Source organism: Lentzea aerocolonigenes (assembly GCF_000955955.1).
Lineage (GTDB): Bacteria > Actinomycetota > Actinomycetes > Mycobacteriales > Pseudonocardiaceae > Lentzea > Lentzea aerocolonigenes_A.
This window is the reverse complement of record NZ_JYJG01000049.1, coordinates 53,997-99,032: the sequence shown is the minus strand read 5'-3', so window position 1 is coordinate 99,032 and position 45,036 is coordinate 53,997. Positions and strand designations below refer to the sequence as shown.

Annotated in this window: 49 protein-coding genes and 1 tRNA gene (1 of these 50 cut by a window edge); 26 read left to right on the top strand and 24 right to left on the bottom strand. The window is 67.6% G+C overall.

Features of this window, described 5'->3' with window-relative positions; genetic code table 11:
• Positions 1-66 precede the first annotated feature (66 nt).
• Positions 67-888: an SMP-30/gluconolactonase/LRE family protein gene (locus UK23_RS09505; protein ID WP_045311023.1), complete on the top strand. Its 822-nt coding sequence runs from the start codon at positions 67-69 to the stop codon at positions 886-888.
• On the opposite strand, the gene UK23_RS09500 is transcribed toward UK23_RS09505, so the two are convergent.
• Entirely contained in the window at positions 885-3,089 is a 2,205-nt protein-coding gene (locus UK23_RS09500) for a P-loop NTPase fold protein (RefSeq protein WP_045311022.1), read from the bottom strand. The two genes, UK23_RS09505 and UK23_RS09500, sit on opposite strands and share 4 nt — an antisense overlap.
• Before the next feature lie 98 nt (positions 3,090-3,187).
• On the opposite strand from UK23_RS09500, the gene UK23_RS09495 reads away from it, so the two are divergent.
• The 5 genes from UK23_RS09495 to UK23_RS50075 are packed head-to-tail and all read left to right on the top strand — an operon-like array spanning position 3,188 to position 7,678.
• A complete protein-coding gene (locus tag UK23_RS09495; protein ID WP_231114437.1) occupies positions 3,188-4,819 on the top strand; it encodes a circularly permuted type 2 ATP-grasp protein in 1,632 nt (543 codons plus the stop codon).
• A 13-nt stretch (positions 4,820-4,832) separates the two neighbouring features.
• Positions 4,833-5,780, top strand: a complete 948-nt coding sequence (locus UK23_RS09490) for an alpha-E domain-containing protein (protein WP_045311021.1) — start codon at positions 4,833-4,835, stop codon at positions 5,778-5,780.
• A gap of 2 nt (positions 5,781-5,782) precedes the next feature.
• Positions 5,783-6,625, top strand: a complete 843-nt coding sequence (locus UK23_RS09485; protein WP_045311020.1) for a transglutaminase family protein — start codon at positions 5,783-5,785, stop codon at positions 6,623-6,625.
• A gap of 56 nt (positions 6,626-6,681) precedes the next feature.
• The gene (locus UK23_RS09480; RefSeq protein ID WP_045311019.1) at positions 6,682-7,527 is read left to right on the top strand and encodes a helix-turn-helix domain-containing protein; all 846 of its coding nucleotides are present in this window, start codon (positions 6,682-6,684) and stop codon (positions 7,525-7,527) included.
• Entirely contained in the window at positions 7,502-7,678 is a 177-nt protein-coding gene (locus UK23_RS50075; RefSeq protein ID WP_082114529.1) for a DUF397 domain-containing protein, read from the top strand. Before UK23_RS09480 ends, UK23_RS50075 begins: the two co-directional genes overlap by 26 nt.
• On the opposite strand, the gene UK23_RS09475 is transcribed toward UK23_RS50075, so the two are convergent.
• The gene (locus UK23_RS09475; RefSeq protein WP_045311046.1) at positions 7,663-8,085 is read right to left on the bottom strand and encodes a type II toxin-antitoxin system PemK/MazF family toxin; all 423 of its coding nucleotides are present in this window, start codon (positions 8,083-8,085) and stop codon (positions 7,663-7,665) included. The genes UK23_RS50075 and UK23_RS09475 overlap by 16 nt on opposite strands.
• A gap of 89 nt (positions 8,086-8,174) precedes the next feature.
• Here UK23_RS09475 and lepA point away from each other — a divergent pair, with 89 nt between their 5' ends.
• Together lepA and UK23_RS09465 are read left to right on the top strand one after the other, a co-directional pair.
• Entirely contained in the window at positions 8,175-10,010 is a 1,836-nt protein-coding gene (gene lepA, locus UK23_RS09470; protein WP_045311018.1) for a translation elongation factor 4, read from the top strand.
• 32 nt (positions 10,011-10,042) lie between these two features.
• Complete coding sequence (locus UK23_RS09465) at positions 10,043-10,867, top strand: DUF72 domain-containing protein (protein WP_045311045.1); 825 nt, start codon at positions 10,043-10,045, stop codon at positions 10,865-10,867.
• Here UK23_RS09465 and UK23_RS09460 read toward each other — a convergent pair.
• On the bottom strand, positions 10,864-11,703 hold the full coding sequence (locus UK23_RS09460; protein ID WP_045311017.1) for a LysR family transcriptional regulator: 840 nt from the start codon (positions 11,701-11,703) through the stop codon (positions 10,864-10,866). The genes UK23_RS09465 and UK23_RS09460 overlap by 4 nt on opposite strands.
• Before the next feature lie 70 nt (positions 11,704-11,773).
• On the opposite strand from UK23_RS09460, the gene UK23_RS50070 reads away from it, so the two are divergent.
• The 4 genes from UK23_RS50070 (at position 11,774) to UK23_RS09445 (ending at position 14,180) form a co-directional block, all read left to right on the top strand.
• Complete coding sequence (locus UK23_RS50070) at positions 11,774-12,400, top strand: FAD-binding oxidoreductase (protein WP_052684506.1); 627 nt, start codon at positions 11,774-11,776, stop codon at positions 12,398-12,400.
• On the top strand, positions 12,364-13,092 hold the full coding sequence (locus UK23_RS50065) for a BBE domain-containing protein (RefSeq protein ID WP_052684505.1): 729 nt from the start codon (positions 12,364-12,366) through the stop codon (positions 13,090-13,092). Before UK23_RS50070 ends, UK23_RS50065 begins: the two co-directional genes overlap by 37 nt.
• A 123-nt stretch (positions 13,093-13,215) precedes the next feature.
• Positions 13,216-13,776, top strand: coding sequence for a Uma2 family endonuclease (locus tag UK23_RS09450; RefSeq protein WP_045311016.1), 561 nt, complete (start codon positions 13,216-13,218; stop codon positions 13,774-13,776).
• A gap of 330 nt (positions 13,777-14,106) precedes the next feature.
• Positions 14,107-14,180, top strand: a tRNA-Asp gene (locus UK23_RS09445).
• An 11-nt stretch (positions 14,181-14,191) separates the two neighbouring features.
• Here the strand turns inward: UK23_RS09445 and UK23_RS09440 are convergent.
• On the bottom strand, positions 14,192-14,797 hold the full coding sequence (locus tag UK23_RS09440) for a dihydrofolate reductase family protein (RefSeq protein ID WP_196777673.1): 606 nt from the start codon (positions 14,795-14,797) through the stop codon (positions 14,192-14,194).
• A gap of 91 nt (positions 14,798-14,888) precedes the next feature.
• On the opposite strand from UK23_RS09440, the gene UK23_RS09435 reads away from it, so the two are divergent.
• Entirely contained in the window at positions 14,889-15,500 is a 612-nt protein-coding gene (locus UK23_RS09435) for a class I SAM-dependent methyltransferase (RefSeq protein WP_045311014.1), read from the top strand.
• Here the strand turns inward: UK23_RS09435 and UK23_RS09430 are convergent.
• From UK23_RS09430 to UK23_RS09415, 4 genes are all read right to left on the bottom strand, one after another.
• Positions 15,494-17,077 carry a peptide-N4-asparagine amidase gene (locus UK23_RS09430; protein WP_045311013.1) on the bottom strand — a complete coding sequence of 528 codons (1,584 nt, stop codon included), beginning with the start codon at positions 17,075-17,077 and terminating at the stop codon, positions 15,494-15,496. The genes UK23_RS09435 and UK23_RS09430 overlap by 7 nt on opposite strands.
• 107 nt (positions 17,078-17,184) lie before the next feature.
• Positions 17,185-17,412 carry a hypothetical protein gene (locus UK23_RS09425; RefSeq protein ID WP_045311012.1) on the bottom strand — a complete coding sequence of 76 codons (228 nt, stop codon included), beginning with the start codon at positions 17,410-17,412 and terminating at the stop codon, positions 17,185-17,187.
• A gap of 74 nt (positions 17,413-17,486) precedes the next feature.
• On the bottom strand, positions 17,487-17,918 hold the full coding sequence (locus tag UK23_RS09420) for an HD domain-containing protein (protein ID WP_196777672.1): 432 nt from the start codon (positions 17,916-17,918) through the stop codon (positions 17,487-17,489).
• 10 nt (positions 17,919-17,928) lie between these two features.
• Entirely contained in the window at positions 17,929-18,978 is a 1,050-nt protein-coding gene (locus tag UK23_RS09415) for an SGNH/GDSL hydrolase family protein (protein WP_052684504.1), read from the bottom strand.
• Positions 18,979-19,208: 230 nt separating this feature from the next.
• On the opposite strand from UK23_RS09415, the gene UK23_RS09410 reads away from it, so the two are divergent.
• Positions 19,209-20,672 carry a chitinase gene (locus UK23_RS09410; protein ID WP_045311010.1) on the top strand — a complete coding sequence of 488 codons (1,464 nt, stop codon included), beginning with the start codon at positions 19,209-19,211 and terminating at the stop codon, positions 20,670-20,672.
• On the opposite strand, the gene UK23_RS09405 is transcribed toward UK23_RS09410, so the two are convergent.
• Positions 20,669-21,346: a hypothetical protein gene (locus UK23_RS09405; RefSeq protein WP_156212982.1), complete on the bottom strand. Its 678-nt coding sequence runs from the start codon at positions 21,344-21,346 to the stop codon at positions 20,669-20,671. The two genes, UK23_RS09410 and UK23_RS09405, sit on opposite strands and share 4 nt — an antisense overlap.
• Positions 21,347-21,486: 140 nt before the next feature.
• Here UK23_RS09405 and UK23_RS09400 point away from each other — a divergent pair, with 140 nt between their 5' ends.
• The 3 genes from UK23_RS09400 to UK23_RS09390 are packed head-to-tail and all read left to right on the top strand — an operon-like array spanning position 21,487 to position 25,593.
• On the top strand, positions 21,487-22,533 hold the full coding sequence (locus tag UK23_RS09400) for a nitronate monooxygenase (RefSeq protein WP_045311008.1): 1,047 nt from the start codon (positions 21,487-21,489) through the stop codon (positions 22,531-22,533).
• A gap of 10 nt (positions 22,534-22,543) precedes the next feature.
• Positions 22,544-24,067: a DUF885 domain-containing protein gene (locus tag UK23_RS09395; protein ID WP_330770019.1), complete on the top strand. Its 1,524-nt coding sequence runs from the start codon at positions 22,544-22,546 to the stop codon at positions 24,065-24,067.
• Positions 24,067-25,593, top strand: coding sequence for a DUF885 domain-containing protein (locus tag UK23_RS09390; protein ID WP_045311006.1), 1,527 nt, complete (start codon positions 24,067-24,069; stop codon positions 25,591-25,593). Before UK23_RS09395 ends, UK23_RS09390 begins: the two co-directional genes overlap by 1 nt.
• On the opposite strand, the gene UK23_RS09385 is transcribed toward UK23_RS09390, so the two are convergent.
• Positions 25,568-26,986, bottom strand: a complete 1,419-nt coding sequence (locus UK23_RS09385; RefSeq protein ID WP_045311005.1) for an amino acid permease — start codon at positions 26,984-26,986, stop codon at positions 25,568-25,570. The two genes, UK23_RS09390 and UK23_RS09385, sit on opposite strands and share 26 nt — an antisense overlap.
• A 115-nt stretch (positions 26,987-27,101) precedes the next feature.
• Positions 27,102-28,067, bottom strand: coding sequence for a zinc-binding dehydrogenase (locus tag UK23_RS09380; RefSeq protein WP_045311043.1), 966 nt, complete (start codon positions 28,065-28,067; stop codon positions 27,102-27,104).
• 70 nt (positions 28,068-28,137) lie between these two features.
• Here UK23_RS09380 and UK23_RS09375 point away from each other — a divergent pair, with 70 nt between their 5' ends.
• From UK23_RS09375 to UK23_RS48415, 4 genes are read left to right on the top strand one after another with little or no spacing between them, the layout of a single operon-like run.
• Positions 28,138-28,359 (top strand): hypothetical protein, encoded by a 222-nt coding sequence (locus tag UK23_RS09375; RefSeq protein WP_045311004.1) that lies wholly within the window; start codon positions 28,138-28,140, stop codon positions 28,357-28,359.
• Positions 28,356-28,805, top strand: a complete 450-nt coding sequence (locus UK23_RS09370) for a ribonuclease domain-containing protein (RefSeq protein ID WP_045311003.1) — start codon at positions 28,356-28,358, stop codon at positions 28,803-28,805. The genes UK23_RS09375 and UK23_RS09370 overlap by 4 nt, the downstream gene beginning before the upstream one ends.
• Positions 28,802-29,065 carry a barstar family protein gene (locus tag UK23_RS09365; RefSeq protein ID WP_045311002.1) on the top strand — a complete coding sequence of 88 codons (264 nt, stop codon included), beginning with the start codon at positions 28,802-28,804 and terminating at the stop codon, positions 29,063-29,065. Before UK23_RS09370 ends, UK23_RS09365 begins: the two co-directional genes overlap by 4 nt.
• A gap of 43 nt (positions 29,066-29,108) precedes the next feature.
• Positions 29,109-29,567 (top strand): hypothetical protein, encoded by a 459-nt coding sequence (locus UK23_RS48415; protein ID WP_156212981.1) that lies wholly within the window; start codon positions 29,109-29,111, stop codon positions 29,565-29,567.
• Here the strand turns inward: UK23_RS48415 and UK23_RS09355 are convergent.
• On the bottom strand, positions 29,564-30,340 hold the full coding sequence (locus tag UK23_RS09355) for an enoyl-CoA hydratase family protein (protein ID WP_045311001.1): 777 nt from the start codon (positions 30,338-30,340) through the stop codon (positions 29,564-29,566). The genes UK23_RS48415 and UK23_RS09355 overlap by 4 nt on opposite strands.
• Positions 30,341-30,402: 62 nt before the next feature.
• Here UK23_RS09355 and UK23_RS09350 point away from each other — a divergent pair, with 62 nt between their 5' ends.
• Both UK23_RS09350 and UK23_RS09345 read left to right on the top strand, forming a co-directional pair.
• The gene (locus tag UK23_RS09350; protein WP_045311000.1) at positions 30,403-31,014 is read left to right on the top strand and encodes a DJ-1/PfpI family protein; all 612 of its coding nucleotides are present in this window, start codon (positions 30,403-30,405) and stop codon (positions 31,012-31,014) included.
• Positions 31,001-31,432 carry a MarR family winged helix-turn-helix transcriptional regulator gene (locus UK23_RS09345; protein WP_231114436.1) on the top strand — a complete coding sequence of 144 codons (432 nt, stop codon included), beginning with the start codon at positions 31,001-31,003 and terminating at the stop codon, positions 31,430-31,432. Before UK23_RS09350 ends, UK23_RS09345 begins: the two co-directional genes overlap by 14 nt.
• A gap of 28 nt (positions 31,433-31,460) precedes the next feature.
• Here UK23_RS09345 and UK23_RS09340 read toward each other — a convergent pair whose 3' ends face one another.
• Positions 31,461-32,075, bottom strand: coding sequence for a hypothetical protein (locus UK23_RS09340; RefSeq protein ID WP_045310999.1), 615 nt, complete (start codon positions 32,073-32,075; stop codon positions 31,461-31,463).
• Between the two features lie 452 nt (positions 32,076-32,527).
• On the opposite strand from UK23_RS09340, the gene UK23_RS54540 reads away from it, so the two are divergent.
• Positions 32,528-32,662 carry a hypothetical protein gene (locus UK23_RS54540; RefSeq protein WP_269112256.1) on the top strand — a complete coding sequence of 45 codons (135 nt, stop codon included), beginning with the start codon at positions 32,528-32,530 and terminating at the stop codon, positions 32,660-32,662.
• Here the strand turns inward: UK23_RS54540 and UK23_RS09335 are convergent.
• From UK23_RS09335 to UK23_RS09295, 9 genes are read right to left on the bottom strand one after another with little or no spacing between them, the layout of a single operon-like run.
• Complete coding sequence (locus UK23_RS09335; protein ID WP_156212980.1) at positions 32,659-33,354, bottom strand: sirohydrochlorin chelatase; 696 nt, start codon at positions 33,352-33,354, stop codon at positions 32,659-32,661. The genes UK23_RS54540 and UK23_RS09335 overlap by 4 nt on opposite strands.
• Positions 33,351-34,223: an ABC transporter permease gene (locus tag UK23_RS09330; RefSeq protein ID WP_082114528.1), complete on the bottom strand. Its 873-nt coding sequence runs from the start codon at positions 34,221-34,223 to the stop codon at positions 33,351-33,353. The genes UK23_RS09335 and UK23_RS09330 overlap by 4 nt, the downstream gene beginning before the upstream one ends.
• Entirely contained in the window at positions 34,207-34,983 is a 777-nt protein-coding gene (locus tag UK23_RS09325; RefSeq protein ID WP_045310998.1) for an ABC transporter ATP-binding protein, read from the bottom strand. The genes UK23_RS09330 and UK23_RS09325 overlap by 17 nt, the downstream gene beginning before the upstream one ends.
• A gap of 19 nt (positions 34,984-35,002) precedes the next feature.
• Positions 35,003-36,052 carry an ABC transporter substrate-binding protein gene (locus UK23_RS09320; protein WP_045310997.1) on the bottom strand — a complete coding sequence of 350 codons (1,050 nt, stop codon included), beginning with the start codon at positions 36,050-36,052 and terminating at the stop codon, positions 35,003-35,005.
• A 14-nt stretch (positions 36,053-36,066) separates the two neighbouring features.
• A complete protein-coding gene (locus UK23_RS09315) occupies positions 36,067-37,410 on the bottom strand; it encodes a sulfate adenylyltransferase subunit 1 (RefSeq protein WP_045310996.1) in 1,344 nt (447 codons plus the stop codon).
• On the bottom strand, positions 37,411-38,310 hold the full coding sequence (cysD, locus tag UK23_RS09310) for a sulfate adenylyltransferase subunit CysD (RefSeq protein WP_196777671.1): 900 nt from the start codon (positions 38,308-38,310) through the stop codon (positions 37,411-37,413).
• Positions 38,307-39,002, bottom strand: a complete 696-nt coding sequence (locus UK23_RS09305; protein WP_045310994.1) for a phosphoadenylyl-sulfate reductase — start codon at positions 39,000-39,002, stop codon at positions 38,307-38,309. Before UK23_RS09305 ends, cysD begins: the two co-directional genes overlap by 4 nt.
• The gene (locus UK23_RS09300) at positions 38,999-39,157 is read right to left on the bottom strand and encodes a hypothetical protein (RefSeq protein WP_045310993.1); all 159 of its coding nucleotides are present in this window, start codon (positions 39,155-39,157) and stop codon (positions 38,999-39,001) included. The genes UK23_RS09305 and UK23_RS09300 overlap by 4 nt, the downstream gene beginning before the upstream one ends.
• On the bottom strand, positions 39,154-40,833 hold the full coding sequence (locus tag UK23_RS09295; protein WP_045310992.1) for a nitrite/sulfite reductase: 1,680 nt from the start codon (positions 40,831-40,833) through the stop codon (positions 39,154-39,156). Before UK23_RS09295 ends, UK23_RS09300 begins: the two co-directional genes overlap by 4 nt.
• A gap of 369 nt (positions 40,834-41,202) precedes the next feature.
• Between UK23_RS09295 and hemW the strand changes: the two genes are divergently transcribed.
• Complete coding sequence (gene hemW / locus UK23_RS09290) at positions 41,203-42,411, top strand: radical SAM family heme chaperone HemW (RefSeq protein ID WP_045310991.1); 1,209 nt, start codon at positions 41,203-41,205, stop codon at positions 42,409-42,411.
• Here hemW and UK23_RS09285 read toward each other — a convergent pair.
• Complete coding sequence (locus tag UK23_RS09285) at positions 42,408-42,800, bottom strand: hypothetical protein (protein WP_045310990.1); 393 nt, start codon at positions 42,798-42,800, stop codon at positions 42,408-42,410. The two genes, hemW and UK23_RS09285, sit on opposite strands and share 4 nt — an antisense overlap.
• A gap of 79 nt (positions 42,801-42,879) precedes the next feature.
• The gene (locus tag UK23_RS09280) at positions 42,880-44,613 is read right to left on the bottom strand and encodes a hypothetical protein (protein WP_196777670.1); all 1,734 of its coding nucleotides are present in this window, start codon (positions 44,611-44,613) and stop codon (positions 42,880-42,882) included.
• A 157-nt stretch (positions 44,614-44,770) separates the two neighbouring features.
• Here UK23_RS09280 and UK23_RS54535 point away from each other — a divergent pair, with 157 nt between their 5' ends.
• Positions 44,771-45,036 carry the 5' portion of an amidohydrolase family protein gene (locus UK23_RS54535; RefSeq protein ID WP_269112255.1) on the top strand. Its footprint extends 349 nt past the window's final position, so 266 of the gene's 615 nt are visible here — the first part of the coding sequence; the start codon lies at positions 44,771-44,773; its stop codon lies beyond the right edge, outside the window.

Genomic DNA, 45,036 nt, shown 5'->3' with positions numbered 1-45,036 from the left:
ACGTTCCGGACCGGTAGGCGGAAAAGACGTCGCGCCCCGCTCGGCCCCACCCCTAGCGTCGAGCACATGAGGATCCTCGCGCTGCTGTGCCTAGTCCTGTCCGTCACCGCGGTCCCAGCTCAGGCCGCACCGATCCGCTGCCAGACGCCGGCCGTCTCCACGTTCCACACCGCCGACACCTGGTACGAGAACCTGGAGTTCGACGGCCACACCATCTGGCTCTCCAACCTCACCGGCAACGCCGTCGAGCAGTACCGCCTGGACGGCACCCTCCTGCAGTCCATCCCACTGCGCGCACCCGGCGCCATCCGCAAGGGCCCGGACGGCCTCCTCTACGTCAACTTCGGCAACGACAACCCGGAAACCCGCCCCCAGCCCTCCGGCGTGGTCCGCCTAACCCCGAAGCCCGAGGTCTTCATCGGCGGCGACACTCTGAGCTCCGCGAACGGCGCCGAGTTCGACGCCCGCGGCCACCTCTACGTCTCCGACCCGTTCACGGGCCTGTACGAGTTCGACCGCCGAGGCGCCCTGGTCCGCCACATCGACCTGGCCTACCCGAACGGCATCGTCACCATCGGCACCACCGTCTTCACGAACATCCTGATCGACCCGCAGTCCGCCATCGTCCGCATCACCGGCAACCGCCAGACCCGCCTCGAACTCGGCGCCCCGGACAAGGGCCTCGACGACCTGGCCGTAGGCCCCGACGGCAAGCTCTACGTCACCACCTACACCAGCGGCGAGCTGATCAAGGTCGACCCGTGGACCGGCGCCCACTGCACCCTGCTCTCCGGCCTGAAGAACCCGACTGCGGCCCGCTTCCTCCCAGGCACCCGCACGATGTTCCTCACCGAGGCCTCGGGCTCGGTCCTGAAGGTCCGCCTCTAGAACAGCCTGTTCGCCAGCCCCGCAACCGCTTGCGCATCGCAGTCGCGCAGCAGTTCCCGCAGGTTCGCCGCGGCCTTCCGATCCGAGTAGGCGAACCCGAGCCGCGCGATCACCGCACCCCACTGGACGTCGTCGCCGACCGCGTCAGCCAGGTCCTGCCATCCACCGCGCAACCGGTGCAGGTAGGCAGGCCACCTGACGGCGATCTCGGCGACGGCGACCAGGTGGCAGGCCTGCGCGACGTTCATCGAGATGAGCACGCGCAGGTAGAACTGCCAGACGTTCAGCAACCGCTTCTCCTCGCGCACAGACTGCTCCGGTTGTGCCTTGAGCCGCCGCCGGAGATGTTCGCGGACCTCGGGATGCTGCTCGATGACGATGACGACCCTCTCGACATCGTCCGGATCCAGCAACCCGTCGAGTTCGCCGGGTTCGAAGGTGGGGAGATCGGGACTTGGTGGCACTGGTTCGGCATCGTCGCGGTGCACCGGCCCGAGCTGGGCGAGCAGGATCTGGTCGACGTTGTCCTCGGTCGTGCGGGGCAGCCGCACAGGAAGTTGCACCAGCTTGCGCAGGAACGTCCATCCCGGACTCGGGTCGTCCGGGTGCGTCACGATCTTCGCGTCGGCGAGCTCCTTGTAGGCGTTGTCGACGTGCGCCGCGACGACCGTGGTGTCGAGGCCCAGCACGAACCGTGTGGCCGGGAAGTCGTCAGACAGGAACACGTTGATCGCCTCGAACACCTGGGCCGTGGTGCGCGGCGTGCACCGGTCGAGGTCGTCGATCAGCAGGATGAGCCGGTACCTGTGCGCCTCGAGGTCCTTCAGCAACTCCCTGATGTCGTGCTGCACCAGGTAGAGGTAGCCGGACCGCGCGTTGTAGTAGGGATCTCGGATCAACGGATCCGTTGCGCTGCCGGAGAAAGCGTTGCTGGTGACCGGTCCGGAGAACAGCTCACCCGGCAGGAACGCCGATGCCCGGTCCCAGAAGTACCGCTTCGCGGTGTGCAGCACACCGAGGCCGGCGATACCGACGCTCGGCCAGAACGCCCACGTCAGGTTGAGCTTCGCAAGGGCGCCGAGCAGTGATAGTCCGAAGCCCAAACCTGCGAACGTCAACAACGGTGAGAAGATCCGTTTCCACAGCTGCCGCTGGAGATGACGCCTGTCGACGCGACCGGCGTTGCGGGCGAACCAGTAGCGCTCGCGGTTGTTCTGGTGGGGCATGATCGTCGCTACGGCGGCCTCGGTCACGGCCTTCGCGAGTCCGGCCCACACCTGTTCGCTCGACTGATGCCGCCACGGGTTGAACGACACCACCAGTGGCTTGACCATCGGCTTGATCTTCATCGGCTTCTGCTTCGGTGGTGGCATCCCTGCCGGTGGCCGGTTCAGCATCCAGTCCGCCTGGGACACGGTGAACCTGCGCCTTCGCTGGATCTTGGTGGGCGGGGTGGCGAGATGGTTCTTGACCAACTCCAGCAGCGTGCTCTTGCCCGAACCCCATGCGCCTTCCACCGTGATCACGGTTGGCCCGTCGTCATCGTCCGGCCGGAGCACGTCCCTGAGCGCGCCCACGAGTGTGCCGCGGCCGAGCAGGTCCTCCTGGGCGACGCGGTCGTCGAACCCGCGGGTCGCCACAGGCCCGATGCGAGGTCCGAGCGCCAGTGAGGGGTTCCAGATGCGCAGCTTGCCCGTCGGGCCACCCGATGCGAAGCGGAAACGGTTGTCCGGTCCTGGGTAGATCATCATCACGGAGACCCGGCACGGTTGGCTCCGCCAGAGCAGCTTGCCAGTGCGCAGGCTCCAGACTCGGACCGTTCCGCCTTCGCTTCCTGAAACCAGCAGTTGTTCACCGGCCCTGGTGAACGATTCGAGGGCAGTGACGTGTGTGTCATGCCCGACCAGCCGGCGGATCTCGCGGGACTCGCGCAGGATGACGATGTCCTTGCCGTCGATCAGGGCGTTCATCCGGTTCCCGAGCGGCACCGACCGGTGGGGGCCGAACAACCCTTCTTGGTATTGCTGGTTGTCGAACCTGACCTCACCCGTGTCCGGGTTGACGAGAACGGCGCCTCCACCGTCGAAGTACACCCGAAGCCACAGGCCCGGGAACTCGCCGGTCGGCGCGAGGCCGGTGATGGGCGCGCGGAGCTCGATCGTGCGCTCGGGTTCCGCGTGCGGCAGCTCGGCTGAGGTCACGTGTTCAAGGTCGGGAAAGTACCGAGTTTCGTTTCCGGGAGGTTTCTGTCCGGTCGGACTAGTGCGAAAACCGCCTGAACAGGGTGAAGATGTGGACCATGGAACGCCGAGCCCGCACCTCAGGACTGCGCCGCAGCCGCACGGTCACCACGCCGAGGCTCGGTGAGCTGTTCAACGGCTATCTCAGCCCGCAACGGCCGCATGCTGACGCCTACGACGAGATGTTCTCCACGGACAACGGGGTGCGGAGTGCTTACCGCGCGCTGTACGAGTCGGTGGCTCCGTCGCACGTCAACGACCTGAACGCGCGAAGTGAGGCGCTTGGCAGGGCGTTTGTCGACCAGGGGATCACGTTCAGTCTCAGTGGGCAGGAGCGGCCGTTTCCGCTCGATCTGATTCCGCGGATCATCACGGCGAGCGAGTGGTCGAAGCTCGAGAAGGGCATCGTTCAGCGGGTGCGGGCGTTGGAGATGTTCCTCGCGGACATCTACGGGGATGCGCAGATCGTCCGGGATGGAGTGTTGCCGCGGCGTCTCATCACGAGCTGCGAGCACTTCCACCGGGAGGCGGCGCTCATCAACCCGCCGAACGGGGTGCGCATCCACGTTGCGGGCGTGGACCTGGTGCGGGACGAGCAGGGTGTGTTCCGGGTGCTTGAGGACAATCTGCGGTGCCCGTCCGGCGTGAGTTACGTGATGGAGAACCGCCGGACGATGGCGCGGGTGTTCCCGGACCTGTTCGCGCGGCATCGGGTGCGGGCCGTGGGCGACTACGCGGTGCATCTGCTGCGGGCGCTCAGGAATGCGGCGGCGCCCAACGCGGCCGATCCGAACGTCGTGGTGCTCACGCCGGGGCTTGCTAACTCCGCCTACTTCGAGCACTCGTTGCTGGCGAGGCAGATGGGTGTGGAGTTGGTCGAGGGGCGGGACCTGTTCTGCCGCGACAACTTCGTGTACCTGAGGACTACCGAGGGCGAGCGGCAGGTCGACGTCATCTATCGGAGGATCGATGACGACTTCTTGGACCCGGTGCATTTCCGGCCGGACTCGGTGCTGGGCATCGCGGGGCTGTTGAACGCGGCCAGGGCGGGCAACGTTGTCGTGGCCAACGCGGTCGGGAACGGGGTGGCGGACGACAAGCTCGTCTACACGTACCTGCCGGAGATCGTGCAGTACTACCTGGGTGAGAAGACGTTGTTGCCCAACGTGGACACGTTCCGGTGCTGGTTGCAGGACGAGCGGGCGCACGTGTTCGACAAGCTCGACGAGCTCGTGGTGAAGCCCGTCGAGGGGTCGGGCGGGTACGGGATCGTGTTCGGGCCGGAGGCGTCGCCGAGGGAGCTGAACTCGCTGCGCAAGCGGATCCGGAACAACCCGCGCGGGTGGATCGCGCAACCCGTGGTGCAGCTGTCGACGGTGCCGACGAAGGTCGGGGACAAGCTGGCGCCGCGGCACGTCGACCTGAGGCCGTTCGCGGTGAACGACGGGAACTTCATCTTCGTGCTGCCGGGTGGGCTTACGCGGGTGGCGTTGCCGGAGGGCAGTTTGATCGTGAACTCGTCGCAAGGGGGCGGGTCGAAGGACACGTGGGTGCTGGCGCCCAAGTCGAGCACCCAAGAGCGTGAGCTGGCGGAACCCGGGCTGGCTGGAACGTCCACAATGGAGGCTGCGGCGGCCGAGCAGGGGCCTGAGCTCACCACTTCCCAGCAACAGCAACAACAGCAGCAGTAGGGAGGCGCGCGAAATGCTGGCACGCAACGCGGAGTCGCTGTACTGGATCGGCCGCTACGTCGAACGGGCGGACGACACGGCGCGCATCCTGGACGTCTCGGTCCACCAACTGCTTGAGGACGCGACGGTCGATCCGGACGCCACGTCGCGCCAACTCCTCACCGTCCTGGGGATCACACCACCGAAGGGTGCCGACCAGTTCGACGTGTGGTCGCTGACGGAACTGGTGGCGTACAACAAGGACAACCCGAGTTCGATCGTGGCGTCGGTGAACAGCGCGCGGGAGAACACGCGCGGTGCGCGCGAGGTCGTGTCGACCGAAATGTGGGAGTGCCTCAACGCGATGTGGAACGCCGTCGCGGAACGGCAGACCTACGCGCGGACGATGGGGCCGCACGCGTTCTTCAGCTTCGTGGAGGAGCGGGCGGCGATGTTCGCAGGCTTGGCGGACTCCACGATGTCGCGGGACGACGGGTGGCGGTTCCTGGTGCTCGGGCGGTCGGTCGAGCGGGTGGACATGATCGTGCGGCTGCTGCTGGCGCGTGTGGGGGACCGGGCGTCGTCGCCTGGGTGGGTCACGGTGTTGCGGTCGGCCGGTGCGCACGACACGTATCTGCGGACGTATCGCGGGGCGTTGGATGCGTCGAGAGTGGTGCAGTTCTTGTTGCTGGACAGGCTGTTCCCGCGGTCAGTGTTCCATGCGCTGAGGCAGGCGGAGGCGTGTCTGGAGCAGTTGGAGAACCAGCCGTCGGTGCGGGTCGGGGCGCGGGCGGAGGCGCTGCGGTTGTTGGGCAAGGCGCGCAGTGAGCTGGAGTTCCTGCGGCCGCACGACTTGCTGGACGACCTGCCGAAACGTCTTGCGGCACTGCAGAAAACGGTTCGTGACGTCGGTGAGGCCGTGTCGCAGCAGTACTTCCACGTGGCGCCGTGGGTCGCCTGGACGAACACCGAGGTGGGCTGACCATGAGCTGGCGAGTGCGTGTCGTGCACACGACGGGATATCGGTACGAGGCACCGGTTGTGCAGTCGTACAACGAAGCGCGGCTGACTCCGCGTGGCGACAGGCGGCAGAACGTCGTTGTCTCGCGCGTTGAGACCACACCGGCTACGCGTGCTTATCGGTACACGGACTACTGGGGTACGGAGGTCACGTCGTTCGACCTTCACGCGCCGCACAAGGAACTGAAAGTTGTCGCGTCGTCGGTGGTCGAGACGAGCGCGGAGATCGAACCTGTCACCACTGGCACGTGGGGCGACGTGCGCGCGGACAACCTCGTGGACCGCTACACGGAGTTCCTGGAGCCCACGCTGTACACGCCGCGCAACCGCGAGTTGCTGGCGGTGGCACGGGACTTGAAGAAGGGACAGTCGCCGTCGGGTGCGGTGCTGGCCGCGTCGCAGTGGGTGTGGGAGCAGCTCAAGTACCAGCCGGGGTCTACCGGTGTGCACAGCTCGGCCGTTGATGCGTGGCAGGAACGCAAGGGCGTGTGTCAGGACTTCGCGCATCTGACGTTGGTGTTGTTGCGCGGTATGGGCATTCCTTCGCGCTATGTGTCCGGATATCTGCACACGAAGAAAGATGGTGCGCTGCGAGAGACCGTGCGCGGCGAGTCGCACGCGTGGATTGAGGCGTGGACCGGTGGGTGGTGGGGGTACGACCCCACGAACGCCATACCGGTCGGGCCCAGGCATGTGTGGGTCGCATTGGGCAGGGACTATGCTGATGTGGCGCCGTTGAAGGGCATTTACTCCGGTGGCGCGGCGACCGCGTTGGAAGTGACGGTCGACATCACGCGACTCGCTTAGTTTTCACCCGAACGAGCCCATTCTATGGATTAAGTCCAAGGATTAGCGTCGGGTAGATGAAAACCACGACTTCTACCGCGTACAGCAGGGATCTCGGCGACGAGCTGCGGCGGTTGCGGGAGACCTGCACCGGCATGGGCGGCCGTGCGCTCGCCGTCAACCTCGGCTGGGATCCGAGCAAGGTCTCCAACATCGAGCACGGCAAGGCTCGAGCGAGCGAGATCGACCTCGTGCAGATACTCACGGCCTGCGGCAAGGACATCGAGTACTTCGAGAACTTCCGCGAGCGGTACAAGTACGCCTTCGAGGAGTACGTGCTGCAGGTTCCGGACAACCTGCGCACGCTGGCCATGGCCGAGTCGACGGCCAAAACGATCACCAGCTACGACATGCGGACTGTGCCGGGCCTCGTGCAGACGCCGGAATACGCGGATTCCTTGTATCGACTCGGCGGGTTTGTGGCCGAGGAGCGAATTCCGATGGCCGTGCAGCTCCGGATGGACCGCCAGGCGATCATGCGACGACACGATCGGCCGACTTGTTTGTTCTACGTCCATGAGCTGGCGCTGCAGCAGCAAGTCGGTGACGACCAGATCATGGCCGCGCAGTACAAGCGGCTGTTGGTCAAGGCATTCGTCCTGCGGATCGTGCCTGAACACGTCGTGATTCCGTCATCCGGCTGTGTCCTGTGGGAGTACGAGAAAGCGATGCCGGTCGCGTTCAGCGAGACCGATCTCGCGAACGTCTTCGTGCAGGATCCGGGGGCTATCGCACGCACCAGGCTCCTCTTCAATCACCTGGATGAGGTGGCCTTGGATGCGGAACAATCGCGGAGGAAGCTGGCGGAGTACGTCAGCCCACCGCGAGAGGAAAACCATGGCCGGGGACCGCGTTTGGCGTAAGAGCAGCTACAGCGGCGCGACCGAGGACGGCAACTGCGTCGAGGTGTCGTACGCGTCTGACGTGCTCGTTCGTGACTCCAAGAACGCCGGCGCGGGCACGCTGATGTTCAGCGCACCCGCGTGGCGTACGTTCGTTCAGCGCCAGCCGTGACGTTCGCGTAGGGCGTCGACGACCTGGCCGAAGGCGGCGGGTGCCAGCACGGCACCCTCCCGCCGGATGTCGTCGTCCGAGTCGAGGGCGAACACGCGGTCCAGGCGCAGGTAGGACGGGCGGCCGTCGCGGTCCCAGGCGCCCGCGCCCAGCTCCAGGTAGTCGTCGCGCGGCTCCTTCGACGAGAGCATCAGCGCGAGCAGCTCACCGTTGGCGCGGCCCACGACCAGCAGCGGGCGGTCCTTGCCGCGGTTGGCGTCCTCCTCGAAGGGAACCCAGGCCCAGACGACCTCGCCGGGGTCCGCGTCGCCGTCCATCGAGGGCTCGTACTCGAGCTTGGCGGCGTCCGCGGCGTCGAAAATCTCACGCACCGCACCCTTGGCGGGGCGGGGGTCCTCACCGTTCATCAGCACGGACGCACCCTAGTGGTGCAGGGCACACCGGCCGCTATGGGACCATAAGGGGACACCCGTCCGATTTCCTGCTGAGGACCACCTTGACCACGTTCGCCGACACGACCTTCACGCCGCCGGAGCTCATCCGGAACTTCTGCATCATCGCGCACATCGACCACGGCAAGTCCACGCTGGCCGACCGCATGCTGCAGCTCACCGGCGTGGTCGAAGCGCGGGCGATGCGCGCTCAGTACCTCGACCGGATGGACATCGAGCGCGAGCGCGGTATCACCATCAAGGCGCAGAACGTCCGGTTGCCGTGGCAGCTCGAGGGGCAGGACCACGTCCTGCACATGATCGACACGCCCGGCCACGTCGACTTCACCTACGAGGTGTCCCGCGCGCTGGAGGCCTGTGAGGGCGCCGTGCTGCTGGTCGACGCCGCGCAGGGCATCGAGGCGCAGACGCTCGCGAACCTGTACCTGGCGATGGAGAACGACCTCACCATCATCCCGGTGCTGAACAAGATCGACCTGCCCGCCGCGGACCCGGACAAGTACGCCAAGGAGATCTCGCACATCGTCGGCTGCGAGCCGGAGGAAGTGCTGCGCGTCTCGGCGAAGACCGGTCTCGGTGTCGAGGCGCTGCTCGACGAGGTCGTGCGCAAGGTCCCGGCCCCGGTCGGCGCGTCGGACTCCCCGGCCCGCGCGATGATCTTCGACTCGGTCTACGACACCTATCGCGGCGTCGTCACGTACATCAGGGTCGTCGACGGCAAGATCACGCCGCGCGAGCGCATCAAGATGATGTCGACGGGTGCGACGCACGAGATCCTCGAGGTCGGCATCGTCTCGCCGGAGCCGAAGCCGTCCCAGGGCCTCGGTGTCGGCGAGGTGGGCTACCTGATCACCGGCGTGAAGGACGTGCGCCAGTCCAAGGTCGGCGACACGGTCACGTCGGAGCGCAAGGGCGCCACGGAGCCGCTGGCCGGCTACCGCGAGCCCCGTCCGATGGTCTACTCCGGCCTCTACCCGGTCGACGGCTCGGACTACCCGGAGCTGCGTGAGGCGCTGGACAAGCTCCAGCTCAACGACGCCGCGCTGACCTACGAGCCGGAGACGTCCGCGGCGCTGGGCTTCGGCTTCCGCTGCGGCTTCCTCGGCCTGCTGCACCTGGAGATCACCCGCGACCGCCTGGAGCGCGAGTACGGTCTCGACCTGATCTCGACGGCCCCGAACGTCGTGTACCGCGTCGTGATGGAGGACGGCACGGAGCACGTCGTGACGAACCCGTCCGACTGGCCGGAGGGCAAGCGCGCCGAGGTCTACGAGCCGATCACCAAGTGCACCATCATCGCCCCGTCCGACTACATCGGCGCGATCATGGAGCTCTGCCAGTCCAAGCGCGGCCAGCTCGGCGGCATGGACTACCTGTCAGAGGACCGCGTCGAGCTGCGCTACACGATGCCGCTCGGCGAGATCATCTTCGACTTCTTCGACTCGCTGAAGTCGCGCACCCGCGGTTACGCCTCACTGGACTACGAAGAGTCCGGCGAGCAGGACGCGGAGCTCGTCAAGGTCGACATCCTGCTGCAGGGTGAGACGGTCGACGCGTTCAGCGCGATCGTGCACAAGGACTACGCCTACGCGTACGGCACGCGCATGGCGACCCGTCTGCGTGAGCTCATCCCGAGGCAGCAGTTCGAGGTGCCGATCCAGGCCGCGATCGGTGCCCGCGTGATCGCCCGCGAGACGATCCGCGCCATCCGCAAGGACGTGCTGGCCAAGTGCTACGGCGGTGACATCACCCGTAAGCGCAAGCTGCTCGAGAAGCAGAAGGAAGGCAAGAAGCGGATGAAGATGGTCGGCCGGGTCGAGGTGCCGCAGGAGGCCTTCGTCGCCGCGCTGTCCACCGATGAGCCGAAGGGCAAGAAGTAGGCGCAGTGGCGCGTCTTCACGTCGGCTGCGCGATGTGGAACCACAAGGCGTGGCTCGGGCGGTTCCTGCCGCAGTCGCTTCCCGCCGGGGAGCGACTGCGGGCCTACGCGAGCTGGTGCAACGCCGTCGAGGGCAACACCACGTTCTACGCGACGCCCGCCAGGAAGACCGTCGTGGCCTGGGCGGAGCAGACCGATCCCGGCTTCCGGTTCGTGGTCAAACTGCCCAAGGCCGTCACGCACGAGCGTCGGTTGAACGGCGTCGAGGTGCCGATGCGGGCGTTCCTGGACGCGATCGAACCCCTCGGTGAACGCGCGGTTCTCTGGACCCAGTTGCCCGGCTCGTTCGGCCCGTCGGACGTCGATGCCCTGCGCCGCTTCCTGCGCAGGCTGCCCGTCGGCCTCCGGCGTGCCGTGGAGGTGCGTCACCCTCTTTTCTTCACCGACGCCGGTGCGACGTCGCTGCTGGAGGGGGCGCTCGCCGGCGTGGACACCGAGTGGGTGCCGTTCGACACCACGGTCTTCTTCCAGAGCCGGCCGACCAGCGAGGCCGAGCGGGAAGCGTGGGAACGGAAACCGCGGTTGCCGCGGCGGACGCGGGCGCTGACCGACCAGCCGATCGTCCGGTACCTGGGCCGCGACTCGGCCGAGGAAACGGTCGAGGGGTGGAGACCGTGGGCCGAGGTGGTCGCCGGCTGGCTGCGGGAGGGCCGGTCGCCGACGCTGTTCCTGCACACCCCCGACAACGTGGACGCACCCGCGCTCGCCCGCCGGTTCCACGACGACGTGCGATCGCTCGTGCCCGGCCTCGACGCGTTACCCGAGCCCGAGCCGGTCGAGCCCGCGACCCTGTTCTAGTTCTCCAGGGTCGCTGCTAGCGCGGCGACCCTTGCCGTGCGGGCGCCGGTGCGCCAGCAGAGCACCCAGCGCACCGGTGGGGCGCTTTCCGCGAACGGCACCATCGCGAGGGTGGGACGGGCGAAGTAGTCGGCGGCGTGCGCGGCCAACGGACACACGCCTTCGTTGGCGGCGATCCGCGCCATGAGGTCCAGAAGCGTTGCGGGGACAGGCGGTTCGGGTTCGCGGCGGTAGGGCGCTGCACGTCGTCCAGCCCGGAACACCACTTCGCCGTCCAGATCATCGAGCGTCACCGTTTCGTGGGTGGCCAGCCGGTGTTCTCTGGCCACGGCCAGCACGACAGGTTCGGTGTGCAGGACCGGGCCTTCCTCGAACCCCGGTTCGTCGACGGGTGCGTTGGTGACGGCGACGTCGACCTCGCCGGAGCGCAGCAGGTCGAGCGGGTCGGAGAAGCCGGTCTCGCGGAAGGCGATCTCGACGCCGGGGTTGTTCTGCCGGAACCGCGCGAAGGTTGGGGCGGCGAGTTCGGCGACCGCGGGTGCTTCCAGGCCGACGGTGAGCACGCCGGTGATGCCTTTGCCGGCCGCGATGGCGTTCGCGATCCCGCGTTCGATGCGGTCGTGGCCCACGCGGACGTCGGCGTAGAGGGCGGCGCCTGTTGGGGTGAGCGCGACCCTCCGGCTGGTGCGCTCGAACAGGGCGACGCCGAACCGCCGTTCCAGCTTCGCGATCGTCTGGCTCACGCGCGCCTGTGAAATGAGCAGTCGCTGCGCCGTGCGTCCGAAGTGCAGCTCCTCCGCGAGCGTCAGGAAGATCTCGATGTCCCGCCGTTCCATAATCTTCAGGTTATCAGTCGATGCTTGATCTGAGATTGTTTGCCCAGCTCAGCCTCGACATGATTGCTTCATGACCGATTACCTCACCAAGACCGATGCCGGCTACGACACCGAGCGCTCCGGCTACAACCTCTCCGTCGAGCACCGGCCCGAGGTCGTCGTGCCGGCAGCGTCCGTCGACGACGTGATCGCCGCCGTCCGCTACGCCGGGGAGCACGGCCTGGGTGTCGCGGTCCAGGCCACCGGGCACGGCCCGTCCCGCAGCGCCGACGGCCAGGTCCTGATCACCACCTCGCGGCTCGACGGCATCACCATCGACCCCGCGGCCCGCACCGCCCGGATCGAGGCCGGAGTGCGCGGCGGAGCGCTGGTGCGTGCCGCCGCCGAACACGGGCTGGCGCCGCTGAACGGCTCCTCACCCGAGGTCGGCGCGGTTTCGTACCACCTCGGCGGCGGGCTCGGGATCCTCGGCCGCGGTCTCGGCTGGGCGGTCGACCACGTGCGCGCCATCGAGATCGTCACCGCCGACGCCTCGCTGCTCTGGGTGACCGCGACGTCGCACCCGGACCTGTTCTGGGCGGTGGTGGCAAAGGATTCTTCGGCGTCGTCACCGCCATCGAGATCGACCTGCACCCGATCACCCGGATCTACGGCGGCGGCATGCACTTCGCGGCCGACACCGCCGAACGCGCCCTGAGCACGTGGGCGGAGTGGACTCGCACCGTCCCCGAGACGATGAGCTCGTCGGTGCTGCTGATCCGGATGCCCGACCTCCCGTTCCTGCCCGACCACCTTCGCGGCCGCTATGTGCTGCACCTGCGGTTCGCCTACACCGGGTCTGCGGAAGAGGGGAAGCTGCTCGTCGAGCCGTTCCGCGAGCTCGGGCCGATCACCGACACCGTCACGGAGATGCCCTACACCGCGGTCGGCACCATCCACGCCGAACCCACCACGCCGGTGGCGTTCCACGCCCGCAACACCATGCTGGAATCGCTGGACGCCGGCGCCGTCGCGGAACTGCTGCGCCACGCGGGTCCCTCGGCCGACGCTCCTTACCTCGTCGAGCTGCGTCACACCGGCGGCGCGCTGAACCGTCCGGGCGCGGTGCCCAGCGCGTTGGGGCGCCGCGACGGGCAGTACGTCCTCTACGCCGGAGCTGCCGCATCACCTGAGCAAGTTCCGGCCCTGCACGCGGCGTTCGACCAGCTGTTCACCGGGATGAAGCCTTGGTCGACCGGCGGCGTGTGCGTGAACTTCCTGTCGGGGCCTGACATCACGGCCGCCGAGCTCGCCACCGGGTATCTGCCGGGCGACTTCGATCGGCTCGCCGCCATCAAGAACACCGTTGACCCCCAGGACATGTTCCGCACACATCACGGCCGGGCATAGCAGATAGTTCTGGTGTTCGGTGGTGACACACGATCGAGTGGCGCCACCGGCGAGGTCCAGATTTGGGTCAAAACTGTCGGGGCTCTCTGGGACGGTTGGCAGCACAACCGAAAGGAGGGGACCATGACAGTCATGGCGATTGGCGTGAACGGAAGTCCCTTTACGGTCGAAGACCTGGAGGGCATGCCCGATGACGGCCACCGCTACGAACTCATCGACGGGACGCTGCTGGTGAGCCCGGCGCCTGTGCCGCGGCACCAGAAGATCGTCGCGAAGCTGCTGGTCAAGCTGGACCCCTCATGTCCAGCTGACCTGCACGTGTTTCCGGCACCGTTGGCGGTACGGCCGTCGATGACTCTTGAAGTGCAGCCAGATCTTCTGGTCTGCAGGGACAGCGATCTCACGGACAAGCTGCTGCCGGTCGCGCCGCTGCTCGCGGTCGAGATCCTGTCGCCGAGCACCGCGCTGATCGACCTCAACATGAAGAAGGCGGTCTACGAGCGACTCGGCGTGCCGAGTTACTGGATCATCGATCCGGACGTGCCGACCCTGACCGTGTTCGAGTTCGGTGCCGACGGCCTGTACGAGCAGACGGTCGTGGTCAAGGCGGATGAGGTGTTCGAGGCGACGGCGCCGTTCCCGGTGAAGTTCTCGCCCGCCGAGTTGCTGGGCACCCTGAAGTAACTTGTCGCTGGCCGGTGACTTAGGCGCAGCATCGCGGTCGTATGACGAGACGGCACCAAAGCTCTCGGACACCTCATCGGGTCCGGAGTCGGCCGCAAGCTGGTCCGCGATCTGCTCTCAGCTCCGGCATTTTTAATGTGTTGACCGCAGATGTCGCGCTCGGCAAGACTTCGGGCAACATCGAGCGAAGGAGGCGTCATGACGTGGGATCTCGGGTCGCCGCGCCAACGCCTCGATGATGTTGGCTCCCCTGTCATGACCTGGTGAGATGCCAGCTCGGGGAGCCGTCCGTCGGGGAATCCGATTCGGGCGGCTTTTTCTTTTCCTGATGCTCACGTGGCCCAGCGGCTAGGGCACCGCATTGTCGATGCGGCGATTCGCGGGTTCGAGTCCCGTCGTGAGCGCAATTGCCCGACTATTTGCCGACGCGGTAGGTGACGTGCGTGAAGCCGTTGCCCGCCCGCGTCTCCACCTGCTCCAGGTTCAGTGCCGGCACACCGTCGAACAACCGCGTGCCGGCGCCGAGCGTGATCGGCACGATGCGCAGCCGCAGTTCGTCGATCACGCCCTTGGTGAGGTACTGGTTGATGGTGGTCGCGCCGCCGTGGATCGAGATGTTGCCGTCTCCGGCCGCCTCGCACGCGAGCTTGAACGCGGCGTCGATGCCGTCGGTGACGAAGTGGAACGTGGTGCCGCCGTCCATCGGCTGCGGATCGCGGGCGTGATGCGTGAGCACGAAGACCGGGGCGTGGTACGGCGGGTTGTCGCCCCACCAGCCGTTCCACTCGCGGTCCCAGTCGCCGCGGATCGGGCCGAACATGTTGCGGCCCATGATGAACGCCTTGGTCTCGGCCAACCTGTCCATCTGCAGCCGCATTTCGGCGGGGTCCTCCATCCAGGCGTGCAGCCTGCTGCCCCAGCCGTCGCCGCCGTCGTCTCCGAACGGGCGGTCCTCGCGCTGGTTGAGGCCCGCCGAGAAGCCGTCGAGTGAGATCGTCAGGTCGCAGGTCACCTTGGTCATGGCTCCCACCATGCCCGCTCTGTCGACCGCGTGTTGCTGGATCGGCAACGTTTGTTGCCAGTCTGGCATGAATGAGCGCACTGTCAGGAGCATGACGACTGCGCAGGAGTTCTGGGAGACCTTCTACTCGGAGCGGGACCAGGTGTGGTCCGGCAAGCCGAACCCGTTGCTGGTGCGGGAGGCCGAGCGGCTGAAGCCCGGCAGCGCCCTGGACATCGGGTGCGCCGAGGGTGGCGACGCCGTGTGGCTCGCGAAAAAGGGCTGGCGAGTGCTGGGGGTGGACGTGTCGCAGGTGGCGCTGGACCGGGCGGTGAAGCACGCGTACGACGAGGGGGTCGAGTTCGCGGTGGAGCGGCACGACCTCAAGGAGACGTTTCCCGAGGGGCTGTACGACCTGGTCAGCGCGCAGTTCCTGCACTCGCCGGTCGAGGAGGACGGGGAACGCAACAGCATCCTCAAGCGAGCGGCACAAGCGGTGGCGCCGGGCGGGCACCTGATCATCGGCGGGCACGCGGGGGCGCCGTCGTGGTCCGAGCACCAGGACCACTACTTCCCGACCACCAAGGACGTGCTCGACCACCTCGAGCTCGGAGACAACTGGATCGTCATCACCGATGAGGTGGTCGAGCGGCCGCTCACAGGGCCGGATGGTCAGCAGGAGTCGCGCAAGGACAACGTCCTGACCATCAAGCGTCTCTACTGAGGAACCACGTACCCGTGCTCGGTCTTCAGCGTGCGCTGGTGGAAACGGCCGTCCACCGTGCCGCGCCAGCGTTCGCTGGACGAGCCGTCGGCGTAGGAGAGCACGCCGTCCGTCCGCCCGAAGCCGCCTTGCGTGTCGAGGGAGTCATCAACAAATCGGGCGCCGTCGCCAACCGTCCACAAGCGACGTCCCATGTGGACGGAAGCGTCGATGCGATAGTTGTTGTCGTTCACGATGTTCTGCGTGACGTCCACGTTGAGCGGGAAGTCGAACCCGTCGAGCCTCCCCTTCGAGGAGTACGCGCCGGTCACCTTCTGGTCGGTCTTCTGCTTGGTCGCCTTCTCCGCGAGCGAGGTTGTGTTGGAGAACGTCCAAGCGCCCTGTGAGAAGACCTGCTGCGTGCCGTGCGACGTCCTGATCGCGCCACTGGTCCGCCAGGCCCGCCGCACCTGCGTCTTGATCGTCACGTCCAGGTCCGTGCCGGTCGTGACGGTCTTGACGTCAGCAGCTGGTACATCGGTGCTGCTCAGCGTTCCGGTCACGCGCTGAACCCCGGGATCCGTGGTGGCGAACAGGTTTCCGCCCAACGTCCAGTCGTCCACGATCCCGCGTGGCGGCACCAGGTCGATCGTGTGCGCCTTCCCGTCGGTCAGCGTTCCGATGAAGGGGCTCAGGTCGATCGTGTACGGCAGCGTGTCAATGGCGTCGATGGCCGAGATCGGCCGCCACAGCATCGGTGCCACACCGCCGGTGTAGATCACCGAGTACGGGGCGACCACGCCGGCCGGCCGTCCGTCGACGAGCACCGAGACCTCGCGATACGTTCCGCCGCCACAAAGTCCGGCGTCCGGGAACTTCGCGGCGAGGTCGCTCGGCACGTTCGACCACCAGAACTCCTCGCAGCCGCCACCCCGCGCGTAGATCTCGGCCGTCAGCTTCGCGGTGTTCGGCGGAACGACGAGCTGCTTCGAGAACTTCTTGCCGTCCTTGAGGAACTGCCAGCCGGGCAACGCGGCATCAGCGGACAGCGGCAGCACCACGTCGGCCTGGCGAGGCGCCGGATACCGAGGGGAAGCCTGGTAGTAGGTGACCGTGACCTCGATGTCGAACGGGCCGGTGTAGGTGTCGTTGACGACGTTGCCGAGATCCACCACGAACGGCTGCGCCTTGGTCAGCAGCGGCGTGAAAGCCGTGATGTCGCGGTCGAAGTGCCACACGATGCCGGACGGGTCGGGCTCCGGCGTCGACGTCCGCAGCACCTCCGCCCCGCCGATCCACAACCCGGCGAGCCGGTCGAACTGACGTCCCTTGCTGCGTCCCGTCCAGTCCAGCACGACCTTCGTCCACGGCCCGGCGCATTCCGGTGGTGGCGCGAGCGTGCCCACGAACGGCTGGCCGTACGAGTTCGCGAACGTGTGCCGCATCGCCGTGACAACACACGACTTCGTCGGCGGACGGCTCACCGCGGGGATCGCCTGGAGTGGATCTTGGTAGTCCGTGACCACCCGGTCGGCCATCGCCGCGGGCACCGGCAGGAGCGCGAGCACGGCCAACGCGGTGGCGAGGATTCGACGCATGGCCGGACGCTATCGCCGCACACGACGACCGGCATCCGTTCACGGTTGCCGGAAACGCAAAAGGCCACCCTCGGCACCATTGCCGGGGTGGCCCACACGTGAACCGGTCAGGCGGAACGCAGGAGGCGGTCCATCGCCTGGCGGTTGATGATCGAACGGAGCTCGGTCGTCTCCTCGCTGGTGTGGCGGGAGAGGATGGCGTCCAGCTCGATCCGGTCGCTCTCGGTGGTGTAGCTGGCCAACTGCCGCTCCAGGCTCTGACGCTGAAGACGAGCGGCACGGCGCGTGGCCAAGCTCGAGCGCAGGGACTTCACGGACAGGTCGTGGCGGGTCATCTTGTCCTTCCAATCTTGGTTACGTTTCGATAATACACCCTGTTCAAGTGACCTGTACCGATGAAGAAGGTTAGTTAACTCACGAACTCGGCGAGCAACCTCAGCGCGTTCGCGTACTTGATCTGCAGACGGGCCTGGGTCTCGGCGTCCAGACGGGCCATGCGGGCGGGCGAGAGGTTGTCGGCGATGTCCGCGCGTTTCACGGTGAGCGCCAACGGGTTCGCGGCCACGCGGCGCAAGTAGACGTCCTGCGGTTCGTCCGGGAGATGCGACAACGCCACTACGGCGTCGACCACAGCAGCGGGACATCCACTAGCCGTGAGGTCGGAAGCGGTCACCGAGGTGTCCTCGATGACGTCGTGCAAGACGGCGGCCATCTGCGCGTGTTCACCCTCCATGGATGCCATCACCCGCAGCGGGTGGCCGATGTACGGACGGCCGGACTTGTCGACCTGGCCGTCGTGGGCGGTCGTGGCGAGTGCGATGGCGTCAGAAAGGGTGAACACGCGCATCAAGCTAGAGCAGCGAGAGGTCCACCGCCTGGCCCATGGCCTGATAACCGGCGTCGGTGAGGTGCAGGTGGTCCGTCTTGGCGAACTCCTCGCGCAGGAACGTCGGCTTCAGCGGATCCCGCACGGCAGCGTCGAAGTCCACGACGCCGTCGAACGCGCCCGACTCGCGGATCCACTTGTTCACCGCGGAACGCACGGCCTCGCGTGCGTCGGTGTAGTTCGCGTAGCCGCCCATCGGCGTGATGGTCGCGCCCAACACACGCACGTGCTTCGAGTGCGCGAGAGAGATGACCTTCTTGTACCCGTCGCGCAGCTCCTCGAACGTCGCGTCGGGCTTGGCCTTGATGTCGTTGATGCCCTCCAGCACGATCAACGTCCGCACGCCGGCGCGGTCGAGCACGTCCCGTGGTGTGCGGGAAATGCCGGAAACGCCATACGTGCCATCACGGAGAAGCTGGTTGCCGGAGATGCCGGAGTTGACCACGCCGTAAGAGGTTCGCGACGCGAGCACGTCGGTCCACCGCCGGTTGGCGCCGCCCGTGGAACCCGAGCCGTCGGTGATCGAGTCGCCCAGCGCCACCACGGAACCGCGCACCGAGGACGTCACGGCCACCTCGGACAGGTAGTACCAGGACGAGATCTTCTGCGTGAACGTCGTGCCCGCGACGTCACGGGCGTGGTCGCCGGGAGCCACGTAGTTGGTGGACAACGCACTGCGGTGGTAGGTCGGAGTGGCCGGTGCGGCGGAAGCCCAGATCGACACGGCCACCGAGGAGTCGGCGACCGTCTTCAGCGCCACCGGGTCGGAGAGCACTTCGCCACCGCGTGGCACCACGACGGACTCGCGGCCGCGGAAAGTCACCCGGCGCGGGGTGGAGCCGAGCGCGGCACCGGTTCCGGGAGGAGCAACGGACACCTTGCCCACGGTCAGGTCGCCGGAGCTGAACACGTTCGACAGTCGCACTCGGACGGTGGAGCCGCCCACGGTCAGCCGGACGATGTTTCGGACCGTATAAGAGGTGCCGCTGACATCCGATGACACCGGTGTCTGCATCGCGGATCCCCACGCCGCCACCCAGCCGGGAGAAGCTGAGACTGGTGTCGCAAATCCCAGCAACAGAGCCAGAACAGCTAGTAAGCGCATGCCACTCCTCAACGTCAAAGGCGGCACGCACACGATAAATACATCCGATGACCAGCGCAATGCTTGACCTGGGGCAGTGGTCTAGTCCATTTTTAGGCGAACTCACAACATGGCCGCCGCATGATGTGTGGAGGTGGACCATGTCCAAGACCAGACGAGCAGCGATAGCGCTGCTGTCCGCGTTATTCGCCTGTGCCGGTCTGGTGTTGGTGATCAACGGCAGCGCCGTCGCCGCGAACCTCGCGGCCAACAGCGGCTTCGAAGCCGGGAACCTCAGCGGCTGGACCTGCACCGAGGGCACCAGCGCGACCACGGGCACCAAGCGCACCGGCAGCTACGCCCTGCAGGGCGCGCCGGTCGGGCAGAGCAACGCGCAATGCCAGCAAACCGTGACGGTGCAACCGAACACGGCCTACAAGCTGAGCGCGTGGGTGCAGGGCAGCTACGTCTACCTCGGTGTCACCGGCGGTGTGGAGAAGCAGACCTGGACGCCGGGCACGAGCGGTTTCCAGCAGCTGACCGTCGACTTCACCACCGGCAGCGCCACCAGCGTCACGATCTACGTCCACGGCTGGTACGGCCAGCCCGCCTACTTCGCGGACGACTTCAACCTCGACGGCCCCGGCACGCCGCCGACGACCACTACGACGACGTCCACCACGACCACGACGACGACCACGACCACCACCACGACCGGCAACCCGCCGAACACCGGTCTGCCCAAGCACGTCCTGACGGGCTACTGGCAGAACTTCTACAACGGTGCACGCGCACTCAAGCTCGCTGACGTCCCCACCACCTACGACATCGTCGCGGTCTCGTTCGCCGACGCGACGGGCACGCCGGGGCAGGTCGCGTTCCACCTCGACTCGGGGCTGAGCAGCCAGCTCGGCGGCTACACCGACGCGCAGTTCAAGGCCGACGTCAGGACCCTGCAGAACCGCGGCCAGAAGGTGATCATCAGCGTCGGCGGCCAGAACGGCACCATCAGCGTCAGCGACTCCAACTCGGCGAACAACTTCGCGAACAGCATCAAGTCGCTGATCACGAACTACGGCTTCAACGGCGTCGACATCGACCTGGAGAACGGCGTCAACTCCACCTACATGGGCCAGGCGCTGCGCAGCATCCACGCCGGCGGCGGCACCGTGATCACCATGGCGCCGCAGACGATCGACATGCAGAACACCGGCGCCGAGTACTTCAAGCTGGCGTTGAACATCAAGGACATCCTGACGATCGTCAACATGCAGTACTACAACTCCGGCTCGATGCTCGGCTGCGACCAGCAGGTCTACAGCCAGGGCACGGTCAACTTCCTGACCGCGCTCGCGTGCATCCAGCTGCAGTCCGGTCTGCGCGCGGACCAGGTCGGCCTTGGTCTGCCCGCGTCACCCTCGGGTGCCGGTGGCGGGTACCAGTCGCCCTCCAACGTCAACAACGCCTTGAGCTGCCTCGCTCGCGGCACCAGTTGCGGGACGTTCAAGCCGAGCACGACCTGGCCGTCCATTCGCGGCGCCATGACGTGGTCGATCAACTGGGACGCGTCGAACAACTGGCAGTTCGCCAACACGGTCGCCCCTCACCTGGACTCCCTGCCCTAGGTGATGGCCTGACCGGCCGGCGGCCCGGGGAGGCCGAACAGCCTCCCCACCGCCGGTGCGACGGCCTCCACAGTGGACAGACCTCCGCCCGCGACGAGCAACGGCACCGGTGCCGCCGGTCCGGGAACCCTGCTCACCACGGACTTCAGGTGCCGCAACGCCACCGCGCGGTCGGACGCGGGCCCGGTCCAGCGCAGCTGCCTGCCCGCGACCGCGACCTTGCCGCGCAGCAACGAATCCGCGTCGATGTGGCGCTGCCAGGACACCGCCGGGCACCCGCCGGCGACGACCACCAGCGCGGACCGTTCCCAGCGCCCGGTCGCTTCGAGGTGGCGGACGAGCTTGCCCACCTGCGCGTCCGAGGTGCGCACGGCCAGCGAGCGGACGATGCCCAGCGGTGGGTCGCAGTCGCCGAACTTCACGTGCACGAGCTCGGGATCCTCCGTGTCGATCAAGGTGTGCAGGGTGTGCGACGTGAACGCGTCGGCCGGGTGTTCCGGATCTGGCAGGACCGTGCGGAAACCCAGTTCCCGCACAGACGTCAGGAGGTCGGGCACCGCGGTCCCGGAGAATCGGGTTCCTTCGCCGAGCAGGGTCAGGAGGGTGGGGGTCAGCGCCTCGCTGACGTCTTCGGGTCGCAGTCCGTCGAGGACCACCACGTACACGCGCCGCATCACCCCCACACCTTGGCCTACCCGTGTGGCCGGAAAGTGAACTGCACAGTTCAGGGGGAGTTCGTCCAAATGCCGTTGCGTCATCAAGGACACAGCTGCTTCACCGGGCATCCACCGCCCGGTCCAACTAGGTTGTGCTCATGTTCCACACGCTGGCCGTGCCCGTGATCGCCGCGCCCATGGCAGGTGGCGCCTCCACCCCCGAGCTGGTCGCCGCGGTGAGCGACGCAGGTGGGTTCGGGTTCCTCGCGGCCGGCTACATCACGGTCGAGCAGCTCGCGGAGAAGATCACCCAGACGAGCCAGCTCACGAGCAAGCCGTTCGGGGTCAACCTGTTCGTGCCCGGCACCCGGCCGACCGCCGACATCTCGTCCTACGTGGACCGCGTCACGGCCTGCGCGGAGAAGGTCGGCGCGGTGCCCGGCGACCCGCGCTGGGACGACGACAACTACGCCGCCAAGCTCGAGCTCGTGCTGGCGCTGCGGGTGCCGGTCGTGTCGTTCACGTTCGGGCTGCCGGACGCGGACGACGTGCAGCGGCTCAAGGCGACCGGGACGACGATCGTCGTGACGGTCACCACGCCGAGCGAGGCCCGGCAGGCGCAGCAGATCGGCGCGGACGTCCTGTGCGTGCAGGGTGCGGACGCCGGTGCCCACCGCGGCACGTTCACCGACGACGGCATCTCGCCCGGCGGTGGCGAGCTGTACGGGACGCTCGCCGCTCTCACTCTGGTCCGCAACACCGTCGACCTCCCGGTGATCGCGACCGGCGGGCTGATGCGCGGCGCCGACGTGGCCGCGGTGCTGGCGGCCGGGGCGGTCGCGGCGCAGCTCGGCACGGCGTTCCTCGGGTGCCCGGAGGCGGGAACCACTGCGGTGCACCGGGAAGCGCTCGCGGAGGGGGCGCGCAGGACGGCTTTGACGCGCGCGTTCACCGGAAGGCCCGCGCGCGGCCTGGTGAACCGGTTCCTGATCGAGAACAGCGTGCACGCGCCCGCCGCGTACCCGAACGTGCACCACCTCACCAAACCGGTGCGCGCGACCGGTGAGCTGGAGGTCATGTCGCTCTGGGCGGGCACCACGTACCCGCTGGCGACCGCGGAACCGGCCGCCGACATCGTCCGAAGGCTCCACGCCGAGCTCACGGATGTGGTCAATTCCTTGGCGGAGCGCTTCCAGCGCGGCTAAGAAGGAGAGCGTGACCTCGCTCTCCGAAGAGATGTTCCTGGCGATGATGGACTGGGCGCCGACGTTCGCCACCGTCGTCGCCGTGCCCGGCTGGGACGACCGGCTCGAAGACCTCAGCGTCGACGGCCAGGCGGCTCTGCGCGCCCGGCTCGCGGACATCCTGAGCCGCGTCGACGGGAGTGACGAGGACCAGGTCGCCAAGGACGTGATCCGGCACCAGGCCACCTCGATCATCAACCTGATCGACGCCAGGCTGGTCGAGCACTCCGTGGCCCGCGGGCTGAACGCTCCGGTCGCGGCCCTGCTCAGGATGGCGTCGCAGGTCGACTTCTCCCGGCGGCTGCACCTCGTACCGCGGTTCCTGGACCAGGCGGCGCAACGGCTGCGCGACACCGACCGCAGGCCGTTGCGCCGGCACGTCCAGGGCGGCGCGGCCCACGTCGAGCGCTTTCTCGCCTCGCCGAAGCAGGAGTGGGAGGGCGACGCGGACCTGCGACCCGCGTTCGCGAAGTACCGCGAGTTCCTGCTGTCCGTCGAAGGACGCGACGACGAGCACGCCGGTCTTTGCTGGTTGCCCGACGGCGAGGAGAACTACCGCAAGCTCGTCCGCGACTACACGACCGCGCCCTACACCCCTGCCGAACTGCACCAGCTCGGACTCGACCTGATCGCCGGCCTGCACGAGGAGTACGCCACGATCGGCTCGCGGGTGTGGGGGACGGCCGACGTGCCGGAGATCTTCCGGAGGCTGCGCACGGACCTGTTGTGGGCCAACGAGGACGAGATGCTCACCAGCGCGGTGGAGACCGTCGCGCGGGCCGAGGCGGAGGCGCCGAACTGGTTCGGCCGGCTGCCGCGAGCACGCTGCGAGGTCCGGTTCGTGCCCGAGATGGACCGCCAGGCCGCCGCGTTCGCGTACTACGTGGACGCCGCGCTCGACGGGTCCCGTCCCGGCATCTACTTCGTGAACCCGTTCAACGCCACCGATCGCAGCCGCACGTTGTCCGAGGTGACGGCGTTCCACGAGGCCATTCCCGGCCACCACTTCCAGCTCTCGATCGCCGCCGAGACGTCGTTGTCGAACCTGCGCAAGTTCGCGTTCATCGACTCCTACATCGAGGGCTGGGGTCTCTACACCGAGCGGCTGGCCGACGAGATGGGCCTGTACTCGTCGGACGAGGCACGGCTGGGCATGCTCGGGCTCGACGCGATGCGTGCCGGGCGGCTGGTGGTCGACACCGGCCTGCACGCGCTCGGGTGGTCGCGGCAGCAGGCCGTCGACTACCTCCGCGAGAACACCGTGATGGACGCCTCGGAGATCGACTCCGAGGTAGACCGGTACATCGAGACGCCGGGGCAGGCGCTGGCGTACATGGTGGGGCGCCTGGAGATCCAGCGGGTGCGGGCCGACGCCGAGACGAAGATGGGCGCGCGGTTCGACGTTCGCGCGTTCCACGACCTGGTGCTGGAGAACGGCGCGGTGCCGCTCTCGACGCTGGGGGACCTGGTCACCGACTGGGCGGGGAGGGCCTGATGTCACTCGATCAGGAGATGTTCGAGGCGGCCATGGAATGGTCGCCGTTCCTGGCCTCGATGTACGGGATGCCCGACTGGGACGACAAGCTCACGGACCTGAGCACTGAGGGCGAAGGGGCGTTGCGGGCGCGGATCGTGAGCATCCTCGACCGCGCCGCGACGAGCGATCTGGACCCGGTCACGCTGGCCGTGCTGCGGCACCAGGGCGAGACGATCGTGGCCCGCATCGACGCCAGGCTGGTCGAGCACACGGTCGGGAACGGGTTCGCCGCACCGGTCAACGCGTTGCTGATGATGGCGGCACGGGTGGACGTGTCGAAGCGCCAGCACAAGATCGCGCGGCACGTCGACCAAGCGGCGGGGAGGGTGCGCGACTCGGACCGGCGGCCGTTGGCGCGGCACCTGAAGGCCGGCGTGACGCGGATGGAGAGCTTCCTCGCCTCGCCCGAGCAGGAGTGGGAAGGCCCGGCGTCGCAGGAGATCCGCGCGGCCATCGCGAGATTTCGCGAGGTGCTGACGTCAGTGGAAGGCCGTCCCGACGACAAGCCGGGCATCTGCTGGTTGCCGGAGGGCGAGCAGAACTACGCCAACCTCGTCCGCAACTACACGACGACCTCGTACACCCCGGCCGCGTTGCACCGGCTCGGTCTGGACCTGATGGACGGCCTGCGCGAGGAGTACGCGGAGATCGGCTCACGGGTGTGGGGCACGTCCGACGTCACCGACATCTTCCGGCGGTTGCGCACGGAACTGTTGTGGGACAACGAAGACGAGATGGTCACGCACGCCACTGAGGCGATCGCGCGGGCCGAAGCCGCCGCACCTCAATGGTTCGGTCGCATGCCTTCCGTCGGCTGCGAGGTCCGGCTGGTGGGCGAGGCGGAACGGGAGACCGCGGCGATCGCGTTCTACCAACCGGCGCCGCTGGACGGGTCGCGGCTCGGCACCTACTGGCTGAACCCGTTGGGCGCCACCGAACGCAGCCGCACGCTGTCCGAGGTGACGGCGTTTCACGAAGCTGTTCCCGGGCACCACTACCAGCTCTCCATCGCCGCCGGGACCGAGCAGTCCGACCTGCGCCGGTTCGCGTTCATCGAGGCGTACTCGGAGGGCTGGGGCCTCTACACCGAGCGGCTCGCGGACGAGATGGGGCTGTACTCGTCGGACGAGCAACGCCTCGGGATGCTGGGGCTCGACGGGATGCGCGCCGGGCGGCTGGTGGTCGACACCGGGCTGCACGCGTTCGGGTGGACCCGGCAGCAGGCCGTCGACTACCTGCGCGAGAACACCGCGATGCCCGAGCCCGAGATCCAGTCCGAGATCGACAGGTACATCGAGGTGCCAGGGCAGGCGCTGGCGTACATGGTGGGGCGCTTGGAGATCCAGCGCGTTCGTGCCGAAGCGGCCGCCCGGCTGGGCGACCGCTTCGACGTTCGCGCGTTCCACGACCTGGTGATCGGGCTCGGACCGGTGCCGCTGTCCGTGCTCGATCAGCAGGTCACTGCTTGGACTGCTGCTCCATGACGGAGTGGCGCCGCGAGTAGGTGAAGTAGATGACCATGCCGATCACGAACCAGATCGCGAACCGCGCCCACGTCTCCGGGTTGAGGAACGTGATCAGCCAGATCGAGAAGATCACGCCGATGATCGGCACGACCGGCATGCCCGGCGTCCTGAACGTGCGCGGCAGGTCGGGCTGCTTGTAGCGCAACACGATCACGGCGACGCAGACCACGACGAACGCCAGCAGGATGCCGATGTTGGTGAGCTCGGCGGCCTCCGCGATCGGCAGGAACCCGGCGATGACCGCCGAGGCGATGCCCAGCACCCAGGTGATGCGCGACGGCACGTGCTTCACCGGGTGGGTCTTCGCGAACCACTTGGGCAGCAGGCCGTCGCGGCTCATCGAGTACCCGACTCGGGCGGCGCCCAGGAGGAACGTGAAGAGCACCGTCGTGATGCCGAGGATGGCGCCGACGCTGATGATGATGCCCAGCCAGTTGTAACCGATGTCCGCGAACGCCGTGGCGAACGCGCTCTCCGCGTCGATGTCCTTGAAGTTGACCATGCCGGTGAGCACCAGGCACGCCAGCACGTACAGGACCATCGAGATCGCCAGCGAGTAGATGATCGCCTTGGGCATGTGGCGCTGCGAGTCCTTCGACTCCTCGGCCGCGGTGCTCATCGCGTCGTAGCCGAACACCGCGAAGAAGACCGTTGCGGCACCGGTGAAAGCGCCGCTCAGGCCGAACGGGAAGAACGGGTTGTAGTTGTCGGTGTCGATGTGGAAGACGCCGACACCGATCACCAGCAGCACCACGGCGATCTTCAGGTACACCAACGTGGTTTCGAACCGCGCCGCGTTCTTCATGCCGAGGTTCAGCACGTACGCGATCAGCAGGCAGAGGATCACCGCGAACAGGTTGACCTTGTAGGAGCCGGGTTCGACGCCTTGGCCTTCCGTGCCCGGCGCGCCCAGCATCCATTGGGGGAGATGGATGTTGAGCAGGCTCAGCAGTTCGGTGAAGTAGCCGGAGATGCCGATCGCGACCACCGCCACGATCGCGGTGTACTCCAGCAGCAGGTCCCAGCCGATGAACCAGCCGACGATCTCACCGAGCACCGCGTAGCCGTAGGTGTAAGCACTGCCCGCCTTGGGGATCAGGCCCGCGAACTCCGCGTACGAGAACGCCGCCGCCGCGCTCGCGATACCGGCCACCAGGAACGAGATCAGCACGGCCGGGCCGGCCGTCTTGTTCGCGACGGCGCCGGCGAGCGAGAAGATGCCCGCGCCGATGATTCCGCCGATGCCGATCGCGGTCAGCTGCCACAGGCCCAGCGTTCTGGTGAGCCCGTCGCCCTTGTCGTCGGCGATCTGGTCGATGGGCTTGCGCCTGAAGACGCCCTGCGTAGTCATGCCGTCATCTCCCTTGATGGTGGGTCCCGGCGAACCTATGCGTGTCAACTGTCACGCGGTTTGTCCGAGCCCACCAATCAGGAAGCCGATTTTTGGCCGATCGGGCTGTTTACGGCTATCGGGTGAAGACGATCTTGCCCGCGGTCTCACCGTCGAGCATGGACTTGAGGCCCTGCTCGGCGTCCTCGAACTTCAGCTCCGCGCCGATCTGCGGCTTGAGGCCGTTGAGCGCGCAGAACTGGATGAGGTCGCCCAGCTCCTCGCGGGTGCCCATGGTCGAGCCGACCACGCGCAGCTGCAGGAAGAACAGCCGCTGCAGCTCGGCCGCGGAGGCGTCGCCGGACGTCGCGCCGGAGATCACCACGATGCCGCCGGGCTTCAACGCCTTCATCGAGTGCGACCAGGTGGCCTTGCCGACGGTCTCGAACACGGCGTCGACCCGTTCGGGCAAGCGCGCACCCGACTCGAAGACCGCGTGGGCACCGAGAGTGGTGGCCAGCGCGCGCTTCTCCTCGCTGCGGCCGGTGACCCAGACGCGGAAACCGGCGGCGCGGCCCAGTTGGATGAGCGCGGTCGAGACACCACCCGAGGCGCCCTGCACGAGCATCGTCTGGCCGGGACGCAGGCCGGACTTCACGAACAGCATCCGGTACGCCGTGAGCCACGCCGTGCCCATGCAGGCGGCCTCGGCGAACGTGAGGCCAGCGGGCTTGGGCAGTGCGTTGCGGGCGGGGACTGTGACGTAGTCGGCGAACGTGCCCTGGTGCTTCTCGGTGAGCAGCGTGCGCTTCGGGTCGAGCGTCTCCTCACCGGACCAGTTCGGGTCGCCGATGACCGAGTGCAGCACCACCTCGGTGCCGTCGTCGAGGGTGCCGGCGCCGTCGCAGCCCAGGATCATCGGGAACTGCTCGGGCTTGATGCCGACGCCGCGCAACGTCCACAGGTCGTGCATGTTGAGGCTGGCCGCCTTGACCGCGACGCGCACCCACCCGTTCGGGACCTCGGGCTCGGGGCGCTCGCCGACCCGAAGCGAGGCCAGCGGGTTCTCAGGACTGGGTTCTGCTGCGTAAACGGCGAACATGGTTCGCAACATACCGACCGATGGCCTGGCCAAATGCCGTGACACCGGTCACGAGACTAGGCTCGCGTGCGTGGACTGGCTTTGGCAGTGGTGGGACGGCGTCGAGTTGTGGCTCGTGCAGCTGCCCGTGGCCGTGCAGTTCCCCGTCGTGATGATCGTGGTGCTGCCGCTGTGCCTGGGCGTGGCGCGGCTGATCGACCGGGTCGCTGACTGGGGTGCGAAGAACCCGGCGTCACGCGTCGACGACGCGGCTCCGGAGCCCGAGCCCGAGCCGGAGAAGGTCGCCGCGTGAGTCCTGGTCGCCGCCTGACCGTCGCACTGGTCGGGCTCATCGCGCTGGTCGTGATCGGGTGGTTCGTCAAGACCAACACGTCCGGGCCTCCTCCCGAGGTCACCAAGCCGGTCGTCACGAGCGCCGCGCAGGCCGAGAAGGTGCCCGGCGCGAACTCGGGGCTCGACGTCGAGGCGCTGTCGAAGCTGCCGTCCGAGGCCGCGAAGACGTGGAAGCTGATCGAGTCGAAGGGCCCGTTCCCGTACCCGCGCAACGACGGCGTGACGTTCGAGAACCGGGAGAAGCGGCTGCCCGCGCAGAAGTCCGGGTACTACAAGGAGTACACGGTGCCGACGCCCGGCAGTCCCGACCGGGGCGCGCGCCGGATGGTCACCGGTTCGGAAAAGGAAGTCTTCTACACCGGCGACCACTATTCGACGTTCGTCGTCGTGGACGTGAATAAATGAAACGGCACATTCTCGTTTCGGAAAAGGCCGCGGCGATCTCGGCGATCGCGGCCGCTCTCGACTTCCCGTCGTGGTTCGGGCAGAACCTGGACGCGCTGTACGACAGCCTGACCGATCTGTCCTGGCTGCCGGCCGGTGAGTACGTGCTGGTCGTGCCGGTCGATTTGGATCCTTCCGTTTCGGAAGTCCTTCGTGACGCGGTGAAGCGGAACGCTGAATCAGGTGATCACAAACTGCGGGTTGTTCGCACAGAACGGTGATCCGCGCTGCGGATTCGCTGTCCAGAGTGGACAGTGCGATTCCATGGGAACGCAATTCCGTCGCACGGGCTTTTTGCTCGTGCTCGCCGCGGCCGCCGCTGCCTGCGATTCGGGCGAGGACGTGGGTCAGGTGTCCGCCGCCGCGATGAGCGAAGCCGCTCCTAGTTCGGGCGACCCCGGTTGCACGCAGGAGGACCCGTTCACGCCGTTCGACACGGTGGACGGCGACAACCCGATCACCATGCAGAACGGCAGGGTGATCGAGCTGCGCGCGTCGAACAGGTCCAAGTGCGCGTGGGGCCGCATCTCGTCCGGGGCGCCCGGCGAGGAGGTGTGGACCGAGCGCAAGGACCCCACGGCGAACGAGCACGAGGGGCCGCTCGGTCAGACCAAGATCGACTCCGGCACCGCCAAGTACACGTCGGCGTTCAAGAACGACGGCAAGGTCATGCGCGCCTGCGGGACGTCGCAGGGCAAGACCGAGTGCACCGGCTGGTTCTAGCCCTCTGCCGGCACCCAGGACGGCTTGCGCTTCTCCTTGAACGCCGCGATGCCCTCCTGGCCCTCCGGTCCGCCGAAGTGCCGTGCCGACAGTTCGAGCATGTCCGCGAAGACGTCGCCGAGGTTCGTCGATCGTTCCTGCTGCAGCATCTGCTTGGTGGCCGCGAGGGCGCTGGGAGCGCCGAGCGCGAGCATGTCGGTGTAGCGGCGGACTTCGGCGTCGACGCCGTCAACCGGGACAGCCGAGTTGAGCAGACCGATCTGGGTTGCCCGCTGGGCGTCGAAGGCCTCGCCGGTCAGGAACAGCTCGTGGGCCTGGCGGGAGAGCAGGCGCGGCAGCACGGTCACCGAGATGACGGCCGGCACCACGCCGATCCGGACCTCGCTGAACGCGAACGTGGCCTCGTTGGCGGCAACGGCGATGTCGCACGCCGCGACGATGCCGACGCCGCCCGCGCGGGCCGGGCCCTTGAGTGCGGCCACGACGGGTTTCGGACTGGTCCAAAGCTGCTCGAGGATCGCCGGGAACTCGTTGACGCCCTGGTCTCCCGCGCTCGCGCCGGCGGCCTCCTTGAGGTCCATGCCGGAGCAGAACACGGAACCCGTGTGGGTCAGCACGACCACGCGCACCTGATCGTCCTTCGCTGCTGTGCTCAGGTGCTCTTTGAGCTCGCGGCGCAACTGGGACGACAGGGCGTTGCGGTTGTGGGGGGAGTCCAGCGTGATCGTCGCGATGCCACGCTGCACCTCGTAGTGGACCAGCTCGTCTGCCATGTGGCTGACCTTAGCGTTTGGGTTTGTTGACAGTATGCTGTCATTCATGACAGCATACTGTCATGACAACGGTGTACCTGGCTCTGGTCGACGGTCTTTCGGACTGGGAGTACGGCCACGCGGCCGCCCAGATCAACATCCAGGCGTTCCAGCAGCAGCCTGGTCGCTACGAGATCAAGACGGTTGCGGTCTCGTTGGACCCGGTGCGCACGATCGGCGGTGTGCGGATGCTGCCGGACGTGACGATCGCGGACGTCGACGTTGCCGGTTCCGCGATGCTGATCCTGATCGGCAGCGACTCGTGGGAGGCGGGGGCGAACGTTGCGCTGGGTCAGTTGGCGCGGCGGTTCCGGGAGGCGGGCAAGCCGGTGGCGGCGATCTGCGGCGCGACGATCGGGCTCGCGCGTGAAGGGCTGCTGGACGACGTCAAGCACACGTCGAACTTCCCCGGCGAGCTGGGCGAGTACGGCGGATCGGAGCTGTACCAGGACGTTCGTGCCATGCGGGACCGCGGCGTGATCACGGCCGGCGGTGCGAGCGCGCTGGAGTGGACGCGCGAGATCCTGCTCGAGCTGGAGGCCTACCGGCCGCAGACCGTGGACGCCTGGTACGGGTTGTACCGCGAGGACAACATGGCTGCGTTCGAGAGGCTGATGGCGAGTGTCCAGGACTGAGTCGGGCGACGTCCTCACCGACGTCGTGATGCGGACTTTTCGTTTGTACAGCGCGTTCATGGACGCGGCCGAGGTGATGGCGAAGCCCGTCGGCCTGACCGCGGCGTGGTGGCAGGTGCTGGGTCCGGTGCTGCGCGAGCCGTTGTCCGTGTCGGGCATCGCGCGGGAGATCGGGCTGGCCCGTCAGTCCGTGCAGCGGATCACGGATCTGTTGGTGGACAAGGGTTTGGCGGAGTACCTGCCGAACCCTGCACATGCCCGCGCGAAGCTGGTCCGGCCTACTCCCGAGGGCTACGCGGCGATCACGCGCCTGCGGGAGGCGCAGCACGAGTGGGCGAACCGCGTCAGTGCGCAGGTCTCGCTGGAAGACCTGCGCACGACGCTCGCCACGATGACGGCTCTGATCGCTAGTTCCTGATGCCCGGCAGGGGGTTGGGCATCAGGAACTAGCCGATGGTCGTGGTCGTCAGGACGGGGCTGGGGTCCGGGTAGCCCTTCGCGGCGGCGTTGACCGGGAAGCCGATGACCGTGACGACGGCGGTGAAGGTGAGGCCGGGGGCGTCGTAGCTGGTGCCGCCGAGCTTCGTGGTGATGGTGCCGGTGCCGCCGGCCTGCAGGTTGATCGTGACCGTCGGCAGCTCGAAGTCCGCGCCGCCCTTGATCGGACCGGGCACGCTCAGCACGACGTCGTTGCCCTGCAAGGCGATTGTCGGCGTGCCACCCAGCCCGGAGCCGCCGGACAGCGACGCGGACTGGAACTTCGAGTTGCCCGGCACCGGCAGCCTGAGCGCGAGACCCTTGATCTCACGCACCTGCCGCCCGCCGGCCTCGGACGGGATCTTGTTGGGCGCGGGGTCGATGGTGACCTTGAGCGTTCCGTTGGGCGCGACGGTCGCTGGGGCTGCCGCGTCGACACCCTGGTCGAGAGTGAAGTCCGACGACTGCCCGGCGGCGCTCGCGCGGAGCTTGTAGGTGATGGTCTGCGGAGCTGCTGACGCGGTGGTGGCTGAGAACATCAGCATCGGTACCAGTAGCAGGGACGCGAATCCGGCTAGTTTCATGGCCTCTCCCCGATGAGTGGACGAGGGACATTTCCAGCACGCGGCGTAGTCACCTGACTACTCATGAGTAGGTTTCACGTCAACAGTTCACACTTCACATCGCCCGAACGGCGCTGCGCATTCGATCTTGTGGCGGCGGCCGTAAGTGGAAGTGTTCAGGGCCAAATGAGCTAGCGTGGAGGTTTCGCCTCTTGTCCGGTCACTCACGTCGAGCTTCCCGAACACGTGCAGCAGATGGCTCTTGACGGTCGCTTCGCTGACGTTCGGCTGGGCTTCGGCATCGTGGTGTCCGTCGCCGGCATGGCATTCCACCCGAGGCCTGGGCGCTAGGACGCTGGAAAGCGCGAAGCCCAGGCAGCGACCGTCCGGACGCGAACCTGGGCCCACTTCCTCCACCTAGCGGCGAGCAGTGTCACCTCACGAAGTCCAGCCTGGTCCTGCTCATCCTGTCGATGGTCTACGCGGCCGTCATCGCCCTGCTCGCGGTCTCCGGCTCGAGCGCACTCACCGCGGTCGCGATCGCCGGGGGAGCGTTGCTCGGCATCGGCTGGGCAACGGTCGGGTACCTGTCGAACCAGAAGGCCTAAGCGGCCACGGTCTGGCGGGCGAGGGCGGAGTCGTAGCGGTCCAGCACCAGCTGGGCCACCTCGACGTCGTCACCCAACGGGCGCGCCACCACGGCCTCGCCCGCCAGGGACGCCACCTTGTCCGGCAACAACCCCGGTGCCAAGAACCACGACGCCACAGCGATCCGCGTGGCTCCACGAGAACGCAACCGCTCAACCGCCTCGGGCACGGTCGGCGAGGCGATCGACGCGAACGCCGCCTCCACGCCGGCCCAACCCGACTCGCGAGCCCACCGCCGGGCGACGTGCGCCACGGCCTCGTTGGCCGGACCGTGCGACGACCCGGCGCCGGCCAGAACCACGCCCAACGACCGGTCCCCAAAAGAAACCCCGGCCTCGGACAGCCGCCGCAGAGCCGCCGACTCCAGCCGAGGATCAGGCCCCAGCACGTCGGTCACCACCGCAGGCACCCGAGACTCGGCGACAGCGGCCGGAACATCAACGCGTGCATGATAAGCCTTGCCCAGCAACAAAGGAACGACCACAGCCGGCCCGCGCAGCACGTCGCTCAACCGAGGCGCGCACAGGTCCAGGAAGCACCCGCGCACGTCCAACTCGGGCCGCAACGACCGAACCACGTCCAAAAGCTGATGAATCGACGCGGCTGAACGAGGATCACGGCTGCCGTGTGCAACGGCGACGAGCGGAATCACAGCGCCCCCGTCAGTCCACGAGCCCGCAGCACCGCACGCTCCAACGGACGGAACAGCAGCAGCTCGATCCCGATACCCACCAACAGGATCAGGAAGATCGCCGCGATCACCATGTTGATGTCGTTCAACGACGACCCGTTGTGCAGGTACTGCCCGAGCCCGACACCGAGCTGGGGCGACGTCGCGATGATCTCCGCGGCCATCAGCGACCGCCACGAGAACGCCCACCCCTGCTTCAACCCCGCCAGATACCCGGGCAGCGCGGCAGGCAACAGGATGTGCCGCGCGGAAGCCAGCCGACCGGCCCCGAGAGCACGCCCCACCCGAGGCAGCAGTGGCGGAATCTGGTCGATCCCGGCCACCAGCCCGTTGGCGATGGACGGCACCGACCCCATCAGCACCACGAAGTAGATCGTGGACGGCGTCACGCCGAACCACAGGATCGCGGCCGGAACCCAAGCCACCGAAGGAAGTGACTGCAGACCGGTCAGCAACGACCCGATCGCCGCCCGCACCACCCGGACCTTGGCGACCAGCAGCCCGAGCGGAGTGGCGATCAGCACCGCCGCGACGAACCCGAACACCGCGCGGTGCAACGAGGTCCACAGCACCTCGAACGCCTCACCGGTCGAGATCGAGCGAACGAGCTCGTTCCACACGTTGACCGGGGCGGGCAGCTGGAACTCCGGCAGGATCGCCGACGCCCACAACGCCTGCCACACGCCCAGAAGCAGCGCGAACGCGATGATCGGTGGGACGCCGGTCTTCAGGAAACGGCGCCAGATCGGCGGCCTGTGCGCCTCTACGGGCACATCCAGCGCGTCGAGTCCGGCGCCGACCTTGTCGAGCGTGTCAGACGGCGTGGCCACTGATGACCTCTCGCAGATGGGTGTTGATCTCGTCGAGCACCGTGTCGGAGGACGACGTGACGTCCCACTCGCGCACCACACGGCCGGGGCGCGAGGACAGCAGCACAACGCGCTGACCGAGGCGCACGGCCTCGCGGACGTCGTGCGTCACGAAGATGATCGCGGTGTTCGTGGTCTCCCACACGCGCAGCAGTTCGCTCTGCAGCACGTCACGTGTGATGGCGTCCAACGCGGCGAACGGCTCGTCCATCAGCAGAAGCGCCGGCGCACCGTCAGCCGACACGGTGGTGGACGCCAGCGCGCGGGCCAGAGCCACGCGCTGACGCATACCACCGGACAACTCGTGCGGACGCTTGTCCGCGACGTCACCGAGCCGCACGAGTTCGAGCAGCTCCAGCGCACGACGCTTGCGCGCCAACCGGCCCACACCGGCGAAGCGCAGCGCCAGCTCGACGTTGCGGGCGGCGGTGAGCCACGGCATCAGAGCGGGCTCCTGGAACATCACGGCCGGGCGCGACGTGTTGAGCTGCAGCTCACCCGACGTGGCGCCGTCCAGGCCGGCGACGATGTTCAGCAGCGTGCTCTTGCCGCAGCCCGACGCGCCGAGAAGGCACACGAACTCGCCGGGCCTGACCTTCAGATCAACCCCGTCGAGGGCCACCACGGCCGAGCTGCCGTGGCCGAACACCTTGCGGACGCCGGCCAGTTCGACGGCAGTATCCACAGTAGACAGAACAGTGGTCTCGAGCGTGGCGGTCATGTCCGTGTCCCCTCGGTACTTACTTCTTGTCCAGACCGGCTGCTTGCACCTGCGGCTTGCCCTGTGCCTGAAGAACCTTGTTCAGCAACGTGAAGTCGGCGTACCCGGCGACGTTCGCGGCCTCGGTGGCCACACCCGCGGTCACGGCGTCCTTCGCGAGCTGCGGGAAGGTCTTCGCCTGCGCGTCCGTGGTGAGCTCGATGTTCTGCCACGCGGCGTCGAGGATCTTGTCGCCGAGCTTCTTGGACGTGAGCTTCTCCAGCGCGGCGTTCACGGTCTTCTTCGCGTCGTCGGCGTTGCCCTTGGCCCAGTCGACGGCGGCGACGTGGCCCTTGAGCACGGCCTCGACGGTCTCCGGGTGCTCCTGCAGGAACTTCGTCCGCACGATGATCACCGTGGTCGGGAACTGCCCGCCCTCCCACAGGGTCTTCTCGTCGAGCAGCACCTTCGCGCCCGCCTCGGCGACGACGCGCGACGACCACGGCTCCGGCAGCCACGCGCCCTGGATGTCGCCCTTCTTGAACAGGTCGAGGGTCTGCGCGTTCTCGACGTTCTGGACGGTGACCTGGCCGGTGAGGTTCTGGCCCGCCAGGTACTTCTTCAGCGCGACGTCCTGCGTGTTCGCGAGCTGCGGCGTGGCGACGGTCTTGCCCTTGAGGTCCTCGACCGAGTTGATCTCGGGCTTCACGACCAGCTGAGCGCCGCCGGACGTGGCGCCGGAGATGAGCTTCACGGCCTCGCCCTTGGACTTCGCGTAGGCGTTGATCGCCGGGCCGGACCCGATGTAGGCGATGTCGAGCGACTCGCCCAGCAACGCGTTCACCTCGTCCGGACCCGCGTTGAACGTCTGCGTCGTGAGCTTGGTGCTGCCGAGCTCCTTGGCGAACAAGCCCTTCTCGACACCGATCAGCGCGGCGGCGTGGGTCACGTTCGGGAAGTACCCGAGGCGGACCTCGGTCGCGGCACCCTTCGACTGGGCGGCGGCTGGTTCGTCGGTGGCGCGGCGGCTGCAACCGGACAGTGCTGTCAGCGCGATGAGTGCGATGGCGACTGCGGGCTTGAGGTTCACGACAGGGTGGCCTTTCAGGGACCGGGGGACACGAGGGCGTGGTTGTCAGGGGCAGCGGCGCTACCCCCGGTACAGCTCTCCACGCCGTCCTCAAGCAGCGGCAGCGGAGCCCCGACCAGTCCGGCGGCGAGCGTGGAACCGTCGCTCACGTCGATCACCAGGAACGACCCGGTGCGCCGGCTGAAGCTGTAGTCGTCCAGCGGTACTTCCTCGGCGAGCCGCAAGGACACGCGGCCGATCTCGTTCAGCTCCAACGAGGGCGGGCTGTCCACACTGGACAGGTTCTGCTCGTCGAAGCGGTCGCGCAGCTCGGTGACCATCGCCTGCACGGTGCGCGTGCCGTGCTTGACGAGGACGCGCGCGCCGGCCTTCAACGGCTTCTCCGCGAGCCAGCACAGCGTGGCCTCGAAGTCGTCGGTGACGGTCGGCGCGTTGCCCGCGGACGCGATCAGGTCGCCGCGCGAGATGTCGATGTCGTCGGCCAGCAGCAGCGTGACCGACTGTCCCGCGGCGGCTTCGGTCAGTTCGCCGTCCATGGTGTCGATCTTCGTGACGGTCGAGCGGCGGCCCGACGGCAGCACGACGATCTCGTCGCCCGGCTTGACCGTGCCCGCGGCGACCAGACCGGCGTAGCCGCGGTAGTCGAGGTGCTCGGCGGTGCGGGGACGGATCACGTACTGCACGGGGAAGCGGAACGGCGCGTCGTGCGGGTCCGGCTCGACCGGCACGTTCTCCAGGTGCTCCAACAAGGTCGGACCGGAGTACCACGGCGTGTTCGCGGACTTCTCCACGACGTTGTCGCCCGCCAGCGCCGACACCGGGATCTCCACGACCGCGTCCTCGGTGTAGCCGAGAGCCGTCGCGTGCGCGGTGAACTCCTTGGCGATGCGGGAGAACGTCACCTCGTCGTAGTCCACGAGGTCGATCTTGTTGACCGCCAGCACGAGGCGAGGCACGCCCAGCAGTGCGAGAACCGCGGCGTGCCGGCGGGTCTGCTCGATGACGCCCTTGCGCGCGTCGACCAGCAGGACTCCGAGCTGCGCTGTGGACGCGCCGGTCACCGTGTTGCGGGTGTACTGCACGTGGCCGGGGGTGTCCGCGAGCACGAACGATCGCTTGGGCGTGGCGAAGTACCGGTACGCCACGTCGATCGTGATGCCCTGCTCGCGCTCCGACCGCAGGCCGTCGACCAGCAGCGACAGGTCCGGCGTCGCGAGACCGCGGTCGGCGCTCGCGCGGTGCACGGCGTCGAGCGTGTCCGCGAGCACGGACTTGGTGTCGTAGAGCAGCCTGCCGACGAGCGTGGACTTTCCGTCGTCCACGCTGCCTGCGGTAGCCAGCCTCAACAGGTCGCTCATTTAGAAGTAACCCTCCCGCTTGCGGTCTTCCATGGCGGCCTCGGACAACCGGTCGTCGGCCCGCGTGGCGCCGCGCTCGGTCAGTCGGGACGCGGCGACCTCGGCGATCACCGCGTGGATGTCGGCGGCGTCGGACTCGACGGCACCCGTGCAGGAGCCGTCGCCGACCGTGCGGTAGCGAACTGTCTTGCGCTGCAACGTCTCGCCCTCGCGCGCGGTGCCCCACGGACCCTCGGCGAGCCACATGCCGTCGCGCAGGAACACGTCGCGCTGGTGCGAGTAGTAGATGTCCGGCAGCTCGATGCCCTCGCGCTCGATGTAGTTCCACACGTCGAGCTCGGTCCAGTTGGACAGCGGGAACACGCGGACGTGCTCACCGGCGCGGTGCCGGCCGTTGTAGAGGTTCCACAGCTCGGGGCGCTGGCGCTTCGGGTCCCACTGGCCGAACGCCGTGCGCAGGCTGAAGATCCGCTCCTTGGCGCGAGCGCGTTCCTCGTCCCGGCGTCCGCCGCCGAAGACCGCGTCGAACTTGTGCTGCGTGATGGAGTCCAGCAGCGGCACGGTCTGCAACGGGTTGCGGGTGCCGTCCGGACGCTCTTCGAGGCGGCCGTCGTCGATCCAGTCCTGGACCTTCGCGACTTCGAGACGCAGACCGTGTTGCGCGACAACGCGGTCGCGGAACTCGATGACCTCGTCGAAGTTGTGCCCGGTGTCGACGTGCAGCAGCGGGAACGGCACCGGCGCCGGGTAAAAGGCCTTGATCGCGAGGTGCAGCAGCAGCGTCGAGTCCTTGCCGCCGGAGAAGAGGATCACCGGCCGGTCGAACTCGCCCGCGACCTCGCGGAAGATGTGGATGGCCTCCGATTCGAGGCGCCCCAAGGTGTCCAGTGCAAGCGTCATCCGTGCAACCCACATTCAGTCTTGGCCTGACCCGCCCATCGACCGCTGCGGGCGTCCTGGCCCGGAAGCGGCTTGGCGGTGCACGGCAGGCAGCCGATGGAGGGATATCCCTCCTGCACCAGCAAGTTCTCCAAGATCCCCTTCTCGCGGATGTAGGCGTTGAACTCGTCATCGCTCCACGGCGCGATCGGGTTGATCTTCACCAGGCCGTTGCGCTCGTCCCACTGCACGATCGGCGTGTTCGCGCGGGTGGGCGCGTCCACGCGGCGCACGCCGGTGACCCACGCGTCGTACTTCGCGAGCTCGCGGCGCAGCGGCACGACCTTGCGCAGCTCGCAGCACCTCGCCGGATCCGACTGGTACAGCAGGCCGAACTCGGCCTCCTGGTCGGCGACGGACTGCTTGGCCTCGGCGTTCACGATCCGCACGTCCGGGTAGACGACCCCGACCGCGTCACGCACGCCGATGGTCTCCGGGAAGTGGTAGCCCGTCTGCAGGAACAGCACGTCGAAGTCCGGCTTCACCTTGGCGGCGAGGTCGATCAGCACGGCGTCCTGCATGTTGGAGGCGACGATGTAGCTGTCGCCGAACGTCCGCGCGGTCCACTCCAGCGCCTCGATCGCGGTGGCGCCGGCCAGCTCTTCCTGAGCGGCTTCGGCGACGATCTTGAGGTCTTCCTTGAGATCGCTCACTTCTTCACCTCCTGCGGCAGGTTGAGCCCCACGAAACTGACCTTGAAGACGCGGCGGCATCCGCTGCACAGCCACGCGTAGCCGGGTTCCTCCTGCGGGCGAAGGTCCTCGTCACCGCAGTAGGGGCAGTAGAAGGGCGTCGCGCGTTCGGTCACTTCAGGTCACCCTCTTCCGCGCGGGCGACCCACTGGGCGAAGCGCTCGTCGTCCTCGCGCTGGGCGACGAAGTTCCGCACGACCCGCTCGACGTACTCGGACAGCTCGTTCGCGGTGACCTTGTGGCCGCGCAGCTTCCGGCCGAACCCGGCGTCGAGGCCGAGCCCGCCGCCGAGGTGCACCTGGAAGCCCTCGACCTGGTTGCCGTCCTCGTCCGTGACGATCTGGCCCTTGAGGCCGATGTCCGCGGTCTGGATGCGGGCGCAGGAGTTGGGGCAGCCGTTGATGTGCACCGTGATCGGCTCGGTGACGCCGTCGACGATGTCCTTGAGGTTGGCCTCGAGCTGCACGACCAGGTCGTTGGCGCGGGCCTTGGTCTCGACGATGGCGAGCTTGCAGAACTCGATGCCGGTGCAGGCCATGATCCCGCGGCGCCACGGCGACGGGTCGACCTGCAGGCCGAGCTTCGCGAGGTTGCTCTTGAGCGTCTTGACCTCGTGCTCCGGCACGTCCAGCACGATGATCTTCTGCTGCGGCGTGAACCGGACACGGCTGGAGCCTGCCTGTTCGGCGATCTTCGCGACCTCGACCAGGATCGAGCCGGAGACGCGACCGGCGACCGGCGCGGCGCCGACGTAGAAGTTGCCGTCCTTCTGCTTGTGCACGCCGATGTGGTCGAGCTGCTGCTTGAGGACCTCCGGCGCGGGGCCGTCGATCATCTTGCGCTTGAGGTACTCGTCCTCCATCACCTGGCGGAACTTCTCCGGGCCCCAGTCGGCGACGAGGAACTTGATGCGCGCGCGGTGCCGGAGCCTGCGGTAGCCGTAGTCGCGGAAGACGCTGATGACCGCTTCCCACACGTCGGGCACCTCGTCGAGCGGCACCCACGCGCCCAAACGCTTGCCCAGCATGGGGTTCGTGGACAGGCCGCCGCCGACCCAGAGGTCGAAGCCGGGCCCGTGCTCGGGGTGGTGCACGCCGACGAACGCGACGTCGTGGATCTCGTGCGCGACGTCCTGCAGGCCGGAGATGGCGGTCTTGAACTTGCGCGGCAGGTTGGAGAAGCGCGGGTCGCCGATGTAGCGCTCGAGGATGGTGTCGATCGCCGGCTGCCCGTCGATGACCTCGTCCCGCGAGATGCCCGCGACCGGCGAACCGAGGATGACGCGCGGGCTGTCGCCGCACGCCTCCATCGTGGTGAGCCCGACTTCCTCGAGCTTCTGCCAGATCGTGGGCACGTCCTCGATCCGGATCCAGTGGTACTGGATGTTCTGCCGGTCGGTGATGTCGGCGGTGTCGCGCGCGTAGGTCTGCGAGATCTCGCCGAGGACCTTGAGCTGCTGCGTGGTGAGCGCACCGCCGTCGCTGCGGACGCGCATCATGAAGAACTCGTCGTCCAGCTCCTCCGGCTCGAGCGTGGCCGTGCGGCCGCCGTCGATGCCCGGCTTGCGCTGGGTGTAGAGGCCGTACCACCGGAACCGTCCGCGCAGGTCGGCCGGGTCGATCGAGTCGAAACCGCGGTGGGCGTAGATGTTCTCGATGCGGGTGCGGACGTTGAGCGGGTTGTCGTCCTTCTTGCTCCGCTCGTTGGGGTTCAGCGGCTCTCGGTAACCGAGCGCCCACTGTCCCTCGCCGCGACGCTGCTTGGCGCGCGGTGACGTCTGCGGCGGGACCATCGCCATCCTCCGGGGTTTCGAGGCGCTTCGTGCGCATGCGAGCCCAGAGGTGCTTGTGGTGGGGGCCTCGTCAGCGCACCAAGCGCCGACGGGAACAAATCAGCGCAGGGTTATGCCGAACGACGGCACATCGCGCTGGAGACACGACGGAAGTCGACGTGGCGGCGGGCCACGAGGCGGACTCCAGTCGAATGCATGACCTCAGTGTGCCTGGCGTCCAGAGCATGGTCCACCGCCAACCGAATGCTGGGATTGACGAGGGGAAGTTGACATCCTAGGCTGGTTTCGCTCCGTAATATTTCTGTCACCGACAGACACATTCCCTGGCTGTGCACCGCCGTTCGGGCTGTGTGGGGGACACTGAGCGTCATGCCCTCCGCTTTGCCCGAAGGCGAGCCCGCGCCCGCCGACGGAACGCTCCCCTCTTCTGCTCTCGCCGGCGTCGGCTCGCGCCCGTTCGGCATCTACGTGCACGTGCCGTTCTGCGCGACCCGCTGCGGCTACTGCGACTTCAACACCTACACACCCGGCGAGCTCGGCTCGTCCGCCTCGCCCGAGTCGTGGCTGGAGGGGCTGCGCCGCGAACTCGACCTCGCCGCGTCCGTTCTCGGGTCTCCGGTGCCCGCGTCGACAGTGTTCGTGGGCGGCGGGACACCTTCGCTGCTGGGCGCTTCCGGCCTGGCCGACGTACTGGATGCTGTATGCAGTTCGTTCGGTCTGGCCCCCGGCGCCGAAGTGACCACGGAATCCAATCCGGAGTCGACGTCCGCGTCGTTCTTCGACGGCATACGGTCGGCGGGATACACACGGGTGTCGCTCGGTATGCAGTCTGCAGCCAGGCACGTGCTGGCTGTTCTGGATCGCAAGCACACGCCAGGCCGTCCGGTCGATGCTGCCAGGGAGGCTCGTGCGGCCGGGTTCGAGCACGTGAACCTGGACCTGATCTACGGCACGCCGGGGGAGCGGCCCGCGGATCTCGCCGCTTCCCTGGACGCGGTGCTGGAGGCAGGCGTTGACCACGTGTCCGCTTATGCGTTGATCGTGGAGGACGGGACCGGGTTGGCCCGGCGCATCCGTCGCGGGGATCTGCCGATGCCCGACGACGACGTGCTCGCGTCGTCCTACGAGATGGTGGACTCGACGCTTTCCGGTGCTGGGTTCGATTGGTACGAGGTCTCGAACTGGGCCACGTCGGTGGAGGCCCGGTGTCAGCACAACGTCCTGTACTGGAAGGGCGCCGACTGGTGGGGCTTCGGGCCCGGCGCGCACAGCCACGTCGGCGGGGTCCGCTTCTGGAACGTGAAGCACCCGGCGCGCTACTCGTCCCTGCTCGCGGAGGGGAAGTCACCCGCGGCGGGGCGCGAGCTGCTGACGGACGAGGACCGGCGAGTGGAGCGCGTGCTGCTGGAGCTGCGTCTCGCCGAGGGCCTGCCGATGGACGTGCTGGACAGCGCCGGACGTGAGGAGGCGAAGCAGGCGATCGCCGACGGGCTGCTCGAACCGTTCGACGACCGCTGCGTGCTGACCGACCGAGGCCGGCTCTTGGCTGACGCCGTGGTGAGGCGCCTGCTGCCTTAACGGGCCCGGATGTCGTGCTGGCTGCGCACTTCGGTGACGTGCTGCCCCTTCTTGTCGTACGTGACGGTGGCCCACCACAACCCGTCCGCGCGCCTGACCGGCTCCCAGACCAGCGTGCCGCGCCACCACTCGTCGTCGCTCATGACCAGGCACGGCTTCTCGTCCGCACGGTGTTCCCTGCCGTGCCGCTCCAGCCACGCGGGCGCGCAGCAGTGGTCGCACGGCTGGAGCTGGCCAGGACTGACGTCCGCCCATCGGACCTCGACGACCTCGTGCGTGGCCTTGCCGATGACCCTGAGCCGGTTCTGGTCCTTGTGCAGCCAGTCGCAGCTCGGGTCGTTGTGGAAGGTCCGGCCGCCCTTCGTCCGCCAGCCCTGCTCGCTCTCCACGTCCCCACCTCGTGTCCGGATGGTTTGGACCCTAGCGAGCACCACCGACAAAAACAGGGCCGTCCGGGTTCGGCGCAGGTCAGGGACGTGGAACCTTGATGTTGGAATAGCGGTCCCAGCCCTCGGAGATCCGCTTGAGGTACAGGTCGGCCTGGGCCGCGTCGATCACCCAGTTCCACTCCCCGGTCGGTGGTGCCGGGTACGCGCGCACCTGGGCGGCAACGGCCTGCGCCTCGTCGAGACCGTCCCAAATGGACTGTGCGAGCGCGCCCGACGGCTGCTGCACGTAGATCCGGTAGCCGAAGTAGGCCTTGGCGACAGACCTGTGCAGCCTCGCTGTCATGACCGTGCGTTCGAAGTAGGCCTTCAGTTGCGCATAGTCGTTGGGGCGCAGCAGCTTCCGGACGTGCTCGAGGTCGCGCGACGAGGCCTCGGCCAGCTGGACACCGTAGTTCTTCTCGATGTTGAGATACGAGAGGTACTCCGGCGTCATCAGGTTGCCGGGCGTCACCCAGCCGCGGTCGAGCACGTAACCGGCCTCGCGCCGCAGGATGCCGTCCGTCTTGCAGTGCGGCGGGGAGAGGTGGTTCGCGACGTCGATCCAGTAGTGGAAGGACTTGTTCACGCCGTGCCGCACGTTCGCGATGGGCGGGTCGATCCACTTGCCGGACACGCTGCGGTGGTAGCTCGAGCAGTACGGGTCGTAGTCAAGGCGCGAGTGGTTCGCGGTGTTGCTGCCCAGCGTGTAGAGCGCGGAGGTGATGATCTCCGGCGACCGCGCCAACGCCCGTGCGACGTGAGGTGCCGCGAGCACGCCGTACTTGCGGGCGGCGAACTCCAGGTAGATCTGCGAGTTCGAGGCGCCTTCCGAGGCTCGCTTCAAGGCGAACAGGTTGATCTCGGTGGGAGTGCCCACAATGCGCGACTCGTCGTAGCGGTCGGTGCGGGCGACGTAGCCGATCACGTTGGGGAGCTTGCGGTAGTGCCTCAACCGATCAGCGTGCTCGGCGACGAACGCGTTGGCGATCTTGCCCTGGCCGTTGTACTCGCCGGTGGTGTCGTACTCGATCAGCACCGGGCGCTTGATCTTCGGGACCGTGACGTCGATCGGGTGCGTGAGGAAGAAGTCGTGCGGCTGGGCCTTGGCCATCACGCGGACGCGCTGGTTGTGCACGCGGTCGATCGCGCCGATCGTGCGGTCCATCTCGGCGGGGTAGTAGCCGAACGTCCGCAGGTACAGCAGCATGCCGCGTTCGTCGATCACCGAGGCGATCTGGTCGACGAGGTAGGCGAGCTTCTCCTCGGCGGTCTGCAACTTGGCCGAGTACTGGTTCTCGACGCGGGCACCGGTCTCGACGAACGTCAGGATGATCGAGTTCACCCGTGGCACCAGGTCGAGCATTGCGCGGTAGTCGCCGCGGAACCAGTCCCAGAACGCCGGGTTGTCGAGGTCGATGGTGCCGCCGGGGCCGGTGCGGAACTCGGCCGGGTAGTAGGTGAGGTTGTAGAGGGCGTGGTCCCAGGCCGCGACCTCCTGCACGCCCGAGGCGTGGGCCAGGTCGGTCAGCCGGTTCACCTGCGCCTGTCTGCGCGGGTCGCGGACGTCCTGCAGGTCCATCACGACCTCGTGGGACAGCTGCAGGTGGTTGACCTGATACTTCCGCGCGGCGCCGATCACCTGGTCGGCGCCCGTGTCGCTGTCGGACAGGATCGTCCAGCCCCGGATCGAGTTGTGGATCGAGTCGTGCGCCGCCGCGACGCCAGGTGGCGCGAGCAGCGTCACCGCCAGGAGCAGACACCAGAGCTTGCGCATGCGCACCCCTCACTGGACCGGGGCGACGGCGCCTTCAGCCAACGGTTCGGCTGACTGGCAGGGCAAGGGAACCGGTGGGTTCTGCGTTGTTTACATTCCAGCTTGTTTCCAGTGCTAACGTCGGAAGTGTTAGCGCTGGAAACAAGGGGTGGGGGACATGGGCGAAAAGCTGCGCATCGTCGGTCTGGAAGAGCACGTGGTCCTGCCGGTCGTGCGGGAGGCGTGGGCGAAGGTGGGCGCGCGGCAGCCGTACGGCGAGGACCACCCGGTCATGCGGCGGTTGCGCGACGTCGGTGACCAGCGGCTCGCCGACATGGACGACCAGGGCATCGACGTCGCGGTGCTGTCACTGGCGACGCCCGGCGTGCAGAACCTCCCGGCCGCCGACGCCGTGAGCGTCGCGCGGGAGGCCAACGACGCGCT

What these genes read in the sequence shown, in the direction of transcription:
- UK23_RS09405 (WP_156212982.1), bottom strand. Translation starts at nt 21,346, where the DNA reads ATGCGGCGCGTGTACGTGGTGGTCCTCGACGGACTGCGACCCGAAGAC.
- UK23_RS09340 (WP_045310999.1), bottom strand. Translation starts at nt 32,075, where the DNA reads ATGAAACTAGCCGGATTCGCGTCCCTGCTACTGGTACCGATGCTGATG.
- UK23_RS48415 (WP_156212981.1), top strand. Translation starts at nt 29,109, where the DNA reads ATGGGAACGCAATTCCGTCGCACGGGCTTTTTGCTCGTGCTCGCCGCG.
- UK23_RS09440 (WP_196777673.1), bottom strand. Translation starts at nt 14,797, where the DNA reads ATGACCAAGGTGACCTGCGACCTGACGATCTCACTCGACGGCTTCTCG.
- UK23_RS50065 (WP_052684505.1), top strand. Translation starts at nt 12,364, where the DNA reads ATGCACTTCGCGGCCGACACCGCCGAACGCGCCCTGAGCACGTGGGCG.
- hemW (WP_045310991.1), top strand. Translation starts at nt 41,203, where the DNA reads ATGCCCTCCGCTTTGCCCGAAGGCGAGCCCGCGCCCGCCGACGGAACG.
- UK23_RS50070 (WP_052684506.1), top strand. Translation starts at nt 11,774, where the DNA reads ATGACCGATTACCTCACCAAGACCGATGCCGGCTACGACACCGAGCGC.
- UK23_RS09350 (WP_045311000.1), top strand. Translation starts at nt 30,403, where the DNA reads ATGACAACGGTGTACCTGGCTCTGGTCGACGGTCTTTCGGACTGGGAG.
- UK23_RS54540 (WP_269112256.1), top strand. Translation starts at nt 32,528, where the DNA reads ATGGTCTACGCGGCCGTCATCGCCCTGCTCGCGGTCTCCGGCTCGAGC.
- cysD (WP_196777671.1), bottom strand. Translation starts at nt 38,310, where the DNA reads ATGACGCTTGCACTGGACACCTTGGGGCGCCTCGAATCGGAGGCCATC.
- UK23_RS09475 (WP_045311046.1), bottom strand. Translation starts at nt 8,085, where the DNA reads ATGAACGGTGAGGACCCCCGCCCCGCCAAGGGTGCGGTGCGTGAGATT.
- UK23_RS09415 (WP_052684504.1), bottom strand. Translation starts at nt 18,978, where the DNA reads ATGCAGACACCGGTGTCATCGGATGTCAGCGGCACCTCTTATACGGTC.
- UK23_RS09400 (WP_045311008.1), top strand. Translation starts at nt 21,487, where the DNA reads ATGTTCCACACGCTGGCCGTGCCCGTGATCGCCGCGCCCATGGCAGGT.
- UK23_RS09355 (WP_045311001.1), bottom strand. Translation starts at nt 30,340, where the DNA reads ATGGCAGACGAGCTGGTCCACTACGAGGTGCAGCGTGGCATCGCGACG.
- UK23_RS09325 (WP_045310998.1), bottom strand. Translation starts at nt 34,983, where the DNA reads ATGACCGCCACGCTCGAGACCACTGTTCTGTCTACTGTGGATACTGCC.
- UK23_RS09480 (WP_045311019.1), top strand. Translation starts at nt 6,682, where the DNA reads ATGAAAACCACGACTTCTACCGCGTACAGCAGGGATCTCGGCGACGAG.
- UK23_RS09450 (WP_045311016.1), top strand. Translation starts at nt 13,216, where the DNA reads ATGACAGTCATGGCGATTGGCGTGAACGGAAGTCCCTTTACGGTCGAA.
- UK23_RS09385 (WP_045311005.1), bottom strand. Translation starts at nt 26,986, where the DNA reads ATGACTACGCAGGGCGTCTTCAGGCGCAAGCCCATCGACCAGATCGCC.
- UK23_RS09465 (WP_045311045.1), top strand. Translation starts at nt 10,043, where the DNA reads ATGTGGAACCACAAGGCGTGGCTCGGGCGGTTCCTGCCGCAGTCGCTT.
- UK23_RS09425 (WP_045311012.1), bottom strand. Translation starts at nt 17,412, where the DNA reads ATGACCCGCCACGACCTGTCCGTGAAGTCCCTGCGCTCGAGCTTGGCC.
- UK23_RS09295 (WP_045310992.1), bottom strand. Translation starts at nt 40,833, where the DNA reads ATGGTCCCGCCGCAGACGTCACCGCGCGCCAAGCAGCGTCGCGGCGAG.
- UK23_RS50075 (WP_082114529.1), top strand. Translation starts at nt 7,502, where the DNA reads ATGGCCGGGGACCGCGTTTGGCGTAAGAGCAGCTACAGCGGCGCGACC.
- UK23_RS09495 (WP_231114437.1), top strand. Translation starts at nt 3,188, where the DNA reads ATGGAACGCCGAGCCCGCACCTCAGGACTGCGCCGCAGCCGCACGGTC.
- UK23_RS09390 (WP_045311006.1), top strand. Translation starts at nt 24,067, where the DNA reads ATGTCACTCGATCAGGAGATGTTCGAGGCGGCCATGGAATGGTCGCCG.
- UK23_RS09365 (WP_045311002.1), top strand. Translation starts at nt 28,802, where the DNA reads ATGAAACGGCACATTCTCGTTTCGGAAAAGGCCGCGGCGATCTCGGCG.
- UK23_RS09460 (WP_045311017.1), bottom strand. Translation starts at nt 11,703, where the DNA reads ATGGAACGGCGGGACATCGAGATCTTCCTGACGCTCGCGGAGGAGCTG.
- UK23_RS09435 (WP_045311014.1), top strand. Translation starts at nt 14,889, where the DNA reads ATGACGACTGCGCAGGAGTTCTGGGAGACCTTCTACTCGGAGCGGGAC.
- UK23_RS09430 (WP_045311013.1), bottom strand. Translation starts at nt 17,077, where the DNA reads ATGCGTCGAATCCTCGCCACCGCGTTGGCCGTGCTCGCGCTCCTGCCG.
- UK23_RS09315 (WP_045310996.1), bottom strand. Translation starts at nt 37,410, where the DNA reads ATGAGCGACCTGTTGAGGCTGGCTACCGCAGGCAGCGTGGACGACGGA.
- UK23_RS09410 (WP_045311010.1), top strand. Translation starts at nt 19,209, where the DNA reads ATGTCCAAGACCAGACGAGCAGCGATAGCGCTGCTGTCCGCGTTATTC.
- UK23_RS09380 (WP_045311043.1), bottom strand. Translation starts at nt 28,067, where the DNA reads ATGTTCGCCGTTTACGCAGCAGAACCCAGTCCTGAGAACCCGCTGGCC.
- UK23_RS09280 (WP_196777670.1), bottom strand. Translation starts at nt 44,613, where the DNA reads ATGCGCAAGCTCTGGTGTCTGCTCCTGGCGGTGACGCTGCTCGCGCCA.
- UK23_RS09505 (WP_045311023.1), top strand. Translation starts at nt 67, where the DNA reads ATGAGGATCCTCGCGCTGCTGTGCCTAGTCCTGTCCGTCACCGCGGTC.
- UK23_RS09490 (WP_045311021.1), top strand. Translation starts at nt 4,833, where the DNA reads ATGCTGGCACGCAACGCGGAGTCGCTGTACTGGATCGGCCGCTACGTC.
- UK23_RS09485 (WP_045311020.1), top strand. Translation starts at nt 5,783, where the DNA reads ATGAGCTGGCGAGTGCGTGTCGTGCACACGACGGGATATCGGTACGAG.